Below are 57,671 nucleotides of genomic sequence, written 5' to 3' on the forward strand. Positions count from 1 at the left end.
TATGCCTTTCGGACCTTCAATGCAACCGTCGACAGCAAAAAACGCCTGCAAGAGATCGCAGAGGAAGCCAAGTTTTCAGGTGGCTTAGTCCTGCTTTTGGATGAGATCCATCGCCTCGATAAGACCAAACAAGATTTTCTCCTGCCTTTGCTCGAAAGCGGTCTGGTCATCATGATCGGCGCAACGACTGAGAATCCTTTCTTCTCCGTGACGCCTGCCATTCGCAGTCGGGTACAGATTTTTGAGTTGGAACCCTTGACCAATGAGCAGGTCAAAGAGGCTATCCAGTTGGCTCTTAGCGACTCTGAGCGGGGCTTTGACTTTCCTGTAACCCTCGACGAGGATGCCTTGGATTTCATCGCCACTTCGACCAATGGAGACCTGCGTTCTGCCTATAACTCTCTCGATTTAGCCGTCCTCTCTACCAAGGAAGGGGAGGATGGCGTTCGCCACATCAGTCTCGACATCATGGAAAACAGCCTCCAGCGCAGCTACATCACCATGGACAAAGATGGAGACGGCCACTACGACGTCCTCTCTGCTCTTCAAAAATCCATCCGCGGATCCGATGTTGATGCTAGTCTCCACTATGCCGCACGTTTGATTGAAGCCGGTGATCTACCCAGCTTAGCTCGTCGCTTGACGGTCATTGCCTACGAAGATATCGGCCTGACCAATCCAGATGCGCAGATCCATACGGTGACAGCTCTCCAAGCAGCGGAGCGGATCGGCTTCCCCGAAGCCCGCATCCTCATCGCCAACATCGTCATTGATCTGGCCCTTTCACCCAAGTCCAACTCGGCTTACGTCGCCATGGACAAGGCCTTGGCTGACCTCCGGAAGTCGGGCAACCTTCCCATCCCTCGCCATTTACGGGATGGCCACTATGCCGGAAGCAAGACCTTGGGGAATGCCCAAGATTACAAATACCCCCACAATTATCCTGGTAATTGGGTCCAACAGGACTACCTACCAGACAAGCTGAAGGGTACCTCCTATTTCACTCCTAATGAAAATGGCAAATACGAGAGAGCTCTAGGGACGACAAAAGAGAAGATTGATCAACTCAAGAAAAGGTGATATCGGTTCCAAAAAATTGAGATTTTCTCTTGAAATTTTTTTGAAATATGGTATCATATACATATAGAAACGCTGTGGTGTACGACTTCACACTTAAGTGTTGACCGACTATTTTTTGTATTATTAGGGAAACAAAGGACTTCTAACAGCATGCAGGCCGTATCACGCGGAAGCAGCTTCAGTTAGAGCAAGTTGCCCACCTGCTTAATTGCGCGGGTTCAATACAAACCGTGAAGTTTCGGCACCAATACAGCTTTTTTTTGCCTCCTTAGCTCAGTTGGTAGAGCAGTAGACTCTTAATCTATGGGTCGCAGGTTCGAGCCCTGCAGGGGGCATCTAAATCAACAGGAAGAAGCCTTGATTTACAAGGCTTTTTTGCTTGTCTAGAACTGATTTGCCCCATCATTTGCCCCACATTTTTTTATGAGCAATCTTTCCAGACATCTCTGATTTGATTAAATTCCTCAAAAATTTTCTCCTCTAGAGTGTGTCCATATACTTCTACTAACATTGAAATATCTCTATGCCCTAGAATTTTTGCAATAACTCCAAGGTCAAATCCTTTGTGCCAAAGGTAGCTTCCATAGGTATGACGTGCTCCTTTTGTCGTGATAATTGGATAAATATCTAATTCATTTAAAAGAACACTCAAAGCTTTATTGACACTTGCAATATCTGGTACCAAGTGAATATATCCATAATGCTGAAAAATCATTTTATACCTATTCTTGATTCCTAGCTCTTTATTAGCCTTCTCCTGTTCAATTTTTAGGACTTGTAATATCTTAATACATTCTTCGTCTATCGGTACCATCCGAATAGACGTTTTGTTTTTTGGAGGGACAAATTTATGAGAAAGGGTATTAAACCTCCTATATGTTTTTAGCAGTCCTCTGTCAAAGTCGACTTCATTCCAAGTTAACGCTATTAACTCTCCAAATCTCATGCCTGTTTTTAATAGAAAATAGACGATATAAGGAACAATTGAACGTTGGTAATCAAATTTTCTCTTTACTGCTAAAAGTAAATCCAGATAGTCCTTTTCTGTATGTAAATATTTCTCTTCTGTCATCTGTTGTTCTTTGGATGAAAATAACTCGACATGTTGTGTAAAATCATCTATTAGAACTTTGTCTGCAATTGCCATTTGGATGCTCTGATGAATTCCAGTATTCAATCTACCAAGAAAATTTCTACCAACTGTTTGACCATACTTATTCATTATTCTTTGGTATTCACTCGCACGAATTTGAGTGACTTTTTTATTTCCAAATAATCTTTCAATTGTGTTTTTACGGAGAAGATATTTTTTCTTTGTCTCTTCCGACCTACTACTCGGTAGAATTTTTAGTTCAAGCCATTCTTGATATAGATCGACAAGAGAAATATCTCTAGAAATTCTTTTCCCTAAACGAAGTTCTTGCAGAATCGGCTCAGCTTCTGACTCTGCAAGTTTTTTTGTTTTAAAACCGCTATTATGAGCAACAGTTTTTCCTTCGTTACGAATTTCATAGGTCCATAAGTTACTATCTCCTCGCTTTCGATAACGAACACTTGCCATATTACGCCACCTCTGTTCCTAGAATCTCATTTACAACACTTTTTGGAACAACCATCAAACGTTTACGATTATAAAATGTATAGCCTCGTGATACAAGTAATTCTCTTGCCTGATGGATGATATCATTTGCAGTGTGAGGGCGATAGCCCATTTCAATTAATTCTTTGTTACTAATTAAATTATGATCCATAGTTATCCTCCTTATTTATTTTCTAAAGTCAGAAACTCGCCTACAAGTAGTTGTAATTCTGCATTTAATTTAGGGAGATTCTGTATTAATACTTCTTTTAATTCTTCCGCAAATTGGTTCGTTTCTTCTCTCAATAGTTTGCGGACTCTTGTTTTTTTCTTTTTGATGCTGTCTGATTTTAAATTTGGAAAAGCCAATGATAACAGTTCAGGATTGTTTAGAAAGATAATTGTAAATGCTCTTTGATCCACTCGAATATGATCTAGCTTATAAAACCCGAAATTATCAAGTCTACTCATAATATCTTGGACCATCTCCTCCCCAATCGCTTTGGTTCTGAGTTGGAACTCTAGTCTCCACCAAAACGGATTTACATCCAAATCTAGCTTCTCTTCTCGCTTGTGAGCAATGATTTCTTTATTCTTATCATATAACCTAACTTGTACATTACTACCGCTAGAACCCCAATATTTCGTCTCTAATTCGCCCCCTCGACCATAGAAGACCTTATGTGTAACACCACCTTTAATATGTTGCAAATTAACGATTTCAGGCCTGTTGAAAATGTCAAATGCCAAATCAAAACGAGACAAACGTACCGTCAATGAATTCAATCTGGCAAAGTACATTAATTGCCTCCATACTTTCATTCCATCAAATTCTTTTAAAGTATTAGGATTGAAATCAATCCGAATCAATTGTTCACCTCCATAAGTGGATAATTGAAAAAATATAATATTGATCGAATCATACTCATTAAAATCTTTAGCTAAAGTAAAGACATCATCTCGAACATTATCATATATTTCAAATGAATGAACTCTTGTACTTATTGCCTGTTTCAGATTTTTGAAAATTCGTCTTAGGGAACCAGTGTCTGTATCCCAGATAACCGTTAGTCTATCAATACTGACATCTAACCTCTGTACTAATTCTCCTATTTCACATCGTTCTTGAATGCTTCTTAAATCTTGTATAGAAACCAACAAAATTGTCCCCCCTTCTTTTAGATTTTTTAGGTCTCAGAAACACCGTCAAATCAACGTTTGCCCGTTCCGTCGTTCTTTGGACGTTGTCCTAAGTGTACCTTTTTGCTGGCTGTTAGAATAGCCAGCTTTTGCTTGGCTAGAAATTGTCTGGACGGCAGTCTTCGGGACTTCGCCTGACTTCCCGTCAGGCTCGCCCTTGTCCTTGTCCACACAATTTCTAGCTCCAAGGCTTCGAATAGTCATAAGTCATAGTCTCGTCCTCAACTTCTTCCTCACTCACCAATCCTAAACTTACGAGCTATTTTTTGTATTATTTATAACTTATTTATAAGTTATAAATATATTTTATAAAAAATATTTTAAATAGTCAACTAAAAACTTGATTTGTAAGTTTATGGGTGATAAAATAAGTTTAAAATACAACATAGGAGTTTATCATGACCTTTATTATTCAAAATTTTGGACCCAATTTGGCACGACTACGCATAGAAAAAGGAGTAAGTCAAACTCAACTTGCGGAAGATTTAGGAATCGGTAAACAGTCCATCTCTGATTACGAAAAACAAAAAAGCTATCCTACCTTTGCAAATTTAGATAAGATAGCAGAATATTTTAATGCAACTCCAACCCAACTATTTGGAACTAGTAAAGAGATTGAGTTAGAAAAGAGTGTTCTTGAATCGAATGAATACTCTGATAAAGTAAGTGAGATTTTAAAAGCTGTCAAATACATCGAAGATTTTCTAGAAACTGATGGACAGTACTTAGAGGATTTACTTTACTTAACAAGAGGCAACCAACTATACACAGAAGATGGAGATGAGTTGTATATGGATCCAACTTCTCAGAAAAGAACACTTCATAACCAATATGAACCTGGTTTTATTGTAGCAAGGGATAAATCTCCACTAGAACTCTTAATTGAAAATAAGGAATTGTTTGATAAATAGAAAAAGCGAGGATAACCTCGCTTCAGATTGAAGTTAAAATCTTTAGAAGACACTTTTATAAGGACTTTGTCTTCAATCTGTGAAAAGGAGTGAAAACTCCTTTTCTTTTTGTAAGTCAGACTGAAACTTCCAAATTGTTTATTTATTTTATTGACATTTTCTATAAAAATAAGTACAATAGTTTTATTATCAAACTATACTATACTATATAGGGGGTATTGAAATGAAATTTTCTAATCGTTTACTGCTATTCCTTGCAGGAGTTGTTTTTGTCCTTTTAGGACTTTTCCTATTTACAAACCCAGTAGCTAATCTTGTTGCTTACAGCTGGTGGATTTCATTTGGTTTACTGGTTTCTTCTATAGCAGCTATTTTAGGCTATTTCTCTGCACCAAAAGAGCTTCGCTCACCTGTTTATCTTTTCCAAGGATTTGTTAGTCTTCTCTTAGCTCTTTACCTCGTTGCTTATGGCTTTGTGACCCTGCCGGTCGTCATTCCGACCATTGTAGGAATTTGGTTAATTGTAGAAGCCATTATTGCTTTCTTTAAAGGCAATCGTCTAGGATTGATTTTCCCTATTATTGGTAGCAATATCATGTGGGTAGCCTTGCTTGAATTTTTACTAGGTCTAGTGATTCTGTTCAATCCAGTGGCTACAGGTGTCTTTGTCGTTTATGTCATTGCCTTTGCATTTTTAGTTACTGGCTTCACCTACATTATTGAGGTCTTTCGTAAATAGTCTAGTTGCTATTTCTATCGCATTCAAAAAAGCTGGGAAATCATATTCTCAGCTTTTTCGTCTCTTTAATTATCACTTTTTCGCATTCCATTCTGCGTAGAATTGCTCCAAGTATTCTTCCAAAAAGTGATGGCATAGTGCTCTAGCATTCGATAAGTTGCAATAATAACCGGTCGAGAACGGGGCATCGACTCAATCATACCGAAAATAAAAGAGCGAATGTTATCTGCAAAAAGAAAGCTTAGATTCTTTGCGATTTCAACAAAAAAAGCACTGTTTGTACTGACCCCAAAAAGTTAGACAAGTAATTTAAGTGAAGGATTTAGTTCTGTATTTCACAGGACTAATGTAAGTGGCTCATTTGGACTATCCTCCTGTTTTGTTTTGTCACTTACAGTATAGTCCTTTTAGGCTTTTCTTGTATTTTGAGTTTAACTAGCACCACGGGTATTATTTTTCCTTTTACTTACCAGATAGAAGTTAAAACTTAATTGAAAAGAACATTACATACTCAATATGAACCTGGTTTTATTGTAGCAAGAGAAAAATCTCCTTTAGAACTTTTAATTGAAAATAAGGAGCTATTAGATTAAAAAAAGCGAGGATATGTACTGATCCCAAAAGTTAGATTTTTTCTGTCTAACTTTTGGGGTCAGTACATTTTCAACTCTCTTATTTATTTTCTTATCTCACATAATTACTTCACATGTCCAGGCTCATCAAATTCATTTTTTTCAATAACATATGCCACATTTGCATCCTTATTGAACAAAGAACATATATCTATTATGCTACAAAAGCTTTTTGACCGCAAAATTCCATTTATTTGTAACCTTCTTCCTACTTTCTATTTTACTTTTCTGACAGAAAAGATTATAATAAGAAGTATTTTTTTTCGGAGGTTTTTATGTCATTTCTATCAAAAAATTGGGCAGGACTGTTAGTCTGTCTGATCATTTCTATCATCTCTTGGGTTTTAGGAGGATTTCTTCCTGTTGTGGGAGCACCTGTTTTCGCCATTTTTATCGGAATGATTCTCCATCCCTTTCTCACTTCCTATACACAACTGGATGCTGGCTTGACTTATAGCTCAAAAAAACTGCTTCAGTATGCTGTTATCTTGCTTGGGTTTGGACTCAATATCTCACAAGTTTTCGCAGTTGGAAAATCTTCCCTCCCTGTTATCCTTTCAACCATTTCTATCGCTTTGATTATAGCTTTCTTTTTCCAACGATTTTTTAACATGGATACAAAGCTAGCTACCTTGATTGGAGTTGGATCTTCTATCTGTGGCGGTTCTGCCATTGCAGCGACTGCTCCTGTTATTCACGCCAAGGAAAAAGAAGTGGCCCAAGCCATTTCTGTTATCTTTTTCTTCAATGTCTTGGCAGCTCTTATTTTTCCAACTCTAGGTTCTTGGCTCCATTTCTCCAACGAAGGTTTTGCTCTCTTTGCAGGTACTGCGGTCAACGATACTTCCTCTGTAACAGCCACAGCTAGCGCTTGGGATAGTCTTTACAATAGCAACACTCTTGAATCTGCCACTATTGTCAAACTGACACGCACCCTGGCTATTATCCCTATCACTCTCTTCCTCTCCTATTGGCAAAGCCGTCAACAAGGCAACAACCAAGGGGTAAAGCTTAAAAAAGTCTTCCCCGTTTTCATCCTCTACTTTATCCTAGCTTCTCTGCTAACTACTCTTCTCACATCTTTCGGTGTCAGCAATAGCTTCTTTTCACCTCTCAAAGAACTCTCTAAATTCCTTATTGTCATGGCCATGAGTGCTATCGGCCTCAAAACCAATCTCATTGGATTAATCAAATCCAGTGGACAGGCCATTCTTCTCGGAGCCATTTGCTGGATTGCCATCATCCTCACTAGTCTTGGTGTGCAATTACTCATCGGTATTTACTAAGAAAAAAGGGAGCCGAAAGGCTACCTCAGAACGTAGACAAACGTCATTTTTGGCGTTTGTCTTTTTGTATGTTCAAAGATATTTTGTCTTATCATCTACTATTCCATCCAAAAATCTGATTTAAATCAAAATAAAAAGGGATATTCCCTATCCATTTCGATAATTTTTTCATTAATTTGTTTTTCCATTTTATCCTCCGATTAGTCTCGCACTGATATTTATTGATAACAACACTATATTTCTAGTATAGCATAATCATCAGATATTATAGGTTTTCAAACCAAATGTGAGTCATTCGTTTTTGCCCCACTTTTGCCCCATTTTAAATCATGACATTGAAAATACCTAAAAGTACCTTCCGAAAATCATCTATATTTCAATATTTTTGATTACTTTCAATATGAAAATTTCATACAAATTCATGCAGGGGGCATCTAAATTAACAGGAAAAAGCCTTGATTTACAAGGCTTTTTTGCTTGTCTATAACTGATTTGCCCCATTTTTAAATCATTTCATTGAAATTACCTAAAAGCACCTCCCGAAAATCAGCTATATTTCAATATTTTTGATTACTTTCAATATGAAAAATTCTTACAAATTCATGCAATAGGCAGAACAAAACCAGCAACTTTTTTATGAAGTTGCTGGTTTTGTTTATATAATTTTTATAAAGAAGTAATAAAAGTTAAACCACCTAATATCACTCCCGCTGCATTGGGAATGATGAGAATCCAATCTTTTTTAGGTTCTTTTGTCCAACCATAGATTACCCAAATTAAACAAGAAACTGATGCGAATAGTGGTTGGAATGGTTGAGCTTTTTCTCCTTGTAAGTTAGCGATAATTTGTGGAATATATGCAATAAAGACAAGAATCCCAATAAAAGCTCCAATAGATCCGACAAAGCGATTAATTTTTTGTTTAGACATATAATACCTCCTGACGTTTTATTATCTCAGAAAGGAAAAATACTGTCAATAATTATGTGTAAAAACTCTAGTAGAGTTATGAAGTTTTAATCAAATAAGCTTTCAAGTGTGTCAGAACATTGGCCAAACCCTTTACGGATTCGCTGACTTTGCTTGAAATTATAATACTAGGTAACGGTCCAGAGCCTCCTCGTTAGGAAAAAAAACCTTCTTTTTCGTTTGACGTTTGATTTCTTTGTTAAGAGACTCAATGAGGTTTGTCGAATAAAGGCTGTGCCAAATCTGGTAGGGAAACTGATAAAAAGTTAAAAGATTATCCGGATTCTCCAGACTTTCCATGACTTTCCTATATTTGGTTTCAAATTTCCATGAATACGTTCCATTACGACTAGTACCAGAATTATAGCCTACTTTTTCATAGGGCTCATACCCTAAAAAGGCTGATAGCTCTGCTTGAAGCAGGCATTCATAGCTGTTTCAAGAGAAGAACGAAAAATATCATCAATATCTTGCTTTTGAGCTAGGAAATTAAGCAATTCTGTGGTAAATCGAGTCATAGGAATAAATCTCTTTCTAGTAATGTGTTGCAACTCTACTATAACGGATTTATTCCTTTTTGTGTTTACACAACTTATTTTACACTACCCTTTCTCTACTATCCATTCAAACAAAAAAATCTCTTTCCACATTCATAGAAAGAGAACTTTTTCTTTAGGAGAAATAACTTAATTTTTAATCGATTCGGGTTAGCTCAGCTGGCACTGTTAAGTAATAGGTTGCTGTCAAGCTGGCTTCACCTTGATTGACAAAAATCTCGATGGAATTTTTATCAATAAATACTTCCAATTCTTTAGCCTCTACATCTACATAGCGGCGGCTCGTATCTTCTTCCTCTTCACCGAGGATTTTCTGAGCCAGATGACTACGGTCGATATAGACTTGCTTGGCAGTGCTATCATAACCAAACTCTACATAATCTGTATCGCTTCCCAAACGATAACGCTGATCACCATCAATTTGAATCTGATGGTCCCCATGCTTGATAGGAGTTTGAAATAACTTCCCATCCTTCAATCGAAGTACACGCGGTAAGGTCATGGCACATGCCCACTTGTGGCCTTGGTCATGGGTTGGAAGGGTACGACCCCATGTCTGCATCCATGCAATCATAATACGACGACCTTGATCATCCTCTAATGATTGTGGTGCATAGAAATCTTGACCATGGTCGATTTCTTCTACTTTTTCTGGAATGAACTGTTTAGCTTCCCAGTCTACTTTACCTGTTACCAAAACAGAAGAATTGATATTGTGGTAAGAATCACCCTCACGTTGATAACGCATTGGTGACATGATAATGCAGTCTTTTCCATCTAACTCGAAGTAGTCTGGACATTCCCACATAAAGCCTTGATGTTCTACTCCTTTTAAAAAGATGGATTCGAACTGCCACTCTACTAGGTTATCGGACCCTAGTAGAACGACACAGCCCACACTATCTTTATGTTTGGCAGCAACTACTGAATAATAGCGTCCCTCTTTTTCAAAGAGTTTTGGATCACGGAAATCAGAGGCAATTAATTCATCTGGCAAGTCTGCTCCTGTCGCAACTGGATTTTGGTCAATCTTTTCAAAGTGAATCCCATCGTCTGAAAATGCCATATTTTGCACTTGACGGACACCAGTTTCTTCCTCAATATGACCAGTATACATGAGCCAGAGACGACCGTCTTTGACAATAGCTGAGCCTGAGAAGCAACCGTTGCGGTCGTAGTCTTGGTCAGGTGCAAGTGCAACCGGCAAGTGATCCCAAGTCACCAAGTCCTTACTTTTAGCATGTCCCCAATGCATTGGCCCCCAAGCACTATCATAAGGATAAAATTGATAGAAGAGATGGTATTCTCCACGAAAATAGACAAATCCATTCGGATCATTGATCCAACCAATCTCAGCTGAAAAGTGGTCCTCAGGTTTATATTGTGTATTGACCAGATGTTTATTTTCTGCTATAAAACGATTGGCTTTTTCTACTGTAAATTTTTTATTTATCATAAGTATATCCTATTTTATTCCCGTTCCGGAACCACCCAGACCTTGAACAATATATTTCTGAGCGATAACATAGACCAAAATTAACGGAATCGTTGAAATAGTTAATACAACCATTACCTGATTGATATAAACTGGTTGAGTTGTATTAATAGTTGTAGTTGTAATTGCAACCTGCATTGAAAATTTAGAAGAATCTGTCAAAACCATCAATGGTCAAATATAATCATTCCAACTTGACATAAATGACAAAACACCAACTGTGGCAACTGCAGATTTAGACATTGGAAGCATAATTCTAAAGAAAATTCTAACGATACTTGCTCCATCCATCTTTGCAGACTCGAGAATTCCTTCCGGAATTGCAATAAAGAAATTCCTAAATAAGTAAATATTGAATACACTCGCCAATCCTGGAATAATAACCGCAAGACGATTATTGACCAAACCTAAGGAATTGATAATGGTAAATTGTGGAATTAACACAGTTTCTACTGGAATAATAAATAAAGCAAGTAACCACTTTAAAAGGTTCTTAGTACCTTTGCATTCTACAAGTTTTAACAAGAATTGTCAAGGTGATACAGGCTGAAAATTTTGAACTCGCACTTTTTACATCCGTTTCCCCTTCCCCAAACACCATCCCCATATTATCCCTCCACTTGTGGTATGATGGTAGAGTATGTTTAGGTGCCAAGCTACTTGAGCACCTCCGTGCTAAAAGGAGAACGAATATGAAAATCGCATGGAATGAAATTAAATACCAACCCAAGAAGTTTATCCTGATTGAACTTCTCATTACCATCCTCATGTTTATGGTGGTGTTTTTGTCCGGTCTGACAAATGGACTGGGCCGTTCGGTATCAGCTCAAATCGATAACTATGGGTCGCTACACTACATCCTTTCGACGGACTCAGAAGGGATTATCCCCTTCTCAACCATTACGGAGAAAGATTTAGATGAGGTCCAAAAGATAGAGGGAATGGACTATTCGGGCTTGTCCATCCAGCGGGCAACCGTCTCAAAAACAGAGGATTCCAATACTCTGGATATCACCTACTTCGCGACCGATCACAACGAAGAAGAAATCCTCAATCCAATCATGGAAGATACAGACCTCAAGATCTCCGACCTAAAGAAAAACGAGGTCATTTTGGACAGTTCTTTCAAAGAGGATGAAGGGATCCAAGTCGGCGATCACGTGATTGACAAAACTTCTAAGCAAAAACTCAAGGTCGTGGCCTTCGCGAAAAATGCCAAATACGGCTACAGCGAGATTGGTTTTATCAGCTCGGATACCTACACAGGCATGCGGCAAAAGACAGATCCAAGCTATCAATGGCAAGCCCAAACCCTTGTGACTAAGAAAGACATCCCTTCTAGCGATCTAGCCAGCAACTTAATGGTGGCGGATAAGAAGCAAGTGATCGATAAAATCCCTGGCTACAAGGCTCAAAACCTGACGCTACGGATGATTACGTGGGTGCTCTTACTCGCTTCTTCTGCTATCCTTGGGGTCTTCTTCTATATCTTGACCCTGCAGAAGTTGAAACAGTTCGGCGTCTTGAAGGCTATTGGCATGTCCATGAGCCAGATTACCTATGTCCAACTATCCCAGCTCACCATTATCTCCCTCATCGGAGTGTTGCTGGGACTTGGCTTAGCAACCATAATGGCACCATTTTTACCTAATAGCGTCCCTTCCTTTATGACCCTGAAAGACAATCTCACCATCTCGGTTAGCTTTATCCTGACCTCTATTTTGTGTGGTGCCTTGTCCCTTGTCAAAATCAAAAAAGTAGATCCAATCGAAGTCATTGGTGGAAATGGAGAATAAGATGGCCATTATTGCATTAGAAAATATCAGAAAATCCTACGCCGATGGTAGCCAGATGCACCATGTCCTCAACCAGCTGAATTTAAGCGTCGAACCCAACGAATTTGTCGCGATCTTGGGCCCTTCAGGATCCGGTAAATCCACTCTCTTAGCTATCGCTGGTTTACTCTTATCAGCGGACGAGGGGCGGATTTCTATCGCTGGCCAAGACTTGACCGGCCTCAACCAAGGCCAGTGGACGCAAAAACGGCTGGAATTGCTCGGCTTTATCTTTCAAGATCACCAGCTCCTCTCCTATATGAAAATCGGTGACCAGTTAGAACTGGTGGCCAAATTAAAAGGGGAGAAGGACAAGAAAAAACGCCAAGAGGAGGTCAAAGCCTTGTTGGCAGATCTGGGCATCGAAGCTTGTTACCACCAATATCCGAATCAGATGTCCGGTGGACAAAAACAACGTGCAGCCATTGCTCGGGCCTTCATCGGAAATCCACAGGTCATCTTGGCCGATGAACCAACGGCTAGCCTAGACCCAGATCGAGGGCAAGAAATCGCCCAGTTGATCCAGAAAGAAGTCAAATCCAAAAACAAGAGCGCCATCATGGTGACCCATGACCGCTCCATCCTGACCTATGTGGATACCATTTATGAATTAAAACACGGCCAATTGCTAAAGGTAGAAAAGGTTGATTAAATACAAGAGAGTGGGACAGAAATCGGTAATTCGTTAGAATTCGATTTCGTCGTCCCACCTCCGCACAGTTGAGTAGGACTGTAAAAGCTGATGAAATCAGCGTAGTAGAGCCCACTCAACCACTGCGTCTTGCTAAACAATCCAAAAATAATTGAGAGGCTAGGACTTTTGTCCCAGCCTCTTTTTATTCTTGTGGATCTTTGGGCAGTTCCATACGGAAGCGCAAGCCCATAGCCGTTTTATCAAATTGATAGGCCAGTTCTTCATGGTCTAGCAAGTGTTGGACCACGAAGAGTCCCAGACCGCCTTCCTTCTTCTGACGGCTAGCGGTCATTGGCAGTTCGGCGGTCTCTACCATTTCCTGGCTGGTATTTTCAATCGCCAAGTGCGTCCCTTCTTCTTCGAGACGGAGCTGGATCTCTCCACCCGCATCCGAATGCTTGACGGCATTACTGATGACATTTGAGAGGACCAATTTCAGAATCGCTGGGTCCATATAGACTGGTTTAGCTGAGATCTGATTGTCAATCGTGAGCGAGCGGGATTGAGCCAAGACCTTGTACTGGTCGAGGATCTGCTCTAAAACTTGATCCAGCTGGATCCATTCCTTGTCTCCGGCCAATTCTTGGACAGAGGACAGGGACAGGATTTCTAGGACGATCTGGTTCATCTCATCGACAATATCGAGGGAGACCGCCAGGTAGCGGTCCCGGTCCTTGTAGCGGCCAATCTTATCCCGCATATTTTCTAGGATAATCTTCAAGCTGGCCAGAGGAGTCTTGAGCTCATGCGAAGCCCCTCTTAGAAATTCGACTTTCATCTGCTCCAACTTCAGATTTTCCTGTTTCTGCTGCTCTAGATTGTCGATCACCTCTAAAAGATGGTGATAGAGGTCGTTGATCTGTTGCTTGAGAACGCCAATCTCATCCTGCGAATGAATGGGAAGACTGGCTGTCCGATCCAGCCGTTTCATCCGCTTGGTCATCTGCTTGATCTCAAGGATCGGAGCAGAAATCATGCGGGCATAGAGATAGGAGGCAATCAACGACAGAACAAAGGAAGCAAGGAGACTATAGGGAAGAAAGCCCAGACTGATGTCCCGCGCTTCCTTTTGCGAATCAACAGTCGCTAAGAATTGCAAGGTCAAGTCTTTCCCTTCCTTGGTCTGAATCTTTCGCTCTTCAATGACCAGGGAATTGTTCTGGCTATCAGGGTTCAGGAGCAGGTCATCCTTGACCTCTAGGGCATTTTGTTTTTGTTTTCCTTTGATAGACACCTTGATATCATTGGTCTTGGAATAAAGGTCGATGACTGACTCAATGGTCCCTTCTTCCTGGCCCTGGAAACTCTTAGCCAGGGCTTGCGATTTTTTCAAAATCGTCTGGCGCTGGGACTCGATATAGGTCGACGGGAAAATAAAGTAAACCGAAGCATGGAGAAGGATGACTAAGCTACTAAAAAGGGCAAAGGTAATCAGAAAGATTTTTGCAAAGATACTCCGTTTGGTCATGGCCTCTCCAATTTATAGCCGACATTGCGTACCGTAACGATACAGTCCAGCTCCAGTTTTTTTCGTAGTTCCTTGATATAGACATCGATCACCCGGTCAAAAGGAATCTCCTCCGTCTCCTTCCAGACGGCATCGAGGATCTGAGAGCGGGTCCGGGCCTTGCCCTCATGCTGGAGCAAGTATTCCAAGATTTCCAACTCCTTGGCATTCATGGAAATGGCTTGGCCTGCTAGGCTGGCTGTGTAGCTCTCAAAATCCACCCGTGCCTCTCCATAGGTGAAGACCCGTGAAGGCTGAAGCTTTTTAAAAATAGCTTCGATACGGACCTTCAAGAGGGACAAGGAGAAGGGTTTTTCCAGGTAGCCATCTGCCATCTCTCCAAAGGCTGTCAACTTATAGTCCTCGTCATGGAAGGCTGTTAGCATGAGGACAGGGACTGAGCTGGTCTTGCGAATGGTCTTGAGGACTTCCAAGCCATTAAGGATGGGAAGCTGGATATCCAACAAGACTAGATCTGGCGCTTCTCTGTGAAAGAGGTCCAGGGCCTCCTGCCCATCGCCTGCTTCAAAGACCTCATAGCCACATTCCATGAGATAGTCGCTCATCCCTTCTCGAATCAGGACTTCATCTTCTACGATTAGTATCTTCATACACTTTCCTTTTTATCTAAGAAACTTCTACCTCCTATTATACCCTATTTCTATTTTAGGAAACAATCTCTTATTCGACATCCACCAAGAGTTCCTTTGGTTTCTTATGCAAGAGCCATTGAGAAGAAAGGATGGACACCAGAATCAAGAGAAGCCCACCGACCAAAACAATCACCAACAATTGGCTCGGTTGGATGTCCATATGGATATCTGTCAGGGTCTTACTGAAGCTTTCTGCCTCAGCTCCTCCACCAAGGTTGGCTGCAGAGGATTCTTGAGCCATTTGTTTAGCAATGCCACTGGTTACGTTCTTAAGCACCGTATCTCCGACTCCTTTGGCAAGAAGACCTGCGACTCCATAGGAGAGGAGGAAGGCTGGGATGGAAATCATGATTAATTCTGCCACGAATTGCCCCGCAATCTGCACCTTGGAGAGTCCTAGAGCCAGCAAGATACCAACTTCTCTGCGACGGGCATTGAGCCACAAGACGAGGAGAAGGGTGAGAAGCAAGCTAGCAAAGATGAGGCTACCGATAAACAAGTAGTTCGCCACTTGGAACATACTGCTGATCGATTTTTGCAAGGCTGGGTAGTTAGAAGAGCTCTTGACTAGGTCATAGTAATTCCATGGGATATCCAAGGCTTTGATTTTTTCGATTAATTTATCGAGGTCTTGATCCCCTTTGGCAAAGAAGGTCGCATCCTCATAAGTAGCTGTTTGAACAGTATTGCCATAGAGCTTGGCAGCTGTATCTAGGTCAGAAATGAGGGTATCTTCATACAATTCTTGGGCGTAAGTTAGAGGAGCTTGGTTCTTCCCTGAGAACAGACCTTTAATGGTTACTTCGACAGTTTCATTAGCCCCTTTTTCATTGTCAGCATCATAGAGATTGGACTTGAGGCGCACCTTATCGCCCACCTTGAGACCATTCTTTTTCGCCAAATCTTCGTGCATGAGGATTTGGTTTTTGTCCTTGTCTGTCAGGTGCTCTCCTTGGACCAGCTTGTAGGCTCCAGAGACAAACTTATCTTCTTTAGAAGAGTCATTGACCCCTGTCACCATCAAGGTATTCTTAAAGTGCTTGGCCCGCTCTGGAGATTGATTTTGCAGGGTTTCTTCAGTCTCAATAATCTCGTGGTCTAGGATATCTGCGATGGCATTGATCCGCTTGATGGAGGAGGTGATCCCCTCTACCTGGCTGATTTTTTCGATATCTTCTCCTCTGATATTCCCAGCTCCCCGAGGGGTTCCTGGATTGGTCCTGCGGTTGATCTGCATGGAGAAGCTATTGGTGATGGATCCCAGGCTTTCCGATGAAGCTTGTTGGGTCGCTCCCTTCATGGAGAGTCCAATCAAGCTCAAGGTCCCCATGAGGAGAATGATGGCAAAGAGCAAGAGAGACTTGGGCCATTTACGTGTGATATAAGCAAAAGCATTTCGCAACATAGCATTCCCTCCTTACTTGCTCTTCTCAACGAGGCTACGGCGACTCAATTCCAAGACCACATCGGAGGCCTCTGCCACTTCCTTACTGTGGGTGACGACGATGACACATTTTTGGCGTTCCTTGGCCAATTTCTTCAAAATCGCAATGATATCACCTGCTGTCTGTTCGTCTAGGTTGCCCGTCGGCTCATCAGCCAAGATGACAGGTGCTTCTGAAACGAGCGCACGCGCAATGGCCACCCGTTGCTGCTGCCCTCCGGATAGTTGGAGGACATTGCGTTTGATTTGCGTTTCGTCCAATCCCAATTCCAAGAGAATTTCTTTCCCTGCCTGCTTGTTGACCAGGCGGACATTTTCAAGTGGCGTCAAATAATCAATCAGATTGTAATTCTGAAAAACCAAGGAAACATGGTGCTTGCGATGGTAGCTAGACCCTTTGGTCTGAATGTCCTCCCCATCAAAGAGAACCTGCCCCTTCTTGGGATTGTCCAGACCAGCTAGGAGGGAGAGGAGGGTTGATTTCCCAGTTCCCGACTGGCCAATAATACTGTAAAATGTCCCATTTTCGAACTGATAGTTCACATTTGAGAGGATATCTTCACTATAGCTTTGGTAACTATAGGCTACATTCTTGAGTTCTAACATATGTGTCATTTCTCCTTAACTCATTTTTGTTAATATTTCTTTTGGGGTCTTGCGCCAGATCATGCTGGTAGTTACACCGAGCGACAGAAGGATCAAGCATAAGAGGCTAGCATAGGCGATTCCTAAGGAAAGACCTTGAGGGATTTGGTTGAGCAAGTCTAGGGTCTGCTGTTGACCGGTCTCTCCGACAAACTGTTCTAAGAAACGATGGCTGACTATCCGCCCGATGAGAAAGGCTGGGATCACCGCTAGTAAGGATACCAGCACCACCTCCAAGAGGAACTGTCTAAAGATCCGGCCCTTGCTCTTCCCAATGGATAAGAGCACCCCAATTTCATGGATCCGCTCCCGTGTCCAGAGACTGAGTAAGAGCGATAGGGCACCGGCTCCAGTCACTAGGAGGACGATCATCATGATCCGTACCAGGCCTTCTAAGGTCTGAGAGGATTCTTTCATCTGGTCAAAGGCCTTGCGATCTTCGACCACACGCAGAGACTGCCAATCTAGATCCAAGCTTTTAACTTGCTTCAAGAGGGCATCGATTTTCTCAGGATCTTTGACTCCAAAGGTGACCTGGGTCACTTCTTGCTGACTGAGACCAAGAAGCTTAGTCGCATCCTCATAAGGGAGGTAGACTTGGTTTTCACTCAAATCAGAGGTCATTCCTGTGAATTTTTCCTGTTTCTTACCTGAAAAGATCCCAACGATTTTAAAGGTTTGCTCTTTGGCGGGAGTCTCTCCCATCTGAAAGCTGGATAAGGTCAAGGAATCGCCGACCTTTAGCTTGTTCTTCTTAGCCAACTCTTCGTGGATCAAGATCTGCCCGCGAGCCTTGTCGGATAAGTGCTTTCCTTGCACCAGTTGGAAACTACCACTGCGGAAATCCAGGTGCTGGTCTGTCTTCTGGGTGAAAACAGCGCCTAGCGCTTGCTTGGCTTCCTGCCCCAAATCGTCTCGCTCCACCGACTGCTGTCCCGTCACCGCTTCTTTACCAAGAATGCGAACGGGACTTTCATATTGAGGAACCATGCCTCCCACCCCAGCTAGTCGCTGCACCTTTTCAGCCTCCTTCAGCGCAAAGGGAGTATTCCCCTGCTTACTGGTCAGGGCAAAACTGGTCCCAGCCGACTGTTTGATATGTTCCTCCAGCCTTCCTCCTACTTGCATCAGTGAAAAACAGAAATATAAGCAAGAGAGGATCAAGAGGAGAATCAGGAAGAGAACCAGATTCCTCGTTCTTTTTCGAGTAATATAGGCAATTGCCTGTTGTAAGAGCATGAACTCACCCTCCATTTCAAAGCCCACAGCAATGCAAAATGGGCGCTTTCATCATTTGTTATAGTTATTATAGAAAAGAAATGTGAAATGTTTATGAAATAGAAAAAAACTCCCCCAGAAAAATCTGGAAGAGCCTTAGCAAGGGGTGGATGAAAAAGTTTAATATGAAAAAGGTCGATAAAAATTAAGAATCAAAAAGTTTTAATTTATTCGATCAAGTTTTTGTCTTTAGACATGTATGTGGGAAGTATTCCCCCCTTGCTCTAGTGTAGAACATTTATCTACTTCCTATATTTTAACGCATCTTTGTTACAAAATAAAGGAATTTGTATTGCATTTTTGTTCCAAATATCGAACAGGCAGGTTACTTCAAAACACCAACTATCTATCCACCTACTTCAAAGGTTATTCTTCCCGTGATTTCACTATATGTAAACAAAAATCCGCACCTCAAATAACTGCTCTGATCCCCATCGGATTGATCTTAGGTTCTTCAAGAAAGGAAACCAATCTGTAGAAAAGACCGGCTTCAGCCAAATTTATTTCACAAACTTTTGTAATATATATAAATATGCACTCTCGCCCCCCAAGGCTGATTAGGACTCTTCCGAGCTTGGAAAAGCGAAGGGAAGATTTAGGTAACTTGCTTCGCAAGTCCTATCCGCCACCTCCAAGCAGTGCTTTGGGCAATCAGCTACTGCGTCAGACAGTTCATCCAATGATTGATTGAGGATTGGAGACCTGCTAACCTCTTTGAGCAAGTAAAATGATTGGGTAGGTCGCAACATAGCGACTACTGTCCAATGATTAGGTGCTTTATTACACAGGTTACGACGCGAAAAAGGGAGGAACGATACTTTCCTCCCTTTGAGCTAGTAAGACGTTTAGCCAAACCGCCTGATAGCGGTTGGCGTCAAATGATTAGAGGCATAGCCTCAATCAAGCACACAGGTTACGACAGAAAATAAAGAAGGCCGATAACGCCTTCTTTGTTTTCTTAGTAAGACACTTCGGCAAGACACCATAGTACTTGCCGTAAACTACAAATCCACCTAATAAATTGACACGGGGTTACGACGTGAAAAGGGAGGAACGATACTTTCCTCCCTTTGAGCTAGTAAGATGATTAGGTAGACCGCGACATAGCGGCTACCGTCCAATGATTCGGTGCTTTAGCACCAATCATTGGTATCAGATTACATCATCCCACCCATCATGCTTGGATCCATAGCTGGCGCTGCTGGAGCTGGTTCTGGTTTGTTGGCTACCACTGCTTCGGTCGTCAAGATAAGGCTTGCTACGGAAGCCGCATTTTGAAGGGCTGAACGGCTCACCTTCACTGGGTCGATAATTCCTGCTTCAATCATGTTGACCCATTCACCTGTTGCAGCATTGAAGCCTGTTCCGACTTCCGCATGTTTCAAGCGATCGATAACGATTGACCCTTCATAGCCTGCATTGTGGGCGATTTGGCGTACAGGTTCTTCCAAGGCGCGAAGCACGATGTTGCGTCCTGTCGCTTCATCCCCTTCCAATTCAAGGGTTGCAACTGCAGAAATAACATTGGCAAGGGCCGTACCACCACCGGCAACAATTCCTTCTTCAACCGCTGCGCGTGTCGCATTGAGGGCGTCTTCGATACGGAGTTTCATTTCTTTCAACTCAGTTTCGGTTGCAGCTCCGACCTTGATGACTGCAACGCCACCAGACAATTTAGCCAAGCGTTCTTGGAGTTTTTCACGGTCGAATTCTGAAGTTGTGGTTTCGATTTGTGATTTGATCACGGCCACACGGTTAGCGATAGCTTCAGGATTTCCTGCACCTTCCACAATGACTGTGCTATCTTTGTCCACTGTCACTTTACTTGCTTGACCAAGGGCTTCGATGGTCGCATCTTTCAACTCAAGACCGAGATCTTCTGTGATAACAGTTCCGCCTGTCAAGATCGCGATGTCTTCTAGCATAGCTTTGCGACGGTCTCCAAATCCTGGTGCCTTAACAGCTACGACATTGAAGGTTCCACGAATCTTGTTCAAGACAAGCGTTGGGAGGGCTTCTCCATCCACATCATCCGCAATGATCAAGAGCGGACGGTTGCTTTGAAGGATACTTTCCAGCAATGGCAAGATTTCTTGTATGTTTGATACCTTCTTGTCGGTGATCAAGATATAAGGATTTTCAAGGTCTGCCACCATTTTTTCATTATCAGTGACCATGTATTGAGAGAGGTAACCACGGTCAAACTGCATTCCTTCAACAACTTCTAACTCTGTTTCCATTCCACGAGATTCTTCAATCGTGATCACCCCATCGTTGCCCACTTTTTCCATGGCTTCTGAGATGTATTCACCAACTTTTTCAGAGCGAGAAGAGACAGCTGCAACCTGGGCGATGGCTTCTTTATTAGCAACTGGAATGGCATTGTTTTTCAAGGCTTCAACAGCAGTCGCAACCGCTGCTTCAATCCCACGACGGATACCGATTGGATTCGCACCCGCTGTAACGTTCTTGATCCCTTCACGGACGATGGCTTGGGTCAAGACAGTCGCAGTGGTTGTTCCGTCTCCAGCGATATCGTTGGTCTTCGAAGCAACTTCTGATACCAATTTGGCACCCATATTTTCGAAATGGTCTTCCAATTCGATTTCTTTGGCGATGGTCACCCCATCATTGGTGATCAATGGTGACCCAAATGATTTTTCAAGCACCACATTGCGACCTTTTGGTCCCAAGGTCACTTTCACAGTATCTGCTAGGATATCCACCCCACGGACCATGGCTGCACGAGCATCTGATGAAAATTTAATTTCTTTTGACATACATCTTTCTCCTTTCTGATTCTTTAGGCTTCAACAATGGCAAGAATACTTGCAGTCCCAACAATCGTGTACTTCTCATCGCCGTCTTTCACATCAACGCCTGCATGATTTTCCACCAAGACCGTATCACCGACTTTGACACTTGGTGCTACCAACTCGCCACTGAGGGTCCGAACTCCCTCACCTACAGCGATGACTTCTGCTGTTTTGGTTTCAGCTTGACTTGCTCCTGCGATGACAAAGCCACCGACTGTTTGCTCTTTTTCTTCTACTTTCAAGACCACGCGGTCTCCTAATGGTTTTAACATGTCATTCCTCCGTTCTTGTATTTTAGCACTCTTCAACATCGAGTGCTAACTCATGTTTCTATTGTATCACTTGGTCAAAAATAGTCAAGAAAAAAACACCTCAATCTCTTCGAAGTGTTTTCGATTTCTAGCCAACCAAATTTAGTTTTTGTTGGTAAGCTTGGATGACTTTTTGTAAGTTGGCTCGACCACGATACATCCCATACCCCACTAGCAACATCCCTGCTATTCCAATCAGGGCGACCAAGCTACCTAAGATCAAAAATAGGAGGGAAGTCTTGTGAAAGAAATAAATCAGCAGTCCACCAATACTGGCCATGAGAAAGAGCACACTAAACCAGCGACCCAAGTTTTCCAACATATGGCGTTGGTAGCGAATTTCCGTCTCATACCCTTTTATTAATTCTTGTCTGGTGTGCATAGATGCCTCCTTCAATAAAAATTGAGAATGAAGTATTCGTAAAGGAGGTCACGTACTTCATTCTCAATGCTCCGGTTGCAATAAACTGTTTCCAGTTTTCTCTTAGTATTTGAGACCTGGATCAAAGATTCCAAGAGCTACCCCAGCTAAGGCGATGATGACTAAGAGAAGCATGACCTTGTTTGGTGAGACTTTCTTCTTCGCCATGAGCCACCAGCAAAGCGTGATAAAGGCAGCAGTCAAGAGACCTGGATAGACGCCATCAATCTTTTCTTGGATTTTAAGGAAGGCTTCTCCGTCAGCATTTTTGAATTCGAGGGCTGTTGTAACAGAGACCCAAGTCGCTGCTACGGCACCGATGACCATACCACCGACCACACTAATCGCTTTACGAAGGGCTTGTCCTTTTGGTCCTACAAGGAATTCAACAGCCTTGTCCCCTAAGTGATACCCTTTGAAGAAGGCGAAACGCATGCCTAAGTAGACCAAGAGGTTCCAAACGACGATATAGAAGAGAGCTCCTGCAATGTTTCCGCCTTTAGAAAGACCAAGGGCAATCCCGAGAAGTACAGGGATTAAGGTCCCAACAACCAAGGAGTCCCCAATCCCAGCGATTGGGCCCATCAAACCAGCACGCATCCCGTTGATGGTTTCGCCATCTACTGCTTCTCCATTGGCACGCGCTTCTTCCAAACCAGCTGTGATCCCTACAACAAGAGATCCTAGTTGGGGCTCAGTGTTGAAGAAGGCTGTATAGGTTTGCATGGCTTCTTTTTGTTCTTCTTTGGAATCATACATTTCTTCCACGATTGGAAGCATCGAAGTCAAATACCCAAAGGTTTGCATATGTTCTTGAGAGAAACAAGTCAAGTGACCATAATACCAATGATGGAATGCTTTGGTTAGCGTTTTCTTTGAAATTTTCTTTTTATCAGCCATCTTAGATATCCTCCTCATCATCGTCAAAGTCATTTGCTCCAGCAGGGACGACTTTCATTGTTTTAATCACTTCAAGTTCATAGTAGATCACTGCAAAGATCAATGAAACTACCGCACTCGCTACCAGGTTCAAGCCAAGAGATTTTGCCAAGGTAAATCCAACAAAGAATGGAATGAAGTCTCTCACTTCTGTAACGATTTGCTTCAAGAGGATGGCAATACCGACACATGGAAGAAGGGCACCGACTGTAAAGAGGGCTTTCATCCAGTAACCATCCATTGGAAGGTATTGTTTCATCAAATCCACCATGTTTTCACCGTATTTGGTGATAATCATGGTTGGAAGGAAGGAGAAGAGGAAGTGAGAAATCCATGGGTAAACCCAGTCAACTGCATAGAGTTTTTTGAAGTTTCCTTCTTCAACGGCTTTCCAACCGATATGTTGCCAAAGCAAGTTCATGGTCGCAGTACCGTAGAAAAGAACGGTACCGATAGTCCCAACGGCTGCACCGATTGGGGCTGCTGCTGCTGCAATTGCTGCCTCACCCGTGATATTGTTAGCATGAACAAATAAGATAGAAAGGGGAATTCCGATATAAGAAATAGCCCGTACATCGGCAGATACAGTTCCACCAGGAGTAACCAAGGCGATATATACGACCTGAAGGGCTACCCCGACCATGATACCGGTTGTCACATCTCCAAGGATCAACCCTGAGATTAACCCACCAACTAGGGGACGACCAAGTGTATAGTTCCCGATACTGGAACCACCCATACCAGGCATTGAAGACAAGCTGGCGAAAATACCAAGCAAGATTGCTTGAATCCATGAAATTGTCATAACAAACGCTCCTTTTGTTTGTAAGTATAGTTTAGTGACGAAGAGCTAGGATGCTCCCCTCTCTAGAATCCGAATTTTGATTTAAAATCATCCCAGTAACCGATGGATACATCTGGAAGCAACTGGAATTTCACCTTGTAGCCTGCAGCCTGAATGGCTTCGATGGCTTCTGCTTCTTCCTGGGTGATGGATTGGTTGTTCCCCAATTTCACAGCACCCGGGCGGTCATTTGCAGGACCGACAATGATTTCTTTGACATCGCCTGGGACAAACCCTTGGTCGACCAAAATTTCTTTCATATCGATGGGGTTCTTAGTAATCAAGAAATAGCGAGTTTCTGATTCCGTTACTTTTGCAGATTTTTCTTTGAAAGCTTCCTTAGTCCAAACAAAGGTTTTCTTATCCGAAGCCCCTTTATAGGCTTGGATCAAGACCTTATTAGAAGCTGCCGCGTCGTTGACAGCAATCAAGCCATCACAAGGCTTTTCTTTAGCCCATCGAGTTACTGTTTGACCGTGGATCATACGGTCGTCAATTCGTACAAATGATACTACCATTTTCTAACCTCCCTTAGTTAAATATCATCATCTTCTTCATCGTCACCCTCTACCGGGGCAAGGGCAAATTCTTGCAAGGCAGTGGAAGCTTCGGATAAAATCACCTGAGCTAGATCAGCCCCCTCCATCATGTCCTTCATCACAACTGCTGTCAGCGCCATGGTCAAGTTCATTCCACCTAAGATCAAGGCTGTACTCAGCTTCCCTTGTTCCTCTAGCACCGTTGCCGCCGTTGTCAAAGGACTGCCACCTACAATGTCTGCTAGAACTAAGACAGAGTCCTCATCTGTCAAAGGGGAAAGCGCCTGACGAAAATCATGAGCAAAATCATCTACTGATTTGCCTTCTTTCAATCCGACCGCAATCACCTGATCGATTTTATCCCCAGCAAACATAGCCAGTGAACTTTTCAGACCTTCTGCCAGTCCACCATGACTGACCAATACCAGATACTTCATCCTTTCGCCTCCTTTATGATGACCTTATTGTATTGCTTTTGTAAGCGTTTTACTATTGTCATTTGTCACAAAGAAAAGTTGACATCTGTCAATAAAAAAATGACATCTGTCACTTGACAGATGCCTAGTTGCTCTTAACGAAACTTCTCTCGAAGCATTTCCTCAATAATCTTTTGAATTTGAGGCAATTGATTATCAATATCCTTTGCTTTTAGGGCATTATGAATCAAATAATCCAACCGATCCCAGATATCAGTTGGCAGGTTGCCAGGAGTGCTTAGGACAGCTTTTTTCATAATCTGGTCCAAGGTCTGATTCGTCAGAGAATCAACCCCGAAATCATCCGCTTTAAGAAGGTCCCGGCTCTTTGAACTATTGACGACAGAAGGGAGGACAGAGGTCCCCTGCGACTGCCGAAAGAGTTCCTGCTGGACCTGCTGGTCCTGGGTCAAAAATTCCATGAATTCCTTGGCCTCCTTGCTCGCACTGGCCCGCGAAGACAGAGCAAACAGGGATGTATCCACTAAGGTTGACGGAGTCGAGCCAGAAGCCCCTGGCATAGGGATACAGGTCCAAGTGAAATTTGAATACTTGGCCACATGATAGGGATAAGGTTTATAAGTTCGGTACTGGGCCAAGGTCATCGGATAGAAAGCGACCTTGCCTTCATCAAAATCCTTAGAAGTGACATTGAAGTTGCCATGAAGGGCTTCGAGTTTTTCGACAAAATAGAGCGAGCGCTTCATTTCTTTACTCGTAAGATTAATGCTGTCCTGACGGAAAAGCTGGCCCCCATGGGCTGCCAAAGCCTCCCGCCAGGTATAATCTGTACTTCCAAACTGATCCAGCTCGCCATCTCCATCCGTATCCCGCGTCACTTTTTGACAAATCGTATAAAATTCCTCCAAGGTCCACCCCTCTTTTGGAATAGCAATCCCTTCCTTTTCCAATAAATCCTTATTGACACACATCAAAACGGGATTGCTCTCGAAAGGAAGAGCATATTGACGATTCTTGTACTTGCCTGCTTCTAGGGCGACTGGATAAAAATGAGAAGGATCGACCTGTTTGCCCATTAAGGGAGTCAAATCTTCTACTGCCCCACGCGCTGCTAACACTGGCAACTCTGTACTGGATACCATATAGAGATCGGGCTCCTGCCCATGGAGGATCTGATTGGCTAACCAGCTCGCATACTTATTCTTCGGAATCCCGCTTTCATAGACAATCTTTACCCCTGGATGCGTTTTTTCAAAACGAGCAATCGCTTGGTCCAAGACTTTTTCTTCTGTTTGGGTGGGTACATCCCAGCTAGATCCTGCGTAGACCCCCAAACGGACAATCCTTGGCTGACGCCGCCACCAAATCCCTCCAGCAAGCAGAAGAAGCAAGAAGATCCCTAGAAAAAATCTGGTACCTCGTATCTTACGTTTTTTCTTCATCGGCCATCACTTTCTGTTCCAAAATCCTTAGTGGTCACACCTTTTTGAACAGACCAAATAGCTAGCTGGGTCCGATCCCGCAGGTTCAACTTAGACAAAATGGTTGACAGGTAATTCCGAATCGTTCCCTCAGACAGGAAAAGTTTGGCTGCGATTTCCTTATTAGACTCCCCAAAACCAACCTGCTGGATGATCCGCCATTCAGTCAGGGATAAGTCGCTCACATATTCTTCAGAAACGGAGATGGTGTAATTGCTCTGAGCCATCTGAGAAAAAATCTGAAAAACCTTACTAGCAATATTAGGGTTAATCATGGCTCCCCCATGATAAACAATTTGAATGGCTTGGTAGAGCTCCTCTGTTGAAGCCCCTTTAAGCAAATACCCTGAAGCTCCATATTTCAAAGCACGAAAGATGAAATCATCATCGTCAAAGGTGGTTAGAATGATGATTTTAACCTCAGGGAAGCGTTCCTTGACTTCTTTTGTCGCCATCACGCCATCCATCTTGGGCATACGAATATCCATCAATACGACATCTGGTCGATCTTGAGGGATTCGCTCTAGCACCTCGTGACCGTCCGCCACTGCAGAAGTCACCTGAATATCTTGATGGGCAGACAAAATAATTTGGAGCGACTCGCGAATCAGTGCTTGGTCATCCGCAATCATTACTTTAATCATAAGACTTTTCCTCCTTTTTCTTTGGGCAATTCAATTCGTGTATAAAAGCCATTTTGATTGGCAAATTCGATCCTTCCTCCCAAGATAGAGACCCGCTCTCGCATTTGCTTCAAGCCGTAGCCGACCTGCAGTTGGTCAAAGCCGACCCCATTATCTTGGAGAATCATGACATAGGCATCTTCCACCAAAAAGGAAATCTTCATGTAGTTGGCATGACCGTGGCGGACAGAATTGGTCATGGACTCCTGAATCACGCGAAAGACAGTATCCTCCACCATGACATCTAGATCCACCTCATCCCAGTCATAGGTCAGATCGACTTGTAAGTGGGAAATGGCTTGGTATTCGTGAACCAATTTCAAAACTGCATCCCTCAAGGTATGATCCTCCAGGGCACCTGGTCGCAGCTTGTTCAAAGAGCCCCGGACGTCCTTGATTCCATCTCGTACAACCGTAGAGACCGATTGCAACTGGGTCTTGGCACGACCAGGATCAATATCAATCAGAACCCCAACCGCATCAATCCCTGCAGAAATGCCCGTCAAGGCATGGCCCAGAGTATCGTGAATCTCTCGTGCGATCCGCTTGCGCTCCCGGTCCTCCGCAATTTTTTCCGAAAGGGCCATGTAGCTATTTAATTCCGTATTGACTTGCGATACCATTTCTAACTCTTTTTCGATTCGATGGTGCTCTGCTACTACCGATAAAATGTAAAAGAGAAGAGAAATAATAAAGACAACCATATTTAAGGAAGCTAGCGCATTTTTAGCGAATAAGATGAGCATCCGAATCGATGAAGGATAGAAGGCGATATAGGTATCTAGCGACGGCAACTGCACGACGAGAGAGAGGATGTCATAGTTGGTCACAAGGAGGACAATGAAACTCAGAAGGATAAAGGCAAACCAGTAGCGCCTGTCCTTGGAACTACTAAACTCTTTAGAACCGTAAAAGATATCAGCAAATACCAAGAGGATGATCCCATTGTAGGAGAAGCTGAGGGACATCATGACGCCTAACATCAGTAAAATTTCTAGAATATTCCACTTGTCAAAAACTGACCACTCCTGTGTCCCCGGGCGCATCCGATAAAATGTAATAAGAAGAATCCCTCCAAAGAGGAGGATGGAAATCCAAAAGTTCTGAGCTGGGGAACTCGGTATTTCTCTTAATTGTTCCAATAATTGATAGCCTTGCCCCTTGGCAATGATGTAATTGGTCGCATGCAAGTAGAGGGAACTGCTAAATAAGATGGCGATAAAATTAATGATTTTTAGCAAAATCAAACTATAACGAATGCCACGAAGTTTGGTCATTACTGCCACCCGTTGACATCGTATCGGTCAACATTATCCTTATCAATCATCTCTACTGGAATCTTATATTGTTCCTTGTAGGGTTTTCCTGTCCTCATGCACTCAATTACTTGCATCACCTGTCTCCCCATTTTAAGAGGAGATTGGGCAACCGTCCCTTCGATATCATCCGTCGTCGAGAGCAAAACTTTCATATCTGGAGAGCCATCGATTCCATAGATAGAAATCGGCTGAGCTAATTGGTTTTCCTTGATGGCCGCTAGGGCTCCGATAGCTGCCCGATCATTTAAGGCCACGACCGTATCAAATACCAGACCATCCTGAATGACCTGGGAAACAGCTGGTAAGGCCAATTCCGTTTGACCACGGGTCTCTTCTCTCCCAACAACCTGATAGGCAGGATCCGACTGAATGGTATCTAAGAACCCTTGGATCCGTTGCTCTGCCGATACCGTCCCCTTATGCTCTAAGAGTAGGATCTTCGCCTCATTTTTCTGCTTCATCAGGCGCTGGGCGACCAAGACCCCGGCTTGGTAATTATCCGACACCACACTGGCATCCACCGTGAAATGGCTGAGCTGACTATCCACTGCAATGATTTTAATCCCTGCCTCTCGAGCTCGCTTCAGGGAAGCAATGATTTTAGGGCTATCTCCTTTGACGGGGTTAATCACAATCACATTAACCTTTTGTTGACGAAAATAATCTATTTGCTGACTTTGTTTTTCCTCGTCCAATTCTGGATTACGAACTAGAAGCAAATCCCCTTTTTCGTCAGCCACTCGTTCAATCTCTGCATTCAGTGTTTGGTAGAATTCATTGTTCATGGTCATGTAGGTCACACCAATCCGCATCTGCCCTTTTACCGGTTTTAGTTGGCTAGCATTCAAATAGATGACCACTACCACAAAAACCAGGCTCCAAAATATCGTATAGATCACCACTCGATTGTGTTTCTTTTGAACAGCTTCCTCTTCTAACCCCATCTCTTCTCCTCTTAAAATAACGAACCATTTTACTATATAAAGATTTTTTGTTCGTATTTAATACCTTGTATTATAGCATTTTTTATCAAGAGCTTGAAGGTCTTTCAGAAATGAATGCGTTTTACTCATAAATCCATATGATGACTTACCCCTGCAACTTCCGTGAGAAGTTTCGAAAAAGAAAAAACGACACAGCTGGTCAGCTGCACCGTTCTCTTCAGTTAAAAGGGAAGCTCTTCCTCTTCCAGGATAAGATCCGCTAAATCTCCTCCTGCTCCATTAGCCCGCATCGCTCGTTGAGCACGACTTTCTAAGAGCTGGAAGCCTTGACAGAGTACCTCTGTCACATATTGGGTCGTTCCATTCTTCTCATAGCGTCTGGTTCGAAGCTCACCGTCCACAGAGACCAAGCTCCCTTTATTGGCATAGGAGACAAGGGTCTCTGCTAATTTCCCCCAGACCACTAGGGTGATAAAGTCCGCCTCCCGCTCGCCATTTTGATCCTTATAACGACGATTGACAGCCAGGGTCGCACGCGCAACGGACTTGTCCGTACTGGTCTTATGAAGCTCTGGGTCAGCCACAAGGCGCCCGATTAAAATTACTTTATTATACATATTTCTTCCTCCTACTTATATAATTCGTAGTTTTTTAGCCATTTGGAGAAAGAAAATAAAAAAGAGGCTGGGACAAAAGTCCTAGCCTCTCAATTGTCTTTGGATTATCGAGCAAGACGCAGTGGTTGAGTGGGCTCTACTACGCTGATTTCATCAGCTTTTACAGCCCTACTCAACTGTGCGGAGGTGGGACGACGAAATCGAATTCTAACGAATTACCGATTTCTGTCCCACTCTCTTATCCTTGCCAGTGACGGGCAGGGTCAAAGGGAGTTCCCACCTCTTCTGTATCTTGCAATTCGATAATACCACGTTTTTGTGGAGCATTTGGCAAGTGCAATTCGCGTGGACTACACATCATGCCAAAGCTCTTTTCTCCACGAAGGGCTCCTGGGAAAATCAAGCTGCCATCTGGCATCATGGCACCTGGAAGAGCCACAATCGTCTTGAGACCTTCACGCGCATTTGGTGCACCTGCTACGATTTGAACTGTCTTGTCTGATCCGACAGCCACTTGGCAGATGTTGAGGTGGTCACTATCTGGATGAGCCACCATTTCTACGATTTGCCCCACGACAAACTTAGGCTCCTTGTCATTGACCAAGACCTCTGCAAATCCTTCCGCTTGCAACTCTTGATTGAGACGTGCAACTTGCTCATCACTCAAGAAAATTTGCCCCTTGCCATCAAGTGCAAAGAAAGCCGAAGCCTCAAAAATATTCCAGGCCACTGTTTCTTGCTTGTCTTCACGGTAGACACGGGCTACTTTGCCCTTGCGCTCTACTGCTAATTTGGCATCCCCACTGTTTTTCAAGGTGAGCATTAAGACATCGCCGACTTGTTCTCTATTATAGGTTACAATCATTTTTCTCTTTCTCCTACTTCCATTCTGCTAAAAATTCTGAAATCTGAGTCTTGGTTTTACGGTCGCGATTGACGAAACGACCCAGTTCCCGATCCTTGTCTAGGACCACTAGACTCGGAATGCCATAGATATCCCAAAGCTTAGCCAGGTCTAGATACTGGTCGCGATCGACCAAAACGAAGGTAAATCCAGGGTTTTCCGCTTCAATCTCTGGCAAAAAGGGCTGGATATACCGGCAATCGCCACACCAATCCGCTGAAAAGAAGAAAACCTTCTTTCCTTCTTGCTCGACGTAGCTGGCTAATTCCTCTAAAGACTGTGGTATGATCATAGTTTTTCCTCTTCATACTGAAGAAGGCCTTCTTCATAGACAAAGCGATAGTGGCGCTCATCCTCAAATACGAGCCCTCCTACCAGACGTTCTTCGCTTGATTCATAGAGTTCCACATAAAGGGTCGCAATTTTTCCCATATTCTCCATCTGCTCACGGACTTCTGCGACTAACTCTTCTTGCGTCCGCAGACGTTTTTGATCTTTGGCAATTTTATAGGCCCCAAGGGCAAGAGCACTTGCACTAGCTGCTGCAAGGCTGGATAAAATGATTTTTTTAGCTTTCATACCTCATATTGTAACACAAAATACAAGCTGGGACAACGAAAGGAGAATACTGCTACCAACAATTACGATCTGCTCTCATCCCCTTCAACTGCCACTACCATCTCGACTAAAAAAGTGATAAAATAACAATCAGAAAGAAGGTAACTTATGACTGATTTATTTTCTAAAATCAAAGAAGTAACAGAACTTCCTGCTATCTCTGGCCACGAAGCGCCTGTTCGCGATTATCTACGCAAGCAGATCACCCCACATGTGAATGAAGTGGTCACAGACGGCTTGGGAAGCATTTTTGGAGTGCGCCACTCAGAAGTGGCTCACGCTCCTCGCATCATGGTCGCAGGCCATATGGATGAAGTTGGCTTTATGGTCAGTGAGATCAAGGCAGACGGCACCTTCCGCGTGGTTGAAATCGGTGGTTGGAACCCTATGGTGGTCAGCAGCCAACGTTTCACCCTTTTGACCCGCGATGGCCATTCCTACCCTGTCATTTCTGGATCTGTTCCTCCGCATTTGACGCGTGGCGCAAACGGTCCTGCTCTTCCAGCAATCGGGGATATTGTCTTTGATGGTGGCTTTGCCAACAAAGAAGAAGCCGAGAGCTTCGGAATCCGTCCAGGCGACACTTTGGTCCCTGAAAGCACTGCAATCTTAACAGCCAATCAGAAAAACATCATCTCCAAAGCTTGGGATAACCGTTATGGGGTCTTGATGGTCAGCGAATTGGCACAAGCCCTCTCTGGACAAGCCCTAGCAAACGAGCTCTATGTCGGAGCGACTGTCCAAGAAGAAGTCGGACTGCGTGGTGCAGGGACTTCTGTGACCAAGTTTGATCCAGAAATTTTCCTGGCTGTTGACTGTTCTCCAGCTGCAGATGTCTACGGAGGCCAAGGGGCAATCGGTGAGGGTACCCTCCTTCGTTTCTTTGACCCAGGTCATCTCATGTTGCCAAATATGAAGGACTTCCTCCTAACCACTGCTGAAGAAGCGGGTATCAAGTACCAATACTACTGTGGAAAAGGCGGAACGGATGCTGGAGTGGCCCACTTACGAAGTGGTGGAGTGCCATCTACAACCATCGGAGTCTGCGCGCGCTACATCCACTCTCACCAAACCCTCTACGCTATGGATGACTTCCTTCAAGCCCAAGCCTTCCTTCAAGCCTTGGTTCAAAAATTGGATCGTTCAACCGTTGATTTAATTAAGAATTATTAATATTTTTCCAAAATAATTGTTTTAAACCCCCATTTTGGGGTTTTTTTGATATAATACTGAATGAATATTGCAACGGGTGTTCTTTTGCACTCCCCTTTTCTTATATGAAAGGCGGAGTACCGCTAAAGATCACCCTCGCTTCTTTATTGGAGGTTTAAATGAAGAAACAAGCTTTTAGTTCCGAAAAGTATTTGAATTTGCAACGCGATCACATCCTCGAGCGCATCAACCAGTTTGATGGCAAGCTCTACCTAGAGTTTGGTGGAAAAATGTTGGAAGATTTCCACGCTGCTCGTGTCCTGCCTGGTTATGAACCAGATAACAAAATCAAGCTTCTCCAAGAACTTCGTGACCAAGTGGAGATTGTTATTGCTATTAATGCCAATAACATCGAGCATTCAAAAGCACGTGGTGACCTAGGAATCTCTTATGACCAAGAGGTCTTCCGCTTAATCGATAAATTCAACGAATTGGGCATCTACGTCGGTTCTGTCGTTGTCACTCAGTATGCTGGCCAACCAGCCGCAGATGTTTTCCGTAAACAGTTGGAAAAGAATGGCATCGCCTCTTACCTCCACTACCCAATCAAGGGCTACCCAACGGATATGGATCACATCATTTCTCCTGAGGGAATGGGGAAAAACGACTACATTCAGACTAGCCGCAACCTCGTTGTCGTGACAGCTCCTGGTCCTGGTTCTGGTAAATTGGCTACTTGCATGTCCAATATGTACCATGACCAACTGAATGGCATCAAATCTGGTTATGCTAAGTTTGAGACGTTCCCAGTTTGGAACTTGCCATTGCACCACCCAGTGAATTTGGCCTATGAAGCAGCGACAGCTGACCTAGACGATGTCAATATGATTGACCCATTCCACCTCCAAACCTATGGCGAAACAACGGTCAACTACAACCGAGATATCGAAATCTTTCCTGTCTTGAAGCGGATGTTGGAACGCATCCTCGGAGAATCTCCTTACGCTTCCCCAACGGATATGGGGGTAAACATGGTCGGCTTTGCCATCGTGGACAATGATGCGGCAATTGAAGCCTCTAAGCAAGAAATTATCCGCCGTTACTACCAAACCATTCTGGATGTGAAAGCAGAGCGTGTCGGAAACGGAGCTATTAAGAAAATTGAACTCTTGATGAATGACTTAGGAATTTCACCAAAAGACCGCCAAGTCACCGTCCTTGCCCGTCAAAAAGAGGAAGAAACCGGTGAACCTGCCTTGGCCCTGGAATTGCCGAACGGAGAAACCGTGACAGGTAAGACTTCTGACTTATTTGGTCCAACGGCAGCTGTTCTCATCAACGCCATCAAGAAATTGGCCCATATTGATAAAGAAACCAAGTTGATTGAGCCAGAATATGTGAAACCAATCCAAGGCTTGAAGATCAACCACTTGGGCAGTCGCAACCCTCGCCTCCACTCAAATGAAATCCTCATCGCCCTCGCCATTACCGCCATGAACCATCCAGAGGCAAATCTTGCCATGCAAGAATTGGGTCGATTGAAAGGGAGCGAAGCCCATTCAACAGTCATGTTGACAGACGAAGATAAGAACGTTCTTCGCAAACTGGGCATTCATGTGACCATGGATCCAGTTTACCAATACGATCGCTTGTACCGCAAATAAAGAAAAGCAAGGCTAGACCGTTGGTCCTAGCTCCATATACAAAAAATCCCCTGAGTGCCTGAACCAGTTGGCACCCAGGGGATTTTTCATAGTTTAATTGAATGGAAAATTACCTCTCCTTAAAAAGATAGAGGCCCACAATCAGTATCGGGACAAGGAGAAGGGGATACACTTCTTTTGGCAGTAAGTCCGTTTCCAAACTCAACCAAAGGAAAAAAACAGCCAAGACAATCGCGATCAACCATTTTACAAGATAAGATTTCATGACGCCCTCCTGCTCCTAATCTATTTACGCATAGTATACTCCTGCTCAATTAACCTGTCAAGGTAAAAAAAGTAGTCGACCATTGGATCAACTACCTTTTGTTTCTTTCACAGCCTCCCACAGTTGTCGGATCTGTTTTCTTTGGACAGGATCCACAAAGTAAGGAGCAATTTCATTTAAGGATTCTAGGACAAATGCCCGTTCTGCCACATACGGATGAGGGAGAATCAAATCTGGACTATAGAGGATCAAATCCTCCATATAAAGGAGATCCAAATCGATGACCCGTGGTCCCCATTTGATCTCACGGACCCGACCCATTTCTAGCTCGATTCCTAGCAAGGTCTCAATCAAGTCTTGGGGCGTAAACCAAGTTTCGACCTCTACGACTTGGTTGAGAAAGCTATCTTGCTCGACCCCTCCCCAAGGTGCTGTCTCAATCTGAGAAGAGGTTTGGAGAATCGTAAGCCCCTTTTCTTCTAGTCTAGATACAGCCGTCGCCAACTGGTATCCCTTATCGCCCATATTGGTTCCCAAACCAATAAAGGCCCGTCTTTTTTCTCGTTCAATCGTGACCGAACAAGTATCCAAAGGTAGAGGGACAGGAGCCCAAGGTTTTTTCAACTCAAGTCGAACCTTTCTGACAAAGTCATAGGTCGCAAAAATCTTCTCCACTAGCTGAAAAGCCACTGTCTCAATCAAATCGATCTTCTCAGCTTGAACCCAGTCTGTCAGTTGCTCAGCTAAGATTCCATAATGGATCGAAGCCGTCAAATCACCCGTCCGCGCCGATTTTGTCATCTCGTAATCGACACAGACATCCAGGACAAAACGCTGCCCCAATTCCTTTTCAGCGGAAAAAACACCATGATAGGCATAAATTTCCAAATCTTTGATCCGTAATTGATCCACGATAGTCACCTCAGTTCATCTAGGGGTTAGTGTCCCATCAGTTTATAGGCTTCGTTTTTCAGGTCTTTATCTGTCTCTAACAAGCCACGCGCCGCTGTCGTCACAGTGGCCGTTCCTGGTTTCCGCACTCCACGCATGTTCATACACATGTGCTCTGCCTCCACCCAAACAAGGGCTCCCTGTGCTCCTAAATACTCCATCAAGGCATCCGCGATTTCCACCGTCAAGCGCTCCTGGATTTGAGGCTTTTTGGCGTACACTTCCACTGTCCGAGCTAGCTTAGAGAGGCCTGCTACGCGCCCATTTGGGATATAGGCAATGTGGACCTTGCCATAGAAAGGCAAGAAATGGTGTTCACACATCGAGTGGAAGAAGATATCCTTTTCCACCACCATATTGTTGTCCACAATCTCAAAAGATTTTGATAGGTGGACTTCCGCAGTTTGGTTGAGACCTGCAAAAATCTCTTGGTACATCTTGGCAATGCGTTCTGGAGTTTCTTGCAAGCCCTCACGGCTTCCGTCTTCACCGACTGCGTCGATAATCATCTTCACGGCTTCTTGAATTTTCTTTGTATCCATGTCATCTCCTACTGATTTCTTCGATTAGAAAGGCTCTCACTTGAGCCAAAAAGTACAAGGATCCCGTCACTAAGAGGAGATCAGCTTGTTGCGATTCTCTTTCTAGATAATGGGTTAAAAATAACTTCCATTCTTGATAAGGCAGGCCTTTTTGATGGGCTATTTCCTGCATTTCTTTTGTGGAATAGGTCCGTGGATCTTCAAAGGTCGTCAAGGTCAACGAACTCTTTTCCAGTCCACTCCACAATTCCAGCATCTCCTCAATCGCCTTGGTCTGTATACAGGTAAACAAGACTTGTTTGTCCAACTGTCCATACCGTTCTTTCATGGTGGCTACAAGAGGAGCTACTGCATGCGGATTATGGGCGCCATCTAGAATGATGAGGGGCTGGTTAGAAATGATCTCTAGGCGACCCGGCCACTGGACACCCTCCCAAGCTTGGAGGATTTCTTCTTGGTTCAAGAGGGATAGCCCCTTTTCTTGACAGAAGGTATCGCAGAGAGCCAAGGCCAGACCAGCATTGTCTACTTGATGAAGTCCTAGAAGACCTGTTTTTAATTGGACTTCTGAGCGACTCTGACTCTGGTAAGTAAAGACTTCCCCGTCTATCAGTGATTCTTGATAGCTAACCAGAAAATCCTGCCCCAATACTTCTATAGGTGCTGATAGACGATGGGCCTGCTGCACAATGACTTCTTGGGCTTCTAGTTCCATCCGGCCTAGCAAGACCGGAATCTTTTCCTTGATGATCCCTGCCTTCTCCCGTGCAATCGAGGCTAAATCCGGTCCTAAGAGTGCCACATGATCGAGACCAATCGTCGTGATGGCTGTCAAAATAGGCTGACAAACATTGGTACTATCGAGACGACCGCCCATCCCCACTTCCATCACGACCACATCCGGTTTTTTTGCCGCAAAGTAATCAAAGGCCATGACCGTCATCAACTCGAACTCGGTCAAGCCACGTAAGGTCTGATCAGAACTGTTTTTTGCAAGTAACTCCTGATAGAGGGACAGATAAGTCTCCACATCTCGGTCCGAAATGGGAATCCCATCGATACTGATTTGCTCATTAAAGGAAACTAGATAGGGGGAAGTGAAAACACCAACCCGCAGCTCTTTAGCTTCTAGTAAAGACCGCAAATGAGCTAGGGTTGATCCTTTCCCATTGGTTCCGGCTAGATGGATTACAGGACAGGCGAGGTGAGGATTCCCCCTCAAGGCTAGCAGGGCCTCCATTCGCTCCAAGCCAAAATGGGGCTCGGAAGAACGATACCTAGCTAACCAACTGAGATCTACTGACATATCTCTTCTCTTTTCTTTAGCGATATTGTTTTAAATGAAGGTCCTGCGCTTGATCGGCTTGGTAGATTGCACTACCAATAGCTACTGCCATCTTATGGAGAGGGATATCATGCACGCGAACGATTTCTACCCCTTGACTGGCAGCCATACTCGTTAAATGGCTAGAGGCCAAATCCCGATTGTAGAACCCTTCTTTCGTTTCAGGGTCGGTCTCAAATCCCTCTTCTTCCAGAATATTGACCACAAAGCGCTTACGAGAGACTCCTAAAAAGATTGGATAGCCCTTGGCATGAATGGTTTTTAAGTCCTGCAAGAGTTGGAGGTTTTCCCGTTTGGTCAAGCCAAAACCAATCCCCGGATCTAAGAAGAGTTGATCCTGACTCAATCCTGCTCCCGCCGCCCTCTCAAGACTCTTGTCAAAGAAGGCCCACATACAGTCTTGGATAGAAAGGCCTTCAAACTGCGCCAGCTCTTCCGATGAAAAGGCCGGCTCAAAACCAAAGGTTGGAAAAATCACGGAACTTGGATGATGAGGACGAGCCATGACTGGATTAAACATAAGAATGGCTCCAGCACCAGCTTCTGCTATCACCCTCGCCATTTGTGGATCCCCAAGCAGGCCTGTAATATCATTGACCAAGTCTGCGCCAGCTTCTAGAGCTGCCCGGGCCACCTCTGACTTCCAAGTATCAACCGAAATCAAGATATCACTCTCTGCTCGAATCGCTTCAATCACTGGTACGACCCGCTGGATCTCTTCTTGGATCTCTACGAAGTGGCTCCCTGGACGTGTGGACTCCCCACCAATATCCAGCATCCTTGCTCCTTCTTCAATTAGCTTGCGCGCTTGTTCTAGAGCTCTTTCTACCGTTTGGTAACGCCCCCCATCTGAAAAGGAGTCGGGGGTAACATTGAGGATGCCACATAGAAGGGTCCGATCCTTGCCTAGTTGTCTCCATTCGCTCTTTGACATATCTTCCTTCATCTTTCTAAGAAAAGCCAACCAAGCATAGAAAAGAGGTTAGAACGATTCCAACCTCTGAGTTTGTCTCTATCTGCGCCTAGATGCTTCTTTGGTAGCTTACCAAAGCTTCTGAATAAAACCCATTGGTCCTATCATTCTACCATATTTTAAGCGGGAAGAAAAGAAACCAGAACAGTTATCAGAAAGGCAAAAGCATTCATGGTAAAGTGCAATAAAATCGAATATTCTACTCGTTTGTAGCGGTAGGCGACCCAAGTCAAGATGAGAGACATGCCACCATAGATGACCCAGGAACCAAGATTACCTGGCGAGTGTAAATAGGCAAACACCACAGCCCCAACCAAATAGCCAATTTTTTCATATCCCTTAAAGATTAAGCGGGGAATCACAGCCCGACAGATAATTTCTTCTCCTAAAGGCGCCACTACGACAATGAGCAAACCCATTGCTAGCTGAGGGGCCACCGAAGAAAGCCCCTGAATTGTTTCCTGATTGGCTGTAGTGGTCTCTCCTATATTCCGAAGCACTGTAGCCCCCAAAATATTATTTGCAAGTAGAAGCAAAAAGAAAAGGAAATTTCTTCCAATCTCTCGACCCGAAATCCGTGAAAAATCTAGTGGATCAAGTGGACTCCATTTCATAAACCACCAAAGCAAATAGACGAGGAGCATGGTAACCCCAAGGACCAGACTATTGATCGTCCAATGTGACCAAGCATTATCAATCCCCAAGATCAAAGCAACCATCGGTAGTTGAGTTGCAAACAATAGTGGTATTCCGATTAGTAACCATAGACCATTCGAAACCCATTTTTTCTCCATCCAATTTTTCATTATTTTACCTCTATTATCAAACTATTTTTCTAGTATAGCATAGATGGGCAACAGGAGCAAGCCCAAGCAGAAATCGTAAAACAGAAAAAAAGAGGCTCTTCAAATCAGCCTCTTCTTTCTTTAGAATAAAAGTCTTATCCCTTGTTTTTCAAGCGTTCTACATCACGGGCAATGACTAATTCTTCATCTGTTGGGATTACCAAGACTCTCACTTTCGCATCCGGTGTCGAAATATCCCCTTCTGCACCAAAGACATTCTTTTCTGGATCTACATCACAGCCAAACCAAGTCATCCCGTTAATGACTTGTTCACGGATCGTTTTAGAGTTTTCCCCGATACCAGCTGTAAAGATGATGGCGTCTGCTCCATTCAAGACAGCAAAGTATTGACCGATGTATTTCTTAATACGATCAACAAAAATATCGTTTGCCAAAAGCGCCTTATCATTCCCATTGCGCATAGCTTCGTGAATATCACGCATATCACTAGAAAGTTCAGACACTCCTAGAAGGCCAGATTCACGGTTCAAGATACGACTGATATCTTCTGGATTTTTGAAATCTTCTGTGTGCTCCATTAAGTAAGGAATAATGGCAGGGTCAATATCCCCTGTACGTGTTCCCATCATGATTCCACCAAGTGGAGTGAATCCCATAGAAGTATCTACTGAAATTCCTTTGTCTACCGCTGTAATAGAAGCCCCATTCCCAATGTGACAGGTGATTAATTTCAACTCTTCGATTGGTTTTCCAAGAAGCTTAGCTGCTTCGTGGGCCACATACTCATGGCTAGTTCCATGAGCTCCATACTTACGAACCTTGTTTTCTGTATAATACTTAGTTGGAAGAGGATAACGATAAGCTTTTTCTGGCATCGTTGTATGGAAAGAAGTGTCAAATACAACCACGCTAGTGATGTCCGGCAACAACTCTTTAAAGGCGCGAATTCCAGCAGCGTTTGCAGGGTTGTGCAATGGGGCCAACAAAGAAAGTTCCTCAACCTTTTGAAGCACTTCTTCATCTACAAGAGCAGACTCTTTGAAGTACTCACCACCTGCAACGACACGGTGTCCTACTCCAGTGATTTCATCGTAGGAAGCAATAATATTAAAACGAATCAAATCATCTAGAAGGATTTTAACCGCTTGTGTGTGGTTCTCAATATCTAAAATCTGTTTTTCTGCTCGACCATCAAATTTTACTGTGGAAATAGAATCTTTGAGTCCAATTCTCTCGATGAGCCCTTTTGCCAAAACTATTTCTTCTGGCATTTGGTATAATTGCCATTTCAAACTTGAACTACCTGCATTAATTGCAATTGTTTTCGTCATTTTTTTACCTCTTTAAGCGTTTTCACTCCTATTATAGCAAAATTTTGTTTAAATTTCACTTTCTTTATTCCAGTTTTGAAAACTTTCACGAAATTTCATGACGTCTTCCTGATCTTGCAAATCGGTCAAGGGATAGACAAATGGTTGGACCACCGCTTCTTCTTGCTTGCGCAAAACAAAGATGGTTTTTGCTAGATTGGCTGATCGAAAGAGGTTCTCTGGCAAGGTAACCATGGCTAAGACCTGAGCATGATCCTGCATCCATTTTTTCAATAGAGGACTCTGCTCGCTTGTCAACAGATCGTTCGGAGCTAGAAAAATAGCAACTCCACCCGGTTTTAAGTATTTTAACGATTGTTCGATTAATAAGTGATGGGCATAGGTGTGGCCCTGAGGGGAAGCGACCTGATAACGACTCGCAATGGCATCATCTGGATAATAACCGACAGGTAAATCGCTGATAATCACATCACTCTCTTTCAAAACCTGTGGACGAACTGCATCACCTTGGGCGAAATTCACATCCGCCTTCATCACTTCTGCCATACTAGCCGCAAGATCAATCAAAAGATCATCGATTTCCAAGCCCAAATAATCTAGTGAGCGCTGGCAATTGTTCATTAAGGTTTGGGCTAAGTTTCCTGTTCCACTTCCAATTTCTAGCACATCTACTTTGTCAGAACTAGCCAACTGATCCACTAGAAAGACCAGAAGAAATCCAATCCCGTCTGGTGTAAATTGGTGATTGGCCTGTAAGGGCTCTGTTTGGGCCGCCTTCATCAAAAGATATTGGAAGGAGCGACGCCACTCCTCTTTGTTCAAGTTCAAGTCCTTCAGCCGCTGGTTGTTTTCCTTCACTAGAGTCAACTCTGTCTGCCCATCCAGATAGATTGCATTCTGCTCCACTAAAGCATCATAAAAGTTGGTCTGCAAATCATTTTGGATGGTTTGGGTATTTTCTAATAGATAGCCATAGGCTTTCTCAATTTTTTCGAAATTCATGCTTTCCTCCATCTCTTAATCATATCAAATTTTAAGAGTTTTCGCTATGCTTTTCGAAGACTTTCTTACTCGATTCCTCTCTTGTAGTTGGGAGGTCTGTAGCCGAATCTGGAGCTTGCTTCTCCTTTTTCTTCTTGTCGGTTTTTTTCTTCTCACTTGGGGAAAGAGCAAAGGTGAAATGGTAGGTCGTGCCATCCTGTAAGTGACTGCTGACGTTGGCAAAACCAGATTTTTCTTCCAGGTCGACTCGCCCTGTTGAGAAGGTCATTGCCTTCTCTTTCCGATCCCAAGTGTCAACAGCCAATTGGGCTTGCGCGTAGGCTTGGATACGTTTTTGACTAGCAAGGAGGATTTGTCTCTCTGCTACTTGTCTATTCAGATAAAACTGAAGCAAGAGACTAAAAACTGCTGACATAAAAAGGGCATAAAGAAGAATTCCTGCCTCAATCTGCTTCTTTTTTATCCTTTTCCACCACACGGTAGACCACCTCCCTTTCTAATCCTTCTGCAAAACGAAGTTGAATAGACACCAAATCCCCTCTTTTTTCAATCAAGGCGGATTCGACTCCGTCTATCATCGGTTGGTAGCCACGGCCAGTCGCATCTGTCTTTCGGATATCTCCCCCTTTAGCCAATCCAATGGCTATGGGTTTCTGATCCTGAACAAGATAGAGTTTATTGTCTCTGACCCCTTCAAATTGGCTACGAGATAATTCAATGTCCAGTTGGTCCTGAAAGAGCAACCACTCTTCTTGCTTGATTTGACTTTGGTACTGGAGTTCTTGACGCAAGAGGCTTGTCAATCCTTGAAACACCAATAAACCACCGCTAATGACGAGCAGGGCAACCAAGGCCTCCAGTAAAGTAAAGGCTGGAAGTTTATTTCTTTTCAACAGCAATCACAACCTTTCCTTCTTGGTAGACCTTTAAGGACTTAGCCGATTTCTCCACTTGAACACTGACCTGATTGATGGTTAATTGATCCTGCCTTGTCTGGATAGCCATTTTTGCGACTCGCAAGACTTCTGCTTGTCTTAACTCTTCTAAGCGTTGCTGCCGTGACTGACCTAGCTCTCCCAGCACAAGAGTCGTGAGGATGCCGAACATCGCTAGGGCGATTAGTCCTTCTAACAAGAGACTAGCGGGGAGCCGTCGATTTCTTAATTTTTCCATTCCCAATTGCCAACTGATAGGTCACCACCTCTTTCTCTGTCTGAAATTGAATCTTGGTCAAGCTTGAATTGCCTCCTGCTGGATCAAACGTCAATTGCTTCTCTTTAATCAGTTCCACCCCTTTTGGAAGCGGCAATTCTTGATGCGGGCTATGAACCCCACCTTGGTCGATGGAAAGGAGGGTTCTTTCCTCTCTTGCAATGCTCATCTTTTGTGTCTCTTGATAGACCCGTTCAAATTCCGAGAAAAACAATGTTTCTTCTACCTGCCCAAAGGCTTGATGGACTGACCCGGCTAGCAGCCAGCATAAAAGGCTGACGATACCTAGAGTTAGTAAGCTCTCTAGAAGGGTAAAAGCCTTAATCTCCAACCGCACGGTGATCACCTGCATTCTTCACATAGTGAGCACGGTAGGCTTCTGCTTGTTTTTGAGTGATTTGTCCTTCTGCGACAAGCTTAGAAAGACTGGCTTTTTCATTCTGATGATTGAGCTCATAGAGCTCAGCCTGACTCTCCACAACTTTGACAACTGCTCGATTTCCTGTATCCGTTACCGAATCTTTCTGCTTGGTCAAGTTCGGAACAAAGAGCAAGAGAAGAACACTAATAATCAGCAAAACAACTAGCATTTCAATCAACGTAAAAGCTTTTACTTTGAGTGTACGCAATGATTTCATAAAGGAACCTCCAAATTTTCATAAATAGGCAGCAACATGGCTGCATAGAGTAAAACAATCATAAGGGCGACAAAGACAAAGACCAGTGGTTGGACGACATTCATAGCCTTGTTCAAGCGATGGAAAAAGCCTGCCCAGGTCTTGTCTGCGTAGATCTCCAGCTCACTACCGAGCTTGGACTTGGCCTCCCCATATTCAATCATGAGGGCCAACTCTCGCTTAAAGAAAGGATAGGTCTGAATATGGTCAGAAAACGAAGTCCCCCGAGCCAAGGCTACTTCCAAATCCTGTCCAATCTCTCGAAACAGACGGGAACGTTGCCCCTGCATCATAGGAAAGATTTGATTCAGCTCCAACCCTTGGGCAATCATACTCCCCCATTCTCGAGCATAAAAAGCCGTCAGATAATCCTGTAAGAAGGGGCGAAGAAAAGGAAGGGTAGCCAAAAATGAAACAAGGGCCAGACGCTTGGTTCGACGACCAAGGAAGAGGAGAATCAAAACTCCAACCGCTAGCAACACACTTCCTAACAAAACATACTGGGGAAAGACACTGATCAATCGTGTCGCACCATTTTGACTCTCCAACTGAGGCAAGAGATAGTTTTTCAGACCCAGCATAATGGCCATCAAAAATCCCAACAATAGCACTGGATAGGTCGCTACCTCAATTAGTTTCTTTCGAACCTGGGTCAGATTTTCCAGGTAGCTGCGGATTTTTTCTAAACTTAAGGTGACATTCCCATGCTGCTCTGCCAGTGCTAATTGAGTCGTTACCTGATCGGAGAAGCCTAGATCAGAGAGAATGGCTGACAAGGGCTTGCCGTTGGCAAGTCCGACTTGCATTCTTTCAACAAAATCTGCCTCTACCAAATGGCTCCGACGTAAAAAGTCGATGACCTCTGATAGATGAAAGCCACTACTGTAGAGATTGTGAAAGAGCTCAATGACATGCTCTTGCTTGGCAATCGATAATTTTTTCGGCTTGCGCCTGATCCGACTCAATATGTCCCGCCTCATAAAGTGCATCAATTTGCTGGTTCCACTTGTGACTGGAGTGGTTTTGGTAATCTTGGATAACAAAGTCAGTGACACCTCCTCCCTTTATTAAACGCTGGTAACATATCCCTTGAAGGACAATACGTAACTCCTCCTCACTCACCCCCAACTCCAATAGGCGTTCGTACACCCCAGGGATGCTCTTGGCATGAATGGTGGAAAAGACTGTCACACCTGTCAGACTAGCCCGAATAACTGCACGAGCTGTCTCGGTGTCACGGATTTCTCCGATAAGGAGAAGATCCGGACGATGGCGTAGAGAAAGCTTAATCAAGCTATCATAGGTCATGCCAATCGCTTCATTGAGTTGCAATTGCAACATCTCTTCTTGCTTAATTTCTACCGGATCTTCAATCGACATGACTTGTTGCCCTGAAAATTTTTTCTTGGCCAGAGCATGCATCAGTGTCGTCTTCCCCGATCCGACTGGGCCCGCAAATAAGTAGAGCCCACGCTTACTGACCTTGTCTTCTAGTTCTTGCAGTTGGTCGAACCAGAAACGGAGTTCTCGGTCCTCATTGTGGAGCAGGCGAATAACCAAACTTTCATATCCCCTATAGTCTCCCACTGTGGACAAGCGTAAAGACAAGATCTTATCTCCTAGAGAATAGTCACAGGAGCCTAACTGACTCCTCCGCCTCTCCCCCACGTTCATCCCTGCCATAAATTTAAAATGGCTGATGACCGCTACCATTTGTTCTTGCGAATAGGTCTCAACAAACCGTCGCTCATCCCCAACCCTTAGAAAGAGATGATAGTCTGACGCTCGAGGAACAAAATAAATATCCTGAGCTTCGGCACTCGATGCCATTCGAATAATGGATTGTGCAATTTCTTGAACCATATTTCCTCCTTTCACTATATAATTCGCAAATAAATGGCTAACTAGCACTTGATTTGGAAAAAAAGTAAAAAAAAAAGAAACTCAACTGCAGATTGAATTTCTCTTCCTATAAATTATTGGTCTCATAGTCTAGCTTACAAGAGCGATGAGCCGTGTGAGCATTCTCCTTTTCGTAGCCTGGACGGCGCTTGCTTCTCGGAATCTTCTGATCGTTTTCTAACAAGGCAACTGAATGGTATTGTTGCACATATTCCGCACATTCTTCACACCAGCGCTGATCCTCAGGATCCCAAAAAATCGTCATTAAATCACTTCTACTTTTAAATAATGGAGATTGCTCTCTTAAAAGTAACCATTGGCTTTTGTAATATTTGAGGGCTTCATAATAGTCATCAAAACTTTGACTAGCGACAATGTCCTTCTCCCAATCTTCTAAAAACCACCAGGGTTCGAAATCCCCATACATTTCAATCACTTGATACATGTTTCTCTCCGTCCTTTGTATCCAATATTATATATAAAATCCTTTGATAATAAAAGAATTCTGCTTATGAAAGAAAAATACGGTAAATTTCTCAGATATTTTCATAATTTTCTTTCAAAATCTCCCCTTATAGAGGAGAGACAGGCTATTTTTTGACACAAACACAAAGAAGCCTTACTGAAGATTAGTAAGGCTTCTTTTAGGATTAATTTTCTTCCACTACAGTTGATTCAACAGTTTCAGTTGCTTCTTCTGTAACAGGAACTTCATCGATAATTTCGACTTCATTGACTGCTTGTGGTTCCAAGTTACGGTAACGAGCCATACCTGTACCAGCAGGAATAATCTTACCAATGATAACATTTTCCTTGAGTCCAAGGAGATGGTCTTTCTTACCACGAATGGCTGCATCAGTGAGGACGCGAGTTGTTTCCTGGAAGGAAGCCGCTGACAAGAAACTATTGGTTTCAAGAGAGGCCTTGGTGATCCCCATAAGGACTGGACGAGCCGTTGCAGGAACCCCACCAGAAATGACCACATCACGGTTAGCATCTGTAAAGTCTGTAATATCCATGAGGGTACCCATGAGAAGGTCTGTATCTCCTGGATCCATAACACGAACCTTACGGATCATTTGACGCACCATTACCTCGATGTGTTTGTCGCCGATTTCTACCCCTTGGCTACGGTATACTTTTTGTACTTCCGCAAGGAGGTAAGTTTCAACAGACAAGACATCACGAACGGCAAGGAGACGTTTTGGTTGGATAGAACCTTCTGTCAATGCTGCACCACGAGAGACTTGATCTCCCACTTCGACTTTCATGCGGGCTGTGTAAGGAACAACGTATTCTCCCTCACCAGTCGCACCACGAACAAAGACTTTCTTGGTACGTGTAGAAGCATCTTCTTCAATGGCTGTGACTTCCCCTTTAACCTCAGTGATGACTGCTTCACCTTTCGGATTGCGGGCTTCAAAGATTTCTTGGACACGAGGAAGACCTTGCGTGATATCGGTATTTGAGGCAACCCCACCCGTGTGGAAGGTACGCATTGTAAGCTGTGTACCAGGTTCCCCGATAGATTGGGCTGCGATGGTTCCGACTGCTTCACCAACTTCAACTGCATCACCAGTCGCCAAGTTGATACCGTAACAGTGACGGCAGACACCATGGCGGGTGTTACATGTAAAGACAGAGCGGATAGTGACTTCTTCAACACCAGCATTGACAATTTCACGTGCTAGGTCTTCTGAAATCAAGGTATCTGGACCAACAATGACTGCACCTGTTTCAGGATGTTTGACAGATTTCTTCGTATAACGACCTGTTAAACGCTCTTCCAATGGTTCAATCATTTCTTTACCATCGGTAATCGCACGGATCACGAGTCCACGGTCAGTTCCACAGTCATCCTCACGGATAATGACGTCTTGGGCAACGTCAACCAAACGACGTGTCAAGTAACCTGAGTCGGCTGTCTTGAGGGCCGTATCGGTCATCCCTTTACGAGCACCGTGAGTAGAGAAGAACATTTCGAGTACTGACAAACCTTCACGGAAGTTTGAAAGGATCGGCAATTCCATAATCCGTCCGTTTGGAGCAGCCATCAAACCACGCATACCGGCAAGCTGTGAGAAGTTTGAGATGTTACCACGAGCTCCAGAGTCCATCATCATAACGATTGGGTTCTTCGGATCTTGGTTATCTACCAAGCGTTTTTCCAATTTCTCACGGGCTGCACGCCATTCAGCTGTAACGGCATTGTAACGCTCATCATCTGTAATCATCCCTTTACGGAACTGTTTGGTGATTTGTTCTACACGTTTGTGAGATTCTTCAATGATTTCAGCCTTATCTTCAACAACTGGAATATCGGCAATTCCCACTGTCAAACCAGCAAGGGTTGAGTGGTGGTAACCTAAGTCTTTCAAACGGTCCAAGAAAGCAGATGTTTCTGTTGTACGGAAGCGTTTGAAGATTTCTGCGATGATATTTCCAAGATTTTTCTTCTTGAATGGAACGTTTAATTCCAATTGCTCAATCGCCACTTTGACATCTTGACCAGGCTCCAAGAAGTACTTAGCTGGAACACCTTCTGTCAAGTTGGCATTATTTGGCTCTTGGAGGTATGGAAGTTCTGCAGGCATGATATCGTTAAAGAGAATCTTACCAACAGTTGTCAAGAGAATCTTGTGTTGTTGAGCTTCTGTCCATGGTTTGTTCAAGCTATCAGTCGCAATTCCGACACGTGTATGCAAGTGAACATAACCATTGCGAAGGGCCATGACCGCTTCATCGCGGTCTTTGAAGACCATTCCTTCGCCTTCACGACCAGCTTCTTCCATGGTCAAGTAGTAGTTCCCCAAAACCATGTCCTGAGATGGAGTAACAACTGGTTTTCCATCTTTCGGGTTCAAGATGTGCTCAGCAGCCAACATCAAGATACGGGCTTCTGCTTGGGCTTCTTCTGAAAGCGGTACGTGGATGGCCATTTGGTCACCGTCAAAGTCGGCGTTGTAGGCTTCACAGACAAGTGGGTGCAAGCGAAGAGCTTTCCCGTCAATCAAGACTGGCTCGAAGGCTTGGATCCCCAAGCGGTGGAGGGTCGGTGCGCGGTTCAAGAGAACTGGGTGTTCTTTGATCACTTCTTCTAGGATATCCCAGATACGCTCATCTCCACGTTCCACCAAGCGTTTAGCGGCTTTAACGTTTTGCACGATATCACGCGCAACGATTTCACGCATGACAAATGGTTTGAAGAGCTCGATGGCCATTTCACGTGGCACACCACATTGGTACATCTTAAGAGTTGGACCAACAGCGATAACGGAACGTCCTGAGAAGTCCACCCGTTTACCGAGCAAGTTTTGACGGAAGCGTCCTTGTTTCCCTTTGAGCATGTGGCTCAATGATTTAAGTGGACGGCTACCTGGTCCTGTAATTGGACGACCACGACGACCATTGTCAATCAAAGCGTCAACCGCTTCTTGAAGCATCCGTTTTTCGTTTTGCACGATGATACCAGGGGCATTCAACTCAAGCAAACGAGCCAAACGATTGTTCCGGTTGATCACACGACGGTAAAGGTCGTTCAAGTCAGAGGCAGCAAAACGGCCACCATCCAATTGGACCATCGGACGAAGATCTGGTGGAATAACAGGAAGGATGTTGAGAACCATCCATTCTGGTTTGTTTCCAGATTTGTAGAAGGCATCTAAGACATCCAAACGGCGAACAGCCTTCACACGTTTTTGACCAGTTGCAGTCTTCAATTCTTCTTTCAAGACAGCAATTTCAGCTTCCAAATCCACTTGTTTCAAGAGGTCTTGGATCGCTTCTGCCCCCATCTTAGCAACAAAGGAACCTGGTCCGTATTCACGCAAGCGTTCACGGTATTCACGTTCTGTCATGATGGATTTGTGCTCAAGCGGTGTATCTTTTGGATCGATAACCACGTAAGCTGCGAAGTAGATGACTTCTTCAAGGGCACGAGGACTCATGTCCAAGGTCAATCCCATACGAGAAGGGATTCCTTTGAAGTACCAGATGTGTGATACAGGAGCTTTCAACTCGATATGCCCCATTCGTTCACGACGAACCTTGGCACGTGTTACTTCCACACCACAGCGGTCACAAACAATCCCTTTGTAACGGATTCGTTTGTATTTTCCACACGCACATTCCCAGTCTTTTGTAGGTCCAAAGATGACTTCATCAAAGAGACCTTCGCGTTCTGGTTTCAATGTACGGTAGTTGATTGTTTCAGGTTTCTTGACCTCTCCATAAGACCATGAACGGACCTTACTTGGAGAAGCTAGGGTGATTTGCATACTTTTAAAACGATTTACATCAACCACTATTTCTTACCTTTCTTTATGTTCATTATCGATTGTATGTTCTTCAGCTTTTTCGTGAAGGAGAGAAGGAACTTCCTTCACACCTTCAACCCTAAAGCTTCGAGATAGGCAACCTTCTCAGGTTTCCTTCCCTCTTGAACTACATGTTTTATTAATCTTCTTTCCCTTCAGCTTCGAAAGCTGCGCGCGCTTCCTTAGCTGCTTTTTCACGTGCTTTTTCTAGATCATCTACGTGGATAACATCGTCGTCTTCCCCTTCGTCAAGGTCGCGAAGTTCAACTTCTTTGTCATCTTCATCTAGGACACGCATATCCAATCCAAGTGATTGCAATTCTTTCACGAGTACTCGGAAGGACTCTGGCACACCTGGTTTTGGAATTGGTTTTCCTTTGGTAATCGCTTCATAAGCTTTCAAACGTCCGTTGACATCATCTGACTTGTAGGTCAAGATTTCTTGAAGGACATTAGACGCACCATAAGCCTCAAGGGCCCAAACTTCCATTTCCCCGAAACGTTGTCCACCAAACTGAGCTTTACCTCCGAGTGGTTGTTGGGTAACCATTGAGTATGGTCCGACAGAACGAGCGTGGAGTTTATCATCAACCATGTGGTGAAGCTTGATCATGTACATGACACCGACAGAAACACGGTTGTCAAATGGTTCACCTGTACGGCCATCGTATAGAATGGTTTTGGCATCACTATCCATACCTGCTTCACGAACAGTATCCCAGAGGTCTTCTGAGCTTGCTCCGTCAAAGACTGGTGTTGCGATGTGGATGCCCAAGTTACGAGCTGCCATACCAAGGTGAAGTTCCATAACCTGACCGATATTCATACGTGATGGCACCCCAAGTGGGTTCAACATGATATCAACCGGTGTACCATCTGGAAGGTATGGCATGTCTTCAACAGGAACAATACGAGAAACAACCCCTTTGTTTCCGTGACGACCGGCCATCTTATCTCCGACGCGGATCTTGCGTTTTTGTGCGATGTAAACACGAACCAACATGTTCACACCAGATTGCAATTCATCTCCGTTTGCACGCGTAAAGATCTTGACATCGCGAACGACTCCATCTCCACCGTGAGGAACACGAAGGGATGTATCACGCACTTCACGAGATTTATCTCCAAAGATGGCGTGGAGGAGACGTTCTTCGGCAGAAAGGTCTTTTTCACCCTTCGGTGTGACCTTACCAACTAAGATATCGCCTTCTTTCACTTCCGCACCAATACGGATAATTCCCATTTCATCAAGGTTTCTGAGGGCATCTTCCCCTACGTTTGGAATTTCACGGGTGATTTCTTCAGGGCCTAACTTGGTATCGCGCGTTTCTGATTCGAATTCTTCCAAGTGAACAGATGTGTAGACATCTTCTTTCACCAAGCGTTCGCTCATGATAACGGCATCCTCGAAGTTATAGCCTTCCCAAGTCATGTAGGCGACGATTGGGTTTTGTCCAAGGGCCATTTCCCCTTTTTCCATAGATGGACCGTCTGCGATAAAGTCACCTTTTTCAACGACATCGCCAACTTTCACAAGGGTACGTTGGTTGTATGCAGTACCTGAGTTCGAACGACGAAATTTTTGGATGTGGTAGACATCAAGGGATCCATCTTTACGACGAACTTCTACCTTATCCGCATCCGCATAGCTAACTTTACCATCGTGTTGAGCAATAACTGCAGCTCCTGAGTCATGGGCTGCTTGGTATTCCATACCAGTCCCCACGTAAGGCGCTTTTGGATCAATCAATGGCACAGCCTGACGTTGCATGTTGGCCCCCATAAGGGCACGGTTGGAGTCATCGTTTTCCAAGAAAGGAATACATGCTGTCGCAACGGCAACTACTTGTTTTGGAGACACGTCCATGTAGTCGACTTGGTCAGATGGGAACTCTTGGTTGTTACCACGGTGACGTCCCATAACGATTGGCTCAGCAAAACCACCTTTTTCATTCAACTTAGAGTTGGACTGTGCTACGATGTACTCATCTTCTTCATCAGCTGTCAACCAAACGATTTCGTTAGTCACCACACCTTTTTCACGGTCTACTTTACGGTATGGTGTTTGGATGAAACCATACTTGTTCAAGTGTCCGTATGAAGACAAGTTATTAATCAAACCGATGTTTGGTCCTTCAGGTGTTTCGATTGGACACATACGACCATAGTGAGTGTAGTGCACGTCACGGACTTCATATCCAGCACGGTCACGTGTCAAACCACCAGGCCCTAAGGCTGACAAACGACGTTTGTGGGACAACTCAGAAAGTGGGTTGTGTTGGTCCATGAACTGGGACAATTGTGAAGAACCAAAGAATTCTTTAATCGCTGCAGTCACTGGACGGATGTTAATGATTTGTTGCGGTGTTAATACTTCGTTATCTTGAACAGACATGCGTTCACGAACGTTGCGTTCCATCCGTGAAAGTCCAAGACGCACTTGGTTAGCAAGCAATTCACCAACCGCACGAATCCGACGGTTTCCAAGGTGGTCGATATCATCGACACGGCCAAGACCTTCAGCCAAGTTAAGGAAGTAACTCATCTCAGCAAGGATATCAGCTGGAGTGATGGTACGAACCTTATCATCTGGATTTGCATTGCCGATGATAGTGACAACGCGGTCTGGATCAGTTGGTGCCACAACCTTGAATTTTTGAAGAACGACTGGTTCTGTCAATACTGCTGAATCATTTGGTGTATAGACAATCTTGTTCAAGTCGCCATCCAAATGTTCTGAGATGCTGTCGATGACATCACGCGTCATCACTGTTCCAGATTCTACAAGGATTTCGCCTGTTTCAGCATCTACCAATGGTTCTGCGATCGTTTGGTTCAACAAGCGGTTCTTGATATTGAGTTTCTTGTTGATCTTGTAGCGACCAACTGGTGCCAAGTCATAACGACGTGGGTCAAAGAAACGGGCTACCAACAAGCTACGTGAGCTTTCCGCTGTTTTTGGCTCACCTGGACGAAGACGCTCATAAATTTCTTTGAGGGCTTCATCTGTTCGTGAATCCATTGGGTTCTTATGAATGTCTTTCTCGACAGTGTTGCGAACCAATTCGCTATCCCCAAAGATATCAAAAATCTCATCATCACCAGAGAAACCAAGGGCACGAACCAAGGTCGTAAATGGAATCTTACGCGTACGGTCGATACGAGTGTAAGCAATATCTTTTGAGTCTGTTTCAAGTTCTAGCCAAGCTCCACGGTTCGGAATAACTGTTGAGCCATAGCCAACCTTACCATTCTTGTCCACTTTATCATTGAAGTAGACACCTGGTGAACGAACGAGCTGGGATACGATAATCCGCTCTCCACCATTGATGATAAAGGTCCCCATCTCAGTCATGATTGGGAAATCACCAAAGAAGACTTCTTGAGTTTTGATTTCACCAGTTTCCTTGTTAACCAAGCGGAAGGTTACAAAGATTGGGGCAGAATAACTCGCATCATGGATACGTGCTTCTTCCAAGGTATACTTTGGTTCTCTGATTTCATAGCCGACGAATTCCAACTCCATTGTGTCTGTGAAGTTCGAAATTGGCAATACATCTTCGAAAACTTCTTTCAAACCATGATCCAGAAAATCTTTAAATGAATCCGTTTGGATTTCAATCAAATTTGGTAAATCAAGAACTTCTTTGATTCTTGAAAAACTACGACGGGTCCGATGTTTCCCGTATTGAACGTCATGTCCTGCCAAAGTTTTAACTCCTTTTCTATACTAGGATAACAGCTAGGGGAAGCCCCTCTCTGAAGATCCGGTTTCTAGATCGCTTCTGACTAGATCAGAATCAATCTCATCCAGTCGAAACGATGTTATGAAGGGGGGTGTGATCTACATCACGTGAGAAGAAATCTCCTCCGTATCATTCATCCTTTTTGGAATTTTTAGAAAGATTAAGTTTGTGTGACAAACCTGGTTTTTTCTAAAAATAGGCACAAAAAGAGCAGCTAAATCGACTTTTATAAAGTTTGATTTAACTGCTGTAAGCTTCTATTTGGACAATATTTCAAATAAAGCGCACGACAAATTACTTGTTCTTATTATATCGTATTTTCACAAAAAACACAAGGTTTTCTCTAGACATGAAAACGATTTTATGGTATTGTCTCTCATTATTTTTATCGGTTTCGTCCATTAGATGATGAACTGCTTGGCGTACTAGAATTGCCTGTCCGGTTGGTATTTCGATTTCCATTGGAAGTATTAGCTGAACCGCCTAGAATTCCAGCCCAGGCACTAGCATAATCACTATCCGATCCACCAATTGCGAAGCGGTAGGTCGTTTGTGGAGCGCCATTTTTAGCCCAATAGCTGGTAACCGTCGCACCCGACACATCGATATCACGACCATTGACATTGACACGACCAGGTCGTTGTCCTGTCGATTTGAGAACAGTCGATGAAATGACACTGCTATCTAGGGTGAAGCGATCTTGCACGCCCCAAGCAGCTGGATCCGCCTGGTAGATGGCATTGGCTAAATAGGCCATGTAACTTGCGTTATTATTGTAGCCTGTCAACGGAGCCATGGAAGCATTGTTGTCATGTCCAATCCAGCCACCTAAGGTAAGATTTGGAGTAGACAGCATGAGCCACATATCTCCATTCTCATTGGTGGTTCCAGTTTTCCCGATCCAATCGGCATTCGCAAGAGTTGGATTGACCTGGCTGATTCGGCTCTTAAAGGTCGTTGTCGCACCAGAGCTGATGACACCTCTTAACAGGTCTTGCATGATAGTCGCAGTTGCTGCTGAGTAGACGCGGGTCGCCTTGCTCTCATGTTGGTAGACCACTTCCCCATTGCGATCCATGATTTTTTCAATCATGTAGCTTTTTTGGTAATTTCCATTATTTGCAATGGTTTGATAACCATTTGTATGTTGGGCGACGCTTACTTCGATCCCGCCTCCCATTGGCAGACTTTCAATGCCGTACTCAGCGATATCGTAGCCCATTTTTTCCATATAGCCTGGGACATCGACACCCTTTTCACGGAGAGTACGATAGGTCCAATAAGCTGGGATATTCCATGATGTATTGAGGGCCTCTCGGAGGTCCATCATACCAGTTCCTCGGTTATCCACGTGCATAATTGGCTCTCCACTAGAGAAGTTGGTTGGGTAATTGGAGACGATGCTATTGCTTCCCATCAATCCTTGGTCAATGGCGATTCCATAAGCCAGCAAGGGTTTAATGGTAGATCCTGGAGAACGCTCTGTATCAAAAGCGTGGTTATTCTGATTCCCGTCAAAATTCCGTCCCCCAACAAAGCCAAGAATAGCTCCTGTTCGGTTGTCCATAAGGACATTTCCGACTTCTACCGTACCCGTTCCATCGTCCAAGATACCGCCATAATTGGCAACTGCTTCTTGCATGGCATTGTAGATAGCTTTGTTGATAGTGGTTTGGACCGTATAGCCACCCTCTCTCAATTCTTTCTTCGCCAACTCTTGATAAGATTTAACGGTCGAATTGTTTTTTAGGTCGTGGCTAGAGACGTTGTCTCTCTTGATTAAATACTCATACATGGCTTCTTCCGCTTCACTGACGGCTTGGAAATACAAGTAGTCGTGTGGCGTCTTCTCGATGCCATTTGACGGAAGGAAATCCTTACTTAAATCATATTGACTATATTGGTCGTACTCTTCCTTCGTGATAGCTCCTGTCCGATACATATTGTACAAGACATCCTTGGCGCGATCCAAACCTAAAGCTTGATTTTCTGGAGTTTTGAGACTTCCATCAGAAGCATAAGGCGAGTAGACAATTGGGCTCTGTGGCAAACCAGCAATAAAGGCCGCCTGTGGGATGGTCAAATCTTTGGCAGAAACTCCAAAGATCCCTTGAGCTGCCGCTTCTACTCCAGCAATATTTTGTCCACGGTTGTTTCGTCCAAATGGAGATACATTGAGGTAGGTCGTTAAAATTTCGTCCTTATCCATTACCCGCTCAAGAGCAAGGGCATCGATAATCTCCGCAGCTTTCCGTGAGAAGGTCGGTGCATCTCCCACAACTTGTTGTTTGATCAACTGTTGGGTCAAAGTCGAACCCCCACTAGAGGAACCTACTCCGGCAACTGAACCTAAGGTCGCACGGATTACTGCTTTCGGAACGACCCCATTATGGCTGTTAAAATTCTCATCCTCGGTGGCAATGACAGCCTTTTTGACATTGTCCGAAATCGCATCCTTTTGAACAGGAATCCGAATGAGGTCACTATCAATATCAGAAATGATACTCCCATCTGAGTAGGAAATCTTTGAAACACTGGAAATGTTTCGTACTTGTTGAACCAGCTGTGTTGGATCCGGTGTTTCTGTCGCATTAAATAGACTGGCCGCATAGCCAATCGCAATCCCTGCTCCAAACAAGAGGCCACCTAAAGCAAACACCAATAACACATCCCAAAGGAGCTTCATCGTCCGGAGAACCGTTGCTACGAGATCTCCTAGTGACCAGCCCTCCTTGTCTTCTTTCTCATTGACTTCAACAGTCATTTTGGCAAAGAAGTCTTTTATTTTCTTCCCGCACTTTGTAAAAAATTCTCTTATTTGACTCACTCTATTTCTCCTTGTCCTTCCTATTATACCAAATGGACCACTTTCTTTTCAATTCCTAAAGTCGAGAACCTTGTTTCCAATCGGTTTTTTTAGTCCATTCATTGCTATTTCAAGCCATTATGGTAAAATAGAGAGAAACCATACAGATACTGGACTGTTTTCATCGATCTGGCCAGTAGCTTAGAAAAGGAGAGAACGATGCACATTTTTGATGAGCTAAAAGAACGTGGTTTGATTTTCCAAACGACTGACGAAGATGCTTTGCGTAAAGCCCTAGAAGAAGGACAAGTATCGTATTATACTGGCTACGATCCAACTGCTGATAGTTTGCACCTTGGGCACCTTGTTGCCATCTTGACCAGTCGTCGCTTACAATTGGCAGGCCACAAACCTTATGCGCTTGTCGGTGGTGCGACCGGACTCATTGGAGACCCTTCTTTCAAAGATGCCGAGCGCAGTTTACAAACTAAGGAGACTGTAGACGGTTGGGTCACTTCTATCCAAGGGCAATTGTCTCGTTTTTTAGATTTTGAAAATGGGGAAAACAAGGCTGTCATGGTCAACAACTATGACTGGTTTGGCAGCATCAGCTTCATTGACTTCCTTCGCGACATCGGAAAATACTTTACTGTCAACTACATGATGAGCAAGGAATCTGTGAAGAAACGAATTGAAACAGGGATTTCTTACACTGAATTTGCCTACCAAATCATGCAAGGCTACGACTTCTTTGTCCTCAACCAAGACCACAATGTCACTCTGCAAATCGGTGGTTCTGACCAATGGGGAAATATGACAGCTGGTACTGAGTTGCTTCGTCGGAAGGCTGACAAGACTGGTCACGTTATCACTGTGCCCCTCATCACAGATGCAACTGGTAAGAAATTCGGTAAATCTGAAGGGAATGCTGTTTGGCTCAACCCAGAAAAGACTTCTCCATACGAAATGTACCAATTCTGGATGAACGTCATGGACGCTGACGCAGTTCGCTTCTTGAAAATCTTTACCTTCTTGTCACTGGATGAGATTGAAGAAATCCGCAAACAATTCGAAGCAGCTCCACACGAACGCTTGGCTCAAAAAGTCCTTGCTCGTGAAGTCGTGACTCTGGTTCACGGAGAAGAAGCCTACAAAGAAGCCCTTAACATCACTGAGCAACTCTTTGCAGGAAACATCAAAAGCCTTTCTGTCAAAGAACTCAAACAAGGACTTCGTGGTGTGCCAAACTACCAAGTACAAGCAGACGAAAACCACAACATCGTAGAATTGCTCGTATCATCTGGCGTAGTTAACTCAAAACGCCAAGCCCGTGAAGACGTACAAAACGGAGCTATCTACGTCAACGGTGACCGCATCCAAGATCTTGACTATGTCTTAAGTGATGCAGATAAGTTAGAGAACGAACTCACTGTTATCCGCCGTGGGAAGAAAAAATACTTTGTCTTGACTTATTAAAAAGAAGACCTCTGAAACTATGACTTTCAGAGGTTTTTTGGTACACTAGAAGTATCATGACGATCAAACCAAAATTACAACGATTTCAGACCGCAACAGCTTTTGCCTGTCCCATCTGTCAGGAAGCC

Annotated in this window: 55 protein-coding genes, 1 tRNA gene, 1 other RNA gene and 3 pseudogenes (2 of these 60 running past the window's edge); 12 read left to right on the forward strand and 48 right to left on the reverse strand. The window is 43.9% G+C overall.

Annotated features, from left to right (window positions below; genetic code table 11):
• From D8785_RS05880 to D8785_RS05885, 3 genes are all read left to right on the forward strand, one after another.
• Positions 1-1,080, forward strand: partial view of a replication-associated recombination protein A gene (locus tag D8785_RS05880; protein WP_125374800.1) — the 3' portion only. 192 nt of this gene lie to the left of the window's left edge; 1,080 of the gene's 1,272 nt are visible here — the last part of the coding sequence; its start codon lies beyond the left edge, outside the window; its stop codon occupies positions 1,078-1,080.
• A 66-nt stretch (positions 1,081-1,146) separates the two neighbouring features.
• A non-coding RNA gene (gene ssrS, locus D8785_RS09970) (6S RNA) lies at positions 1,147-1,340 on the forward strand.
• A 2-nt stretch (positions 1,341-1,342) separates the two neighbouring features.
• A tRNA-Lys gene (locus tag D8785_RS05885) sits at positions 1,343-1,415 on the forward strand.
• 86 nt (positions 1,416-1,501) lie between these two features.
• Here D8785_RS05885 and D8785_RS05890 read toward each other — a convergent pair.
• The 4 genes and pseudogenes from D8785_RS05890 to D8785_RS05905 form a co-directional block, all read right to left on the reverse strand.
• Positions 1,502-2,641 carry a site-specific integrase gene (locus D8785_RS05890; RefSeq protein ID WP_015605872.1) on the reverse strand — a complete coding sequence of 380 codons (1,140 nt, stop codon included), beginning with the start codon at positions 2,639-2,641 and terminating at the stop codon, positions 1,502-1,504.
• A 1-nt stretch (position 2,642) separates the two neighbouring features.
• Positions 2,643-2,831, reverse strand: coding sequence for a DUF3173 domain-containing protein (locus tag D8785_RS05895; RefSeq protein WP_002903611.1), 189 nt, complete (start codon positions 2,829-2,831; stop codon positions 2,643-2,645).
• 11 nt (positions 2,832-2,842) lie between these two features.
• Complete coding sequence (locus tag D8785_RS05900) at positions 2,843-3,820, reverse strand: replication initiation protein (RefSeq protein ID WP_125374801.1); 978 nt, start codon at positions 3,818-3,820, stop codon at positions 2,843-2,845.
• 45 nt (positions 3,821-3,865) lie between these two features.
• Positions 3,866-4,047, reverse strand: a pseudogene (locus D8785_RS05905) (hypothetical protein).
• Between the two features lie 210 nt (positions 4,048-4,257).
• Between D8785_RS05905 and D8785_RS05910 the strand changes: the two are divergent.
• From D8785_RS05910 to D8785_RS05925, 3 genes are all read left to right on the forward strand, one after another.
• The gene (locus D8785_RS05910) at positions 4,258-4,770 is read left to right on the forward strand and encodes a helix-turn-helix domain-containing protein (protein ID WP_125374803.1); all 513 of its coding nucleotides are present in this window, start codon (positions 4,258-4,260) and stop codon (positions 4,768-4,770) included.
• A 223-nt stretch (positions 4,771-4,993) separates the two neighbouring features.
• Positions 4,994-5,509, forward strand: coding sequence for a DUF308 domain-containing protein (locus D8785_RS05915; RefSeq protein ID WP_049506050.1), 516 nt, complete (start codon positions 4,994-4,996; stop codon positions 5,507-5,509).
• A gap of 907 nt (positions 5,510-6,416) precedes the next feature.
• Entirely contained in the window at positions 6,417-7,427 is a 1,011-nt protein-coding gene (locus D8785_RS05925; protein WP_125374804.1) for a YeiH family protein, read from the forward strand.
• A gap of 666 nt (positions 7,428-8,093) precedes the next feature.
• Here the strand turns inward: D8785_RS05925 and D8785_RS05930 are convergent.
• The 5 genes and pseudogenes from D8785_RS05930 to D8785_RS05950 form a co-directional block, all read right to left on the reverse strand.
• Entirely contained in the window at positions 8,094-8,357 is a 264-nt protein-coding gene (locus tag D8785_RS05930; RefSeq protein WP_048717558.1) for a SemiSWEET family transporter, read from the reverse strand.
• A gap of 86 nt (positions 8,358-8,443) precedes the next feature.
• Positions 8,444-8,708: pseudogene (locus D8785_RS09975) on the reverse strand (transposase); the annotation flags it as partial.
• Between the two features lie 80 nt (positions 8,709-8,788).
• Positions 8,789-8,914 carry a hypothetical protein gene (locus D8785_RS09980; protein ID WP_431978933.1) on the reverse strand — a complete coding sequence of 42 codons (126 nt, stop codon included), beginning with the start codon at positions 8,912-8,914 and terminating at the stop codon, positions 8,789-8,791.
• Positions 8,915-9,089: 175 nt separating this feature from the next.
• Complete coding sequence (locus D8785_RS05945) at positions 9,090-10,409, reverse strand: glycoside hydrolase family 32 protein (protein WP_048717552.1); 1,320 nt, start codon at positions 10,407-10,409, stop codon at positions 9,090-9,092.
• Between the two features lie 9 nt (positions 10,410-10,418).
• Positions 10,419-10,937: pseudogene (locus D8785_RS05950) on the reverse strand (carbohydrate ABC transporter permease); the annotation flags it as partial.
• Positions 10,938-11,140: 203 nt separating this feature from the next.
• Here D8785_RS05950 and D8785_RS05955 point away from each other — a divergent pair.
• Positions 11,141-12,244: an ABC transporter permease gene (locus D8785_RS05955; protein WP_125374805.1), complete on the forward strand. Its 1,104-nt coding sequence runs from the start codon at positions 11,141-11,143 to the stop codon at positions 12,242-12,244.
• 1 nt (position 12,245) lies between these two features.
• On the forward strand, positions 12,246-12,935 hold the full coding sequence (locus tag D8785_RS05960; protein ID WP_003011335.1) for an ABC transporter ATP-binding protein: 690 nt from the start codon (positions 12,246-12,248) through the stop codon (positions 12,933-12,935).
• 184 nt (positions 12,936-13,119) lie between these two features.
• On the opposite strand, the gene D8785_RS05970 is transcribed toward D8785_RS05960, so the two are convergent.
• From D8785_RS05970 to D8785_RS06070, 20 genes are all read right to left on the reverse strand, one after another.
• Positions 13,120-14,445 carry a sensor histidine kinase gene (locus tag D8785_RS05970; RefSeq protein WP_125374806.1) on the reverse strand — a complete coding sequence of 442 codons (1,326 nt, stop codon included), beginning with the start codon at positions 14,443-14,445 and terminating at the stop codon, positions 13,120-13,122.
• Positions 14,442-15,095: a response regulator transcription factor gene (locus D8785_RS05975; RefSeq protein WP_125374807.1), complete on the reverse strand. Its 654-nt coding sequence runs from the start codon at positions 15,093-15,095 to the stop codon at positions 14,442-14,444. Before D8785_RS05975 ends, D8785_RS05970 begins: the two co-directional genes overlap by 4 nt.
• A gap of 70 nt (positions 15,096-15,165) precedes the next feature.
• Positions 15,166-16,542 (reverse strand): ABC transporter permease, encoded by a 1,377-nt coding sequence (locus tag D8785_RS05980; RefSeq protein WP_048690534.1) that lies wholly within the window; start codon positions 16,540-16,542, stop codon positions 15,166-15,168.
• Between the two features lie 12 nt (positions 16,543-16,554).
• The gene (locus D8785_RS05985; RefSeq protein ID WP_009731296.1) at positions 16,555-17,187 is read right to left on the reverse strand and encodes an ABC transporter ATP-binding protein; all 633 of its coding nucleotides are present in this window, start codon (positions 17,185-17,187) and stop codon (positions 16,555-16,557) included.
• A 15-nt stretch (positions 17,188-17,202) separates the two neighbouring features.
• Positions 17,203-18,465 carry an ABC transporter permease gene (locus tag D8785_RS05990; RefSeq protein ID WP_125374808.1) on the reverse strand — a complete coding sequence of 421 codons (1,263 nt, stop codon included), beginning with the start codon at positions 18,463-18,465 and terminating at the stop codon, positions 17,203-17,205.
• A 1,196-nt stretch (positions 18,466-19,661) separates the two neighbouring features.
• Positions 19,662-21,284, reverse strand: coding sequence for a chaperonin GroEL (groL, locus tag D8785_RS05995; RefSeq protein WP_048789495.1), 1,623 nt, complete (start codon positions 21,282-21,284; stop codon positions 19,662-19,664).
• Between the two features lie 23 nt (positions 21,285-21,307).
• A complete protein-coding gene (gene groES / locus D8785_RS06000; RefSeq protein WP_048690539.1) occupies positions 21,308-21,592 on the reverse strand; it encodes a co-chaperone GroES in 285 nt (94 codons plus the stop codon).
• 127 nt (positions 21,593-21,719) lie between these two features.
• A complete protein-coding gene (locus D8785_RS06005) occupies positions 21,720-22,013 on the reverse strand; it encodes a hypothetical protein (protein WP_048690545.1) in 294 nt (97 codons plus the stop codon).
• Between the two features lie 102 nt (positions 22,014-22,115).
• Complete coding sequence (locus tag D8785_RS06010; protein WP_042361448.1) at positions 22,116-22,970, reverse strand: PTS system mannose/fructose/sorbose family transporter subunit IID; 855 nt, start codon at positions 22,968-22,970, stop codon at positions 22,116-22,118.
• Positions 22,954-23,796 carry a PTS mannose/fructose/sorbose/N-acetylgalactosamine transporter subunit IIC gene (locus D8785_RS06015; protein WP_048690546.1) on the reverse strand — a complete coding sequence of 281 codons (843 nt, stop codon included), beginning with the start codon at positions 23,794-23,796 and terminating at the stop codon, positions 22,954-22,956. The genes D8785_RS06010 and D8785_RS06015 overlap by 17 nt, the downstream gene beginning before the upstream one ends.
• Positions 23,797-23,858: 62 nt before the next feature.
• Positions 23,859-24,353, reverse strand: a complete 495-nt coding sequence (locus D8785_RS06020; RefSeq protein WP_006595112.1) for a PTS sugar transporter subunit IIB — start codon at positions 24,351-24,353, stop codon at positions 23,859-23,861.
• 17 nt (positions 24,354-24,370) lie between these two features.
• Positions 24,371-24,811, reverse strand: a complete 441-nt coding sequence (locus D8785_RS06025) for a PTS sugar transporter subunit IIA (RefSeq protein ID WP_125374809.1) — start codon at positions 24,809-24,811, stop codon at positions 24,371-24,373.
• Positions 24,812-24,945: 134 nt separating this feature from the next.
• Positions 24,946-26,253 carry an ABC transporter substrate-binding protein gene (locus tag D8785_RS06030; protein ID WP_125374810.1) on the reverse strand — a complete coding sequence of 436 codons (1,308 nt, stop codon included), beginning with the start codon at positions 26,251-26,253 and terminating at the stop codon, positions 24,946-24,948.
• Positions 26,250-26,936: a response regulator transcription factor gene (locus tag D8785_RS06035; protein ID WP_023022093.1), complete on the reverse strand. Its 687-nt coding sequence runs from the start codon at positions 26,934-26,936 to the stop codon at positions 26,250-26,252. Before D8785_RS06035 ends, D8785_RS06030 begins: the two co-directional genes overlap by 4 nt.
• Complete coding sequence (locus tag D8785_RS06040; RefSeq protein WP_125374811.1) at positions 26,933-28,252, reverse strand: sensor histidine kinase; 1,320 nt, start codon at positions 28,250-28,252, stop codon at positions 26,933-26,935. Before D8785_RS06040 ends, D8785_RS06035 begins: the two co-directional genes overlap by 4 nt.
• Positions 28,252-29,238 (reverse strand): substrate-binding domain-containing protein, encoded by a 987-nt coding sequence (locus tag D8785_RS06045; protein ID WP_125374812.1) that lies wholly within the window; start codon positions 29,236-29,238, stop codon positions 28,252-28,254. The genes D8785_RS06040 and D8785_RS06045 overlap by 1 nt, the downstream gene beginning before the upstream one ends.
• Positions 29,239-29,459: 221 nt before the next feature.
• The gene (locus tag D8785_RS06050) at positions 29,460-29,855 is read right to left on the reverse strand and encodes a single-stranded DNA-binding protein (protein ID WP_125374813.1); all 396 of its coding nucleotides are present in this window, start codon (positions 29,853-29,855) and stop codon (positions 29,460-29,462) included.
• A gap of 238 nt (positions 29,856-30,093) precedes the next feature.
• The gene (ytpR, locus tag D8785_RS06060) at positions 30,094-30,720 is read right to left on the reverse strand and encodes a YtpR family tRNA-binding protein (protein WP_125374814.1); all 627 of its coding nucleotides are present in this window, start codon (positions 30,718-30,720) and stop codon (positions 30,094-30,096) included.
• A 13-nt stretch (positions 30,721-30,733) separates the two neighbouring features.
• Positions 30,734-31,051 (reverse strand): thioredoxin family protein, encoded by a 318-nt coding sequence (locus tag D8785_RS06065; RefSeq protein WP_125374815.1) that lies wholly within the window; start codon positions 31,049-31,051, stop codon positions 30,734-30,736.
• Positions 31,048-31,338 (reverse strand): DUF4651 domain-containing protein, encoded by a 291-nt coding sequence (locus D8785_RS06070; RefSeq protein ID WP_023022087.1) that lies wholly within the window; start codon positions 31,336-31,338, stop codon positions 31,048-31,050. The genes D8785_RS06065 and D8785_RS06070 overlap by 4 nt, the downstream gene beginning before the upstream one ends.
• A gap of 147 nt (positions 31,339-31,485) precedes the next feature.
• On the opposite strand from D8785_RS06070, the gene pepA reads away from it, so the two are divergent.
• Both pepA and D8785_RS06080 read left to right on the forward strand, forming a co-directional pair.
• Complete coding sequence (gene pepA, locus D8785_RS06075) at positions 31,486-32,550, forward strand: glutamyl aminopeptidase (protein ID WP_125374816.1); 1,065 nt, start codon at positions 31,486-31,488, stop codon at positions 32,548-32,550.
• 158 nt (positions 32,551-32,708) lie between these two features.
• Positions 32,709-34,193, forward strand: coding sequence for a DUF1846 domain-containing protein (locus tag D8785_RS06080; protein ID WP_125374817.1), 1,485 nt, complete (start codon positions 32,709-32,711; stop codon positions 34,191-34,193).
• A gap of 109 nt (positions 34,194-34,302) precedes the next feature.
• On the opposite strand, the gene D8785_RS09750 is transcribed toward D8785_RS06080, so the two are convergent.
• The 19 genes from D8785_RS09750 to pbp1b all read right to left on the reverse strand — a co-directional run bounded on the left by D8785_RS09750 (position 34,303) and on the right by pbp1b (position 56,088).
• On the reverse strand, positions 34,303-34,458 hold the full coding sequence (locus tag D8785_RS09750) for a hypothetical protein (protein WP_164555426.1): 156 nt from the start codon (positions 34,456-34,458) through the stop codon (positions 34,303-34,305).
• A gap of 87 nt (positions 34,459-34,545) precedes the next feature.
• Entirely contained in the window at positions 34,546-35,370 is an 825-nt protein-coding gene (gene folK / locus D8785_RS06085; RefSeq protein WP_125374818.1) for a 2-amino-4-hydroxy-6-hydroxymethyldihydropteridine diphosphokinase, read from the reverse strand.
• 26 nt (positions 35,371-35,396) lie between these two features.
• Positions 35,397-35,951: a GTP cyclohydrolase I FolE gene (gene folE / locus D8785_RS06090; protein ID WP_006595126.1), complete on the reverse strand. Its 555-nt coding sequence runs from the start codon at positions 35,949-35,951 to the stop codon at positions 35,397-35,399.
• 1 nt (position 35,952) lies between these two features.
• Complete coding sequence (locus tag D8785_RS06095; protein WP_125374819.1) at positions 35,953-37,257, reverse strand: bifunctional folylpolyglutamate synthase/dihydrofolate synthase; 1,305 nt, start codon at positions 37,255-37,257, stop codon at positions 35,953-35,955.
• A 16-nt stretch (positions 37,258-37,273) separates the two neighbouring features.
• Entirely contained in the window at positions 37,274-38,230 is a 957-nt protein-coding gene (folP, locus tag D8785_RS06100; protein WP_260469873.1) for a dihydropteroate synthase, read from the reverse strand.
• A 158-nt stretch (positions 38,231-38,388) separates the two neighbouring features.
• Positions 38,389-39,075: a CPBP family intramembrane glutamic endopeptidase gene (locus tag D8785_RS06105; RefSeq protein ID WP_260469874.1), complete on the reverse strand. Its 687-nt coding sequence runs from the start codon at positions 39,073-39,075 to the stop codon at positions 38,389-38,391.
• Positions 39,076-39,209: 134 nt separating this feature from the next.
• Positions 39,210-40,406, reverse strand: a complete 1,197-nt coding sequence (locus D8785_RS06110; protein WP_125374822.1) for an acetate kinase — start codon at positions 40,404-40,406, stop codon at positions 39,210-39,212.
• A gap of 48 nt (positions 40,407-40,454) precedes the next feature.
• Entirely contained in the window at positions 40,455-41,408 is a 954-nt protein-coding gene (locus D8785_RS06115) for a class I SAM-dependent methyltransferase (RefSeq protein ID WP_125374823.1), read from the reverse strand.
• Between the two features lie 31 nt (positions 41,409-41,439).
• Positions 41,440-41,886 carry a competence type IV pilus minor pilin ComGG gene (gene comGG, locus D8785_RS06120; RefSeq protein ID WP_125374824.1) on the reverse strand — a complete coding sequence of 149 codons (447 nt, stop codon included), beginning with the start codon at positions 41,884-41,886 and terminating at the stop codon, positions 41,440-41,442.
• Positions 41,852-42,304 carry a competence type IV pilus minor pilin ComGF gene (gene comGF, locus D8785_RS06125; protein ID WP_185759629.1) on the reverse strand — a complete coding sequence of 151 codons (453 nt, stop codon included), beginning with the start codon at positions 42,302-42,304 and terminating at the stop codon, positions 41,852-41,854. The genes comGG and comGF overlap by 35 nt, the downstream gene beginning before the upstream one ends.
• Positions 42,288-42,581: a competence type IV pilus minor pilin ComGE gene (comGE, locus tag D8785_RS06130; RefSeq protein WP_125374826.1), complete on the reverse strand. Its 294-nt coding sequence runs from the start codon at positions 42,579-42,581 to the stop codon at positions 42,288-42,290. Before comGE ends, comGF begins: the two co-directional genes overlap by 17 nt.
• Positions 42,547-42,972 (reverse strand): competence type IV pilus minor pilin ComGD, encoded by a 426-nt coding sequence (comGD, locus tag D8785_RS06135; protein WP_260469875.1) that lies wholly within the window; start codon positions 42,970-42,972, stop codon positions 42,547-42,549. The genes comGE and comGD overlap by 35 nt, the downstream gene beginning before the upstream one ends.
• Entirely contained in the window at positions 42,941-43,258 is a 318-nt protein-coding gene (comGC, locus tag D8785_RS06140) for a competence type IV pilus major pilin ComGC (RefSeq protein WP_023027561.1), read from the reverse strand. Before comGC ends, comGD begins: the two co-directional genes overlap by 32 nt.
• Positions 43,255-44,286, reverse strand: coding sequence for a competence type IV pilus assembly protein ComGB (gene comGB, locus D8785_RS06145; protein ID WP_185759630.1), 1,032 nt, complete (start codon positions 44,284-44,286; stop codon positions 43,255-43,257). Before comGB ends, comGC begins: the two co-directional genes overlap by 4 nt.
• Positions 44,201-45,160, reverse strand: a complete 960-nt coding sequence (gene comGA / locus D8785_RS06150) for a competence type IV pilus ATPase ComGA (protein WP_125374828.1) — start codon at positions 45,158-45,160, stop codon at positions 44,201-44,203. Before comGA ends, comGB begins: the two co-directional genes overlap by 86 nt.
• 106 nt (positions 45,161-45,266) lie before the next feature.
• Entirely contained in the window at positions 45,267-45,644 is a 378-nt protein-coding gene (locus D8785_RS06155) for a DUF1033 family protein (RefSeq protein ID WP_125374829.1), read from the reverse strand.
• A gap of 205 nt (positions 45,645-45,849) precedes the next feature.
• On the reverse strand, positions 45,850-49,503 hold the full coding sequence (gene rpoC / locus D8785_RS06160) for a DNA-directed RNA polymerase subunit beta' (protein WP_125374830.1): 3,654 nt from the start codon (positions 49,501-49,503) through the stop codon (positions 45,850-45,852).
• Between the two features lie 151 nt (positions 49,504-49,654).
• Positions 49,655-53,224 (reverse strand): DNA-directed RNA polymerase subunit beta, encoded by a 3,570-nt coding sequence (gene rpoB / locus D8785_RS06165; RefSeq protein ID WP_125374831.1) that lies wholly within the window; start codon positions 53,222-53,224, stop codon positions 49,655-49,657.
• Positions 53,225-53,646: 422 nt separating this feature from the next.
• A complete protein-coding gene (pbp1b, locus tag D8785_RS06170; protein ID WP_125374832.1) occupies positions 53,647-56,088 on the reverse strand; it encodes a penicillin-binding protein PBP1B in 2,442 nt (813 codons plus the stop codon).
• Positions 56,089-56,286: 198 nt separating this feature from the next.
• Between pbp1b and tyrS the strand changes: the two genes are divergently transcribed.
• Both tyrS and D8785_RS06180 read left to right on the forward strand, forming a co-directional pair.
• The gene (gene tyrS, locus D8785_RS06175; RefSeq protein WP_120701363.1) at positions 56,287-57,543 is read left to right on the forward strand and encodes a tyrosine--tRNA ligase; all 1,257 of its coding nucleotides are present in this window, start codon (positions 56,287-56,289) and stop codon (positions 57,541-57,543) included.
• Between the two features lie 56 nt (positions 57,544-57,599).
• Positions 57,600-57,671, forward strand: the beginning of a protein-coding gene (locus D8785_RS06180; protein WP_023027550.1) for a methyltransferase domain-containing protein. 771 nt of this gene lie beyond the right edge of the window; 72 of the gene's 843 nt are visible here — the first part of the coding sequence; the start codon lies at positions 57,600-57,602; its stop codon lies beyond the right edge, outside the window.

The organism is Streptococcus australis, from assembly GCF_003943615.1.
In the GTDB taxonomy this organism is placed as follows: Bacteria; Bacillota; Bacilli; order Lactobacillales; family Streptococcaceae; genus Streptococcus; species Streptococcus australis_C.

Coding starts and splice junctions, on each gene's coding strand:
- D8785_RS06080 (WP_125374817.1), top strand. CDS start 32,709: ATGAAGAAACAAGCTTTTAGTTCCGAAAAGTATTTGAATTTGCAACGC.
- D8785_RS06025 (WP_125374809.1), bottom strand. CDS start 24,811: ATGAAGTATCTGGTATTGGTCAGTCATGGTGGACTGGCAGAAGGTCTG.
- pepA (WP_125374816.1), top strand. CDS start 31,486: ATGACTGATTTATTTTCTAAAATCAAAGAAGTAACAGAACTTCCTGCT.
- comGD (WP_260469875.1), bottom strand. CDS start 42,972: ATGCAGGTGATCACCGTGCGGTTGGAGATTAAGGCTTTTACCCTTCTA.
- D8785_RS05970 (WP_125374806.1), bottom strand. CDS start 14,445: ATGACCAAACGGAGTATCTTTGCAAAAATCTTTCTGATTACCTTTGCC.
- D8785_RS06095 (WP_125374819.1), bottom strand. CDS start 37,257: ATGTCAGTAGATCTCAGTTGGTTAGCTAGGTATCGTTCTTCCGAGCCC.
- groL (WP_048789495.1), bottom strand. CDS start 21,284: ATGTCAAAAGAAATTAAATTTTCATCAGATGCTCGTGCAGCCATGGTC.
- D8785_RS06040 (WP_125374811.1), bottom strand. CDS start 28,252: ATGACCAAACTTCGTGGCATTCGTTATAGTTTGATTTTGCTAAAAATC.
- tyrS (WP_120701363.1), top strand. CDS start 56,287: ATGCACATTTTTGATGAGCTAAAAGAACGTGGTTTGATTTTCCAAACG.
- comGA (WP_125374828.1), bottom strand. CDS start 45,160: ATGGTTCAAGAAATTGCACAATCCATTATTCGAATGGCATCGAGTGCC.
- D8785_RS05930 (WP_048717558.1), bottom strand. CDS start 8,357: ATGTCTAAACAAAAAATTAATCGCTTTGTCGGATCTATTGGAGCTTTT.
- D8785_RS05925 (WP_125374804.1), top strand. CDS start 6,417: ATGTCATTTCTATCAAAAAATTGGGCAGGACTGTTAGTCTGTCTGATC.
- folE (WP_006595126.1), bottom strand. CDS start 35,951: ATGGATACAAAGAAAATTCAAGAAGCCGTGAAGATGATTATCGACGCA.
- D8785_RS06005 (WP_048690545.1), bottom strand. CDS start 22,013: ATGCACACCAGACAAGAATTAATAAAAGGGTATGAGACGGAAATTCGC.
- comGE (WP_125374826.1), bottom strand. CDS start 42,581: ATGGAAAAATTAAGAAATCGACGGCTCCCCGCTAGTCTCTTGTTAGAA.
- D8785_RS05990 (WP_125374808.1), bottom strand. CDS start 18,465: ATGCTCTTACAACAGGCAATTGCCTATATTACTCGAAAAAGAACGAGG.
- D8785_RS06045 (WP_125374812.1), bottom strand. CDS start 29,238: ATGGGGTTAGAAGAGGAAGCTGTTCAAAAGAAACACAATCGAGTGGTG.
- comGC (WP_023027561.1), bottom strand. CDS start 43,258: ATGAAATCATTGCGTACACTCAAAGTAAAAGCTTTTACGTTGATTGAA.
- D8785_RS06035 (WP_023022093.1), bottom strand. CDS start 26,936: ATGATTAAAGTAATGATTGCGGATGACCAAGCACTGATTCGCGAGTCG.
- D8785_RS05945 (WP_048717552.1), bottom strand. CDS start 10,409: ATGATAAATAAAAAATTTACAGTAGAAAAAGCCAATCGTTTTATAGCA.
- folP (WP_260469873.1), bottom strand. CDS start 38,230: ATGTCAAAGAGCGAATGGAGACAACTAGGCAAGGATCGGACCCTTCTA.
- D8785_RS05985 (WP_009731296.1), bottom strand. CDS start 17,187: ATGTTAGAACTCAAGAATGTAGCCTATAGTTACCAAAGCTATAGTGAA.
- D8785_RS06020 (WP_006595112.1), bottom strand. CDS start 24,353: ATGGTAGTATCATTTGTACGAATTGACGACCGTATGATCCACGGTCAA.
- D8785_RS05910 (WP_125374803.1), top strand. CDS start 4,258: ATGACCTTTATTATTCAAAATTTTGGACCCAATTTGGCACGACTACGC.
- groES (WP_048690539.1), bottom strand. CDS start 21,592: ATGTTAAAACCATTAGGAGACCGCGTGGTCTTGAAAGTAGAAGAAAAA.
- D8785_RS09750 (WP_164555426.1), bottom strand. CDS start 34,458: ATGAAATCTTATCTTGTAAAATGGTTGATCGCGATTGTCTTGGCTGTT.
- D8785_RS05915 (WP_049506050.1), top strand. CDS start 4,994: ATGAAATTTTCTAATCGTTTACTGCTATTCCTTGCAGGAGTTGTTTTT.
- comGB (WP_185759630.1), bottom strand. CDS start 44,286: ATGCACTTTATGAGGCGGGACATATTGAGTCGGATCAGGCGCAAGCCG.
- D8785_RS09980 (WP_431978933.1), bottom strand. CDS start 8,914: ATGACTCGATTTACCACAGAATTGCTTAATTTCCTAGCTCAAAAGCAA.
- D8785_RS05975 (WP_125374807.1), bottom strand. CDS start 15,095: ATGAAGATACTAATCGTAGAAGATGAAGTCCTGATTCGAGAAGGGATG.
- D8785_RS05955 (WP_125374805.1), top strand. CDS start 11,141: ATGAAAATCGCATGGAATGAAATTAAATACCAACCCAAGAAGTTTATC.
- D8785_RS06010 (WP_042361448.1), bottom strand. CDS start 22,970: ATGAGGAGGATATCTAAGATGGCTGATAAAAAGAAAATTTCAAAGAAA.
- D8785_RS05980 (WP_048690534.1), bottom strand. CDS start 16,542: ATGTTGCGAAATGCTTTTGCTTATATCACACGTAAATGGCCCAAGTCT.
- D8785_RS06070 (WP_023022087.1), bottom strand. CDS start 31,338: ATGAAAGCTAAAAAAATCATTTTATCCAGCCTTGCAGCAGCTAGTGCA.
- D8785_RS06050 (WP_125374813.1), bottom strand. CDS start 29,855: ATGTATAATAAAGTAATTTTAATCGGGCGCCTTGTGGCTGACCCAGAG.
- D8785_RS05890 (WP_015605872.1), bottom strand. CDS start 2,641: ATGGCAAGTGTTCGTTATCGAAAGCGAGGAGATAGTAACTTATGGACC.
- D8785_RS06110 (WP_125374822.1), bottom strand. CDS start 40,406: ATGACGAAAACAATTGCAATTAATGCAGGTAGTTCAAGTTTGAAATGG.
- D8785_RS06015 (WP_048690546.1), bottom strand. CDS start 23,796: ATGACAATTTCATGGATTCAAGCAATCTTGCTTGGTATTTTCGCCAGC.
- D8785_RS05960 (WP_003011335.1), top strand. CDS start 12,246: ATGGCCATTATTGCATTAGAAAATATCAGAAAATCCTACGCCGATGGT.
- D8785_RS06065 (WP_125374815.1), bottom strand. CDS start 31,051: ATGATCATACCACAGTCTTTAGAGGAATTAGCCAGCTACGTCGAGCAA.
- ytpR (WP_125374814.1), bottom strand. CDS start 30,720: ATGATTGTAACCTATAATAGAGAACAAGTCGGCGATGTCTTAATGCTC.
- D8785_RS06155 (WP_125374829.1), bottom strand. CDS start 45,644: ATGTATCAAGTGATTGAAATGTATGGGGATTTCGAACCCTGGTGGTTT.
- D8785_RS06115 (WP_125374823.1), bottom strand. CDS start 41,408: ATGAATTTCGAAAAAATTGAGAAAGCCTATGGCTATCTATTAGAAAAT.
- D8785_RS06105 (WP_260469874.1), bottom strand. CDS start 39,075: ATGAAAAATTGGATGGAGAAAAAATGGGTTTCGAATGGTCTATGGTTA.
- D8785_RS06030 (WP_125374810.1), bottom strand. CDS start 26,253: ATGAAGAAAAAACGTAAGATACGAGGTACCAGATTTTTTCTAGGGATC.
- D8785_RS05895 (WP_002903611.1), bottom strand. CDS start 2,831: ATGGATCATAATTTAATTAGTAACAAAGAATTAATTGAAATGGGCTAT.